The sequence below is a fragment of the Mycobacterium triplex genome, assembly GCF_000689255.1.
Taxonomy (GTDB): Bacteria; Actinomycetota; Actinomycetes; order Mycobacteriales; family Mycobacteriaceae; genus Mycobacterium; species Mycobacterium triplex.
Genome location: NZ_HG964446.1, coordinates 3,155,896 through 3,213,566, shown reverse-complemented (window position 1 = coordinate 3,213,566; position 57,671 = coordinate 3,155,896). Strand labels below are relative to the sequence as shown.

Here is a 57,671-nt window from a genome sequence, read left to right as displayed (position 1 = left end):
AAACGCGCCTCGGCCTGACCTGCCCCACCGAATTCATCTTCTAGACAAGCGCTTCCGCGCTCGATCCGTTGGCTATTGACACCACTATACGATCGTCTAGGGTTACTAGACGATCGTATAGATGACGCGAAACGGAGGACCGCGATGTCGTGGAGCGAACAATTCATCGACGCGTTCAACACCCACGAGGTCGAGCCGATGGTGGCCATCTGCTCTCTGGACATCAAGTGGGAGGACGTCTCCGGCCATATCGAGTTCGAGGGTCACGAGGGCGTCAAGAACATGGTCGAAGTCACCCTGATGGCCGTGCCGAACTGCAAGTTCACCCACCATGGCGGCATGAAGGACGGCAACCGCTACGTGGTCGAGTGGACCATGTCGGGTACCGCATTCGACATCGAGTTCGCTTGTCGCGGTGCGTCTGTCGGCGAGACGGACGACGACGGCCGCATTGTGCACAATCGTGATTACTGGGATTCGCGATCCTTCCCGATGATGCCGGGCGGCCCGGTGAACCCCGACCTCTCCGAACTGCAGGAGCAGCACCATGGTGCCTGAAAAGCTCATCACCGCCGACTGTCACATCACGCCGCCGCTGTCGATCGTCGACGAGCTACCGGAGCAGTACCGGGAGTACTTCCCCCGAATCGAGAAGGACGAGAACGGCAAGGACGTCTACAAGCTCGGCCACATCGTGTCGTTGGCGATGATGTCGGGCGAGGGTACGTCGGACATCAAGGCCGATGCGACCGGCGCCGAGGGCAACGTCGTCGCCGAGGCTCGCCTCAGCCTGGATGCGGCCGAGCAACTCGCGGATCTGGAGCGTGACGGCGTCCACGGTGCGGTGCTGATCGGTCGGATCTCCGACATGCCGAACGGGATCCCCGCCGACGCCGACACCGCCTACTGCAAGGTCGCCAACGATTGGCTGGCCGACCACTGGGGCCCCTACCTCGACCGTGTCGCACCCGGTATCCACCTGCCGTTCAAGGACATTGCCGCGTCGGTAGCAGAGCTGGAACGCGCCGCGGGGATGGGACTTCGTCCCGCGCTGCTGCCGGACGGCATCTTCGAACGCCCCTACTACATGGACGAATGGGAGCCGCTGTGGGAAGCCGCGGACAGTCTCGGCATCCCCATCACCATGCACGTCGGAGGTCTGCGCAGCCCCCTGGTCGGTCCCGGGCTGATGGCCTACCCCGGCCGGCAGGACATCGGTTGGTACATGCAGAGCTGCGGCATGGGCGAGACGCTCGGCTGGATGACCTACAGCGGCGTCTTTGAGCGTTATCCCAATCTGCACGTGGTCTGCACCGAGGGCTACGCCGGATGGCTGGCCTTCGCGATGCAGTTCTACGACCACCACTTCAGCCAGAGTCGGCTACATCAATTGGGCATCGATGACCTGATGGGTCCGGCCAAGATCGATGTCCACCCGAGCTACTACCTCAAGCGTCAGGCACACGCCACCTTCATGTGGGACCCACTGGCGATTCGGTCGCGCGACCTGACCGGCCTGGACTGCCTGATGTGGGGCAACGACTATCCCCACCACGAAGGTTCATTTCCCTTCTCCGCGGACTGGATCGAGAAGCAATTCGACGGCGTGCCGGCCAACGAGGTCGAGCAAATCTGTCGCGGCAACGCGGCCGAGATCTTCGGCATCAAGGTCTGACATTGGTCGGCGTCACCGGGCAATTCCGTCTCGACGGCAAGGCCGCTCTCGTCACGGGTGCCGGCAAGGGTATCGGACGAGGCATCGCGCTCGCATTCGCCGAAGCGGGCGCGGACGTGGCGCTGGTCGCCCGGACCAAGGACGACCTGGACGCGGTAGCAGAAGAAATCAGGGCGATGGGCCGCAACGCCGTCGCGATACCCGCCGACGTCACCGAGATCGAAAATCTGGGAGACGTTGTCGCGCAGTCCGTGCGCTCGCTCGGAGGGCTGGACATCCTGGTCAACAATGCCGGCGGCGTCGAACAGCTCGGCACCTATACGGATATGACGGTCTCCTTGTTGGAGAGTGCATTTCGCTTCAATGTGTCGGCCCCGTTCGAGCTTGGACGGCATGCCTTGCCGCACATGCTGTCTCGCGGGGGTGGCGCGATCGTCAACATCGGGTCCATGTCGGGAGTACAGAATGAGCGCGGATTCCTTCCCTACAGTCTGGCCAAGTCGGCGCTCGGTAAGTTCACTCAACTTGCGGCCATCGAACTCGCGCCCCGGGTGCGGGTGAACGCGATCCTGCCCGGCTGCGTCGAGACCGAGGCGTTGCGGGGATTCATGGATGCGATGCCCGACGTGCGCGAGGGCTTGCGCACAAAGACTCCGATGCGCCGCAACGGCACACCGAGTGACATTGCGTCTGCCGCAATATTTTTCGCCTCGCCCGCATCGTCGTGGATCACCGGCAAGCTGCTGGAGGTCGACGGCGCCGCACCGGCCGGACTGTTTCCGAACAACTCGCCCGATCTCTAGAGAGGACACCCGTGATCCGATTCGACGGCGAGGTCGTCGTCGTCACCGGCGCCGCCGGCGGGATCGGCCGATCCCAGGCGATAGAACTGGGCCGGCGCGGCGCTCGCGTCGTCGTCAATGATCTGGGTGGCAGCCCCCGTGGCGGTGGCTGCGACCCGACGATGGCGCAATCGGTTGCCGACGACATCGTCGCGGCCGGTGGCGAGGCGGTCGCGTCCGGCGCCAGCGTTTCGTCCGACGAAGGGCCGCAACAGATCATCGATCTCGCGATGGACACCTGGGGCCGCATCGACGGCCTGATTCACAACGCCGCGATCGTGCTGGACGACCACTTCGAAGACGTCAGCGACGAGGACTTCGACAGCATCACCGCGGTGAATCTGCGCGGTACGTTTCGCACCGTGCGGGCCGCGTATCGCGCGATGAAGGACGGCGGCGGTGGTCGCATCGTGACACTCACCTCGGCGTCCGGTCTGTCCGGCGCGTTCGGGCAGGCGGCGTACGCCACCACGAAAATGGGTGTCATCGGCATGACGCGCTCGGTGGCCTGGGAGGGGACACGCTACGGGATCAGAGCGAACGCGCTCGCTCCGGCGGCTTTCGACACGCGCCTGTTCTCGGTGTTCACCCCCGACGGCGACGCGGCGCTGCGCGGTCGGCCACCCGAACTCGAGATCTCCCTGGATTCGGCGGACTACGTCGCGCTCCTGACGGCGAGCCGGGTCACCCCGATGGCGCTCGCCCTGGTGCACCGCAGTTGTCCTGCGACGGCAGAGATTTTCGGCGCCACCGGCGGCTACTACTGCCGCTATGCCATCGCACACACCGGCGGCGCGACGTTCGGCCCGCACCCGACGATCGAGGACGTCGCGGGAAACTGGGACCGAATTCGGGATCGTTCGCTGCCCAACGAACTTGACGGCGAAGCGATGGCGTGGGGCGTTCGAGCCTATTCGGCACGCCTGCAAGCCCTTGCCCTGGAATTGCAGATGGTGCCACCAACGAACGGCTAGCTCGGCTACTGTCACCCTGTGCTGATCGGATTCCTGCTCGCGCTGGGCTGTTCGCTGTGCTACGGCACCGCCTCGGTACTGCAGGCCGTCGCGGCGCGGTCGGTGGAATCGGGCGGCAAGTCCGGTGTCGACGCGATGCTGCTGCTGCGGGCGCTGCGCCAGTGGCGCTACCTGGCGGGCATTGGCCTCGACGGCTTCGGTTTCCTGCTGCAGGTCGCGGCGCTGCGACTGGTGCCGATCTACGTCGTAGCCGCGGCGCTGGCCGCCTCGATCGCGGTCACCGGCATCGTGTCCGTGTGGGTGCTCTCGGCTCGGCTGTCCAAGGCCGAGTGGACCGCCGTCGGTGTGGTCTGCGTGAGCCTGGCCGCACTCGCTTGTGCCGCCGGACCCGGACACTTTCGCCACGGCCCACCGGGACTGGGCTGGGCGCTGATCGTCGCCGTCGCCGTCATCTTCCTCATCGGCGCGGTCGCCGGCCGGCTTGCGGACCGGGAGCGCGCGCTCGCCCTGGGTCTCGGCGCCGGAAGCGGATTCGGTGTCGTCGAGATCGGTGTGCGCCTGCTCGACGAGATCGATCCCACCAAGGCCGCGTTCTACACCGACCCCGCGCTGTACGCCGCGGCCGGCGGAGGCGCCGCGGGATTTCTGTTGTTCACTTCCGCACTGCAACGCGGCTCGGTCACCACCACCGTGGCCGCCATGGTCGTCGGTGAAACCATCGCGCCGGCACTCGTCGGCGTGCTGTGGCTCGGCGATACCGCGCGGCCCGGGTGGGGCTGGCTGGTGATCCTGGGATTCGCCGTGGCGGTGGCCGGCACGTTGGTGCTGGCCCGCTTCGGTGAGGCGCCCAGTACAGCGGAGTCCGACTGAGGCTATTCCGGAACCAGTTGTGCGGCAATCGTATACGTCGTGCCGCGAGCTTCTCGGGTCAGCAGCACGCCGCCTTGGCCGCTGATGCCGGCCGCGATCAACTCGCGTTTGAGGATCTTGTTGGTGGCCGTCACCGGCAGGTCGTCGTTGATGCGTACATAGCGCGGCCACGCCTTCGGTGACAGGTCGCGTTGTGCGGCCAGGAACTCCTCGAGATCGGTTGGCCGCAATACCATTCCCGGACGAAGCACCAGTGCCGCCATCACTTGGTCGCCGACCCGCTCGTCCGGGACGGCGTACACCGCGACCTGGCTGACCTGCGGCAGCCGTTCCAGGATCCGCTCGATCGGCGCCGCGGCGAGATTCTCACCGTCCACCCGCATCCAGTCGGCGGTGCGGCCGGCGAGGTAGATCCAGCCATCGGCGTCGCGGTAGGCCAAATCGCCGGCCCAGTACATGCCGTGGCGCATCCGTTCGGCCGTGGCCTCCGGGTCGTTGTAGTAGCCGACGAACGGCCCCGCTCCCTCGGTGTTGACGAGTTCGCCGACGGCGTCCTCGAAGTTGGTCAGCGCGCCGTGTTCGTCGAACTGGGCGACGGCACACTCCTTCAGCGTCACCGGGTTGTAGATGCTGACTCCGGGATAGGGCCTGCCGATCGATCCGGGCGGTGTGCCGTCTTCGCGCACCACGATCACCGCGAACTCGCTGGACCCGAAGCTGTCGACCACCCGACACCCGAAACGCCGTGCGAATTCCGCGATATCGCGATCGGTGGCCTCGTTGCCGAACGCCATGCGCAGCGTCGTGTCGGCATCGTCGGGACGTTCGGGGGTGGACAGGATCAGGGCCAGTGGCTTACCGACATAGTTCAGGTAGGTCACGCCGTAGCGGCGGACGTCGTCGATGAAGCGCGACGGTGAGAACTTGGCGGGAACCATCAAGGCGCCGCTGCCGATGGCGACGGCCCAGCCGGCGGCGACACCGTTGGAATGAAACAGCGGCATCGCCAGATAGCAGACATCGTCCGCGGTGACGTCGTATTGGAAGATCAGACTGGCACCGCACATGATCGCCATCCCGTGCGCGAACCGCACGGCCTTGGGATTGCCGCTGGTTCCGGAGGTGAAGATCATCATGAACGTGTCGGCGCCGACGACCTCGCGGTGCGGTGTCAACGGCGGCGCCGCGGCGAGCGCGTCGGCGTAGCGCGTCGTGCCCACCTCGAGGACCTGAATTCCGTTGAGGTCCAAGCCTTGCAACAAGGGCAGGTGCTCGTCGTCGACGAGCAGGATCTGGCAGTCCGAGCGCCGGATGTCGGCAAGCAGCGCCGGCCCGCGGCGGGTCGTGTTCAGGCCGCACAGCACGTAGCCGCCGAGCGCCGCGGCGGCCATGGCGCGCAGCATTTCCGGCGAATTGCCCAGCGCGGCACCGACATGCAACGGGCGGGCCGGGTCGGCGAGCGCGATCAGCGCTGCGGCCTCGGTCTCGGCTTCGGCGAGGTGCTCGCGCCAGGTCCAGGTCGCCTCACCGTGCGCGATCGCAGGAGTGTCGTCGTGCCTGCGCTGGCGCAGTAGCTGCTGAACCGTCTCCGGCACCGTCTCACTTCCTCGTTGACGTCATCGGGTCGTCAACACCAACCCGGCGTAATTGCGCTGGGCGACCTCGTCGCAGTGACGCCGGTAGGTACCGAACCCTCCGATGTAGGGCATGAAGATGCGCTTCTTGCCTTCGATGTTGGCGCCCAGATACCACGACGATGCCGCCCTGGGGAACAGCGTCCGCTCGGCGGCCCGCGCCACCTCATCGGTCCACGCGCGCGCCGCGTCCAGGCGTGGCTCGACCTCGTTGACGCCCAGTTGCCGCGCGGCTCGCACCAGATCGACGACCCAGTCGACCTGAACCTCGGCGTGCAGCACCATATTCGCCAGCACCGAGGGACTGCCCGGCCCGCTGATCGTGAACAGGTTCGGCAGGCCCGGCACCATCAGACCGAGGAAGGTCACCGGGCCGTCACTCCAGATGTCGCGCAATTGCGCTCCCCCGGGTCCGCTCGGGTTGATGCGGGTCAACGCTCCGGTCATCGCGTCGAAGCCGGTGGCGAAGATCAGCACATCGAAGGGATAGGTTGCCTCGGTGGTTCGTATCCCGTGCGCGGTGATCTCCGTGATGGGCTCGCGGCGCAGGTTCACCAGCTGCACGTTGTCGCGGTTGAAGCTGGCGTAGTACCCGTTGTCGGTGCAGATCCGTTTGGTTCCGATCGGATGATCGACCGGGATGAGATCGGTCGCGACGATCGGGTCGGTGACGATTTCCCGGATCCGCTCCTCGGCGAATAGCCGGGCCACGTCGTTGGCAGCCAGGTCACTAGTCTGGTCGGGGAAGGTCTTGGCGAACAGGACGCCGCCTTCGCGCCAGCGCTTCCACAGTGCGTCGGCGCGGTCCCGGGGCTCGGTGTCCACGGCGTTCTTGTGGTAGGTGCCGTGCGGCGTACCGGCGGGCGCGTAGGCCGATGCCCGGCGACGCTCGGGATACTGCTCTTGGATCTCTTGTTGTTCCTCGAATGACCACGGCCGGTTGGGCATTGGGATGGTGTAGTTCGCGGAGCGCTGGAATACCACGAGGTGCTGGGCCTGGGTGGCGACGATCGGCGCGACCTGGATCCCGGATGACCCCGTACCGATCAAACCGACCAGCTTGTCGCGCAGATCGGGATCTTCGCGGGGCCACGCGGCCGTGAAATACACTTCACCCGAAAAGTTGTCCACCCCTGCGATATTGGGCCGATTCACCGCCGACAAGCAGCCCGTCGCGCACAGCAGAAACTGTGCCGCATATGTCTGTCCGGTCGCGGTGTCGACGTGCCAGCGACCTTGATCGAAGGCGGCACCGACCACGTCGACACCGAAGCGGTAGTGGCGGCGCAGATCGAAGCGGTCGGCGACGTGATTCAGGTAGGCCAGGATCTCGGGCTGGGCGGCAAAGCGTTCGCTCCACTGCCAGCTCTTCTGCAGGTCCTCGTCGAACGAGTAGGAGTAGTCCACGCTTTCGACGTCGCAGCGCGCTCCCGGATAGCGGTTCCAGTACCAGGTGCCGCCCACATCGGGGGCGGCCTCGATGGCGATCACCGACAGGCCCGACGTCGCGATCCGGTGCACGGCGTACAGCCCGGCGAATCCGGCGCCGATCACGATGACGTCGCTTACCTCGGACATGTCGAGGCCCTTACGGGGTACATCAGCTGGCGCAGGTCGGCGAAGACCAGACGCTGCGCCGAGGCCGCCGGCCCGAAGGATTGAATGGTCATGAAGCCGTGGAACAGTCCCGGAAAATCGCGGTGCACCACCGGCACCCCCGCGCCGCGCAGTCGGCGTGCGTAGTCGCACCCCTCGCTGTGCAGGGGATCGGACCCGGCGGTGACGATCACGGCGGGTGCCAGGCCCGTGTGTGAGTCCGCGCGGGCGGGGGCCACCAGATAGGGCGGGTCGAAAACCCGTTCCGCTCCGAGGTATTGATGCCAGTACCACTGCATCGCGGCACGGGTGTTGAAGTACCCGGTGCCGTAGCGGTGGTAACTGTCGGTGTCGAACGTCGGATCGATCGCCGGGTAGATGAGCAACTGTGCCACGGGCGGGGTGACGTTCCGGTCGCGGCACAGGATCGCGGTGACCGCGGCGAGGTTGCCGCCGGCGCTGTCGCCGGCGACGGCGGTGCGGGTGGGATCGATGCCAAGCTCGGCGGCGTGCTCAACCACCCAGCAGAACACCGCATACGCGTCAAGGGCCGCCGCGGGCGCCGGATGCTCGGGAGCCAGCCGGTAGTCCACCGACACCACCACGGCCTGGCAGCCACGAGCCAGTGTTCGACAGAATCCGTCGTGGGATTCGATGTCGCAGAACACGAATCCGCCACCGTGACAGAACACGATCGCGGGGCGGTCCGTCGCCGGTGCACCGTGCGGGGAGTACAGGCGGACCCCGATGGCGCCGTCGGGGCCCGGCACCGAACGGTCGACGGCGCTCGCGACGTCGTCGGTGTTGGTGACCGGCATACGCCGCGCGGCCACCGCCGCGCGCGCCTGTGCACCGGTCATCGTCTCGACGCGCGGAAATTCGGCGTTCAACTGGTCGAGCATCGCCTGCACGACATCGTCCATCTGCACCTCCGACCTCACCGTTGAGGTCACGCGGGCCGGTATCTCAGTAAGGTGATGCCGCCCTCGGGCAGATCGTAGAACACCGGCTCCAATCGCATGCCGATCCGGATGTCGCTCGGGTCGATGTCGACCAATTCGGTGCTGATCCGCGGCCCGGCATCCCACTGCGCCACGGCGAGCAGCTGCGGTACCGCATCGGCCCAGGGCGGGGCGGTTGGTCTGCGGGCAATGGTGAAGGTGTACAGGGTTCCCGCGCCATCGATTTCGCGCCATTCCAGGTCATCGGCGAGCGTGCCGGGTGCGAGGGTGCGCGGATAGAACACGTATCGCCGCAGCGACGGCGAATACTGCACCACGATCCGGCGCTGCGCCAGGCCATCCCAGAAAGGCTTCGACACGGGGGTGGGTTCGGGAATCGGGCGGGGTTCGGTACTCAAGGCGTCAGTCCCCCCGCATGATCAGCGCGACCTGCTCGCTCATGATCCCGCCGTTGCCGGTGACGAACGCCGTGTGGCACTCCGGTACCTGGGCGTCGCCGGCGCGACCCATCACCTGCCGCGCACCGTCGACGACGTGATGCATGCCGCCGGCCATTCCGGCTTGACCGAACGACAGCTGACCGCCGGCAGTATTGAGCGGGAAGTCGCCGCGGTAGGTGAGATCGTGTTCGGTAACCCAGGACATGCCTTCGCCTTTGGCGCAAAAGCCGGCATCCTCCAGACTCATCAGCACCGTGATCGTGTAGCAGTCGTAGATCGAGGCGATATCGACATCGGACCGGTCCAGGCCCGCCATCGCGAACGCCTTGTCCGCGGCGCGCGCGATCGGAGTGTGCAGCAGGTCCTCGGCATAGGTCGGGGTCTTGAACGCGATGTGCTCGCCGAAACCCTTGATCCACACCGGGCGGTGGCGGCCGCGACGCGCGATATCGGCGTTGGCGAGCAGGACGCCCACTCCCCCGTGCACCCGCATCACGGTTTCGAGCAGGTGGATCGGGTCGGCGATCATCGGACTGGCGAGAACGTCGTCGAGGGTGATCGGGGTGCCGTGGAAAACGGCGCCGGGATGCGCGCACGCGTTGGTGCGTTGGTCGACCGCGATCTTGGCGACCGCGGCGGGGTCGTAACCGAATTCCGCGGCGTAGCGCTGCGCGATCTGCGCGTACGGCGCGTTCTGGCCAAGGTTGCCGTACGGGATCTCGAACTCGGCCTGCGGTGACCCATAGTTATTCGATGACGCCCCATACCAATTCGGCTCCTGCGCGGGGCCCGAAGATTTCCGTCCGGATTGCGGCACGTTCAGCGAACCGGGCACCACGGCCAGCACCGCGTCGCAGATGCCGAGCTCGATCGCGGCGGCGGCCCGCCAGATCATTCCGGCCGACGTGGCCCCGCCAAGATCGACGCGCTCACCGAAATCCAGTGCCAGGCCCAGGTACTCGCACAAGGTCGCCGGGGCGAACATCGCCGATTCGGCCACGCCGTGGGTGATCAGGCCGTTGATGTGCGCCGGATCGACCCCGGCGTCCCGCACGGCCATCTTTGCCAGCAGTGCGTACTGGTCGAGGGTGAACAGGGGCGGCCCGGTCGGACGGCGCTCGGCGGGTAACTCCGCGAAGCCCACGATGGCCGCTTCGCCACGTAATCCCGTCACGACGGCGTTCCGCTGATGGTTTCTCGAAGTGGCAGCTCGACGGTCGCGGTTCCGGGCATCAGCACGGTGTCGCCGCGGCGCCCGGCGATTTCGAGATCCACCAGTGCGGCGCCGTCCGCCAGGCGCTTCGCGGTGACCACTCCGCCGAAGGTCAGCGGCTCGCCGGGCAAGGCGGTCGCCCGGTTCTGCACCGAAAAGGACACCAGACGACCGCGGCCGCCGATCCAGTCGCCCAGGGCGCGGGCCAGCAGCGCCGCTTGCAACGGGCCGTGCACCAACACGTTGTCGTAGCCTTCGACGTCGCGCGCCCACTCCTTGTCGTAGTGAATGCGGTGGCCGTTGTAAGTGGCGGCGCTGAAAAAGAACAGCTGGGTCTCGTCGGCGGTGACGGTCAGCGCGGGAATCTGCTCGCCCACCTCGACGTCGTCGTAGCACACCTGATCGGTCATGGGATTCCTAGGGTCGGGCGATCATCGACGTCGCGGCTTCGGCGACCAGCTCGCCGTGCTGGTTGCGGTACACCGTGTGCCAGGTGACCAGGACGAATTTTCCGGAGCGGCCTTGCTTTTCGACGATCGACTCGATGGTGCGGACCATCTCGATCTCGTCGCGGTGATACGCGGGCAGGTGAAAGGTGAAGCTCTCCCCGCCGGCCATCCGTTTCGGTGCGCGCGGAAACGCGAGGCTTCCCGAAACCGCACCCGAGGAACCGTCGGGCCGCAGCGAGTCAAGGTGCACGACGCCGAGCACCGCGTACTGCAGATACAGCGGTGGGCAGAATATGTCGCGAAATCCGTTGGCACGGGCGTAATCCGGATCGAAGTACAGCGGATTGTGGTCACCGACCGCGGCCGCCCAGCGCTGCCAATCGCGTCGGTTCACCTCGCCGGTCGCGGTCGCGGCAACGGTACCCACTCGCGACGCCGACTCGGCGTCGATCAGGGTGTCCTCACTCACGGATCTCCTCCAAGGTTTCCTCCAGCCAGGCCGCGGCGACGCCGGCGCCGCCGCCGAGAGTTGAACCGAGCCTTGCCCGTTCGGTCCACAGGTGCAGATCTGTTTCGGTCACGTAGCCGATCCCGCCATGCAATTGATGGGCATCCAGCGTAACCAGCCGGGCCGCCGTGCCCGCATGCATCCGCGCGATGGCCGTTTGTCGGGTCGCCGTCTGTCCCCGGGCGATCCAGAACACGGCGGAATGCGCGGTCAATCGCGCTGCGGCCAAGGCGATGTGCATGTTGGCGACCAGATGCTGCGCCGCCTGGAAAGAGGCGATCGGGCGGCCGAACTGGTGGCGCAGCTTGGTGTACTCGACGGTGCGGTCCAGCACCGCCTGACCGACCCCGACCAGGTCCAGTGACCCCAAGGCGACGGCCGCATTCGCCAAGCGGCGCAACGCGGTCCGATCCGGTGGGCCGCTGTCGATCAGCGCTTCGGCACCGACGGTCACATCGTCGAACCGCACCGCGAACGCCCGGTACCCGCCGGCCATGGCGAGCGGCACCAGGCTCAGGCCGGACGTGCCGGTGTCGACGGCGAAGACCAGCGTGTGCTCGCCGGCAGCGGCCGACACCACGATGAGGTCGGCGATGTCGGCGTCGGCGACATAGTCCGCGACACCGTCGAGGCGCCACCCGGTCGAGTCGGGACGGGCGTGCAGCACAGCCGAAACATCCGCGGCGTCGCGGGCATTCCACAGCGCGGTGGTGCCGCGGACAGTCCCGGCCGCCAGCTGCGGCAGCCGCGCGGACTTGACCTCCGGAGAGCCAAGCTGGTCTATCGCCAGCGCTGTGGTGATGGTGCTGTGCACGGCCGTCGGACACAGCGCGCGGCCGGCTTCGGTGTAGAAGACGGCCAGATCGCCCAGCGAGCCGCCCGAGCCGCCGTACTCCTCGGCAACGGCGAGGCCGAACACGCCGGCGCCGGCCAATGCCTTCCACAGCGCCGGGGTGCTGCGATCGGCGCCGGGTTCACCCAGCCCGCGGACCAGATTCAGCGGGCACTCCGCGGCCAGCAGCGCGCGCATCGACGCGCCGAACTCGCGCTGCTGCGTGGTGGGGATCGCCTTCACGCATCACCGTCCATAGGAAGGCATTCCGTGGCCGCGCTGGGCGATGACATCGCGCAGCACCTCGTTGGTGCCGCCACCGAAGCGCATCAGCGGGGCGGCCCGGTACAGCCGTTCGAATTTGCCTGCCAGGGGCGCGGTTTCGCTGCGGTGCGCCAGCAGGCCGTCGGGGCCCAACAGGTCGAGGGCCAGGTCGGCGATGCGCTGCCGCAGCTCACTGGTGAACACCTTCTCGACGCTGACCTGCACGGTCGGGATCACGTCGCTGTCGAGCATCGAGGCTGCCTCGTAACCCATCAACGTCGCCACCTCGACGTCGGCCTCGGCCTGCGCCAGCCGACGCATAAGGGCCGGATCGCCGGACGGCACCGAGCCGTCGCGTCGCGGGCGGCGGGCAAGTTCGCGCAACTCGTCCACGGCGCGACGCAGATCGCCGGCGTTGGTCAGTGCACCGCGCTCCAGATCGAGCGCGCCGGTGATGTAGGTCCAGCCGCGGTTGACCTCACCCACCAGATTCGTGACCGGGACGCGTACGTCGTCGAAATGTACCTCGTTGGTGCGGTAGCCCGACCACGCATACAGCGGGCGGATTCCGATCCCCGGGGTGTCGATCGGCACGATGATGACCGAAATCCCGCGATGGCGTACACCATTCGGGTCGGTGCGCACGCACAACCATTCGTGGGTGGCTCGCTGCGCCCCGCTGTTCCAGATCTTGCTGCCGTTGATCACCCAATGGTCGCCATCGCGCGTCGCGCGGGTGCGCAGGCTGGCCAGGTCCGTTCCGGCATCGGCTTCGGAATAGCCGACGGCACAGATCATTTCGCCCCTGGCGATCAGCGGGAGCCACTCGGTTTTGTTCTGCTCGGTGCCATGGCGCATGATCATCGGCGCCACCGAGGTGACCGTGAGGTCGGGTCCGGGCACGCCCCAGTATTCGAACTCGCTCATCAGCAGGTGTTGATGCACCGCGCCGAGCCCGAGTCCCCCGTATTCACGCGGCCAGTTCAGGCCGAACCAGCCCTTCTCGCCGATCTTGCGGCGGAACCGGGCAACCTCGCCGTCGGGGAATTCCAGATCGTGCTCGGCCAGCTCGGCTCGCAATTCCGGGGTGACGTTTTCGGAGAGGAATTCGCGAACCTCGGTCAGCCACGCGCGTTGCCCGGCGTCGAGTTCGAAATCCATTCCGGCCCACCTCACCCTTCTATCCGCCGCGTCAGCGTAACGCCGCAGCGAGGTTTCGCCCGCGATTTCGCACTGACGTTACGCCCGGCCGCAATGGCGTCCGGCGCACCCTGCGAACGGCGGCGCCCATGTTTGGCTGACACCCGTCATTGACAGATGCCAGCGAGAGCGGATACGTTTCCTGGCATGCCGTCGACGTCGGCCTCCGAGACTTCCCCGCTGGTGAACGCTCGGGAGTCGCAGCGACTCCAAACGCGCGCACGTCTTTTCGACGCCGCGGTGGCCGAGATCGGGCGTGCCGGACTGGCCGGGGCGGACGTCGCGGCCATTGCCGCGGCCACGGGTGTCGCGCGTGGCACCTTCTATTTCCACTTCCCCACCAAAGAGCACGTCCTCGTCGAATTGGAACGGGCCGAGGAAGTCAAGATCGTGGCCAAACTCGCGCCCAAGACGAGCGGCGCCGGCGACCTGTTGGCGATGCTCAGACTTCTGGTGCGTCAAGTGCTCGCCGCCGAAGAGCGACTCGGCCCCGTGGTCTTCCGGGACATGCTCGGGTTGCACTTCTCCGCGACGCGCCCCCTCGAGGACGAGACGGCCGAGCATCCGCTGGCCGAATTCGTCATCGCCGCAATCCGAGACGCACAGGCCGCGGGACGGGTGGCGCGGGACGCCGATCCGGGTGAGCTCGGCGTGATCTTCATGACCGGCCTGTTCGCCCTGCTGGCCACCAGCGAAACGCGGAAAACGCGTGCCGCGCTGCTGGACCGCTATGTCAAGACGATCGTCGCAGGAATGGAGGCAACATGACCGCCACAGGTATCGACGGCTACCGGGCCTACCTGGCGCATCGGGACGGCGACGCCGATCTGCTGCATCGCCGGCTGGCCAACCGTGAAGAGTTCTTCACGTCGTTGGAGGCCGACCCGGTGCGCTCCGCTCGGCAGATCGATCGAGATGTGTTCCTGCGGAACCTGCGTCGCCGGCGACCGGAGGCTGGGTTGTCCCGCGAGATGCTGTTCCTCCTGGCCACCGCGAAGCTCAACCAGGCGGAGCGGTTCGGCGTGGATTTGGGCGACACCTACGGGCGCATCGGCGGCCCCGACGAACCGCCCGAGCGTATCTACCTCGCGCTCGAGGAGCACTACCACACCCGGCTGTTGGCCTACGTGCTCGACATCTTCGGTCTGCCGTTCCAGGTGGTGGTGCCGCCGTTCGTGATGCGGCAATTCGTGAAGATGGAAGTGTTTCTGCCCGAACGATTCGGATTCCCGTTCGTGGGCGCGGCAGAAATGGCGGGCTGCATCATGTTCGACGAGTTGCGCCGCGTCGGCGTCGAATTATTCGCGGACGAACCAGATGTCGCGGCACGGATCGACCGCCTCTACGCCGAAATCCTGACCGACGAGCTGGGCCACGTCGGCTACTGTGCGGCGCGCTGCAGCAACGCGGAGCGGGCCGTAATGCGTTGGCTTTACCCAACTTTCGGGCGTCTATTCGCTCGCCAAACCGCCGAGATCAGCCGTCTCACCGATCGGGAAAGGCTGCACGCCCGGCTGGCCGCACCCTTCGACGCCGACGGACTCGCCGTCGGCGTCGGCAACGAAACATTTGTTGCCGCACACCCTTGATCGCCCGTCCTCGAGATGCTCGCTGTTGTAAATACGCTGTCAAACTCCCGTTAATTCGCGTCTGACCCATCGCGGAATCGGCGCCGGGCTGCGATGATCTTGAAATTGGCGGATCGAAGATCGGGAGAAGTCATGCCGACTGTTGAGACGCGCCTCCGGCAGGAGCTGCGCAACTATGCCGTTGAATTGCGTCAGCTGGCGTATACCCTGCCCCATGGGATCGGCGAGCACGATCTCCTTCGACTGTCGGATCGGATGCACGCCGCGTCCGAGCAGACAGTCCGCAAGGGGGCCTAGACCCCTATCGTCGAGTGATCAGCGCCCACCCTTGAGGCGAATCTTCCAGCGCACGAAGCACAGGTAGAAAACGCTGATCGCGATCAGCATGCCCAAGTCGAACCACCACGTGCCGGCATTGTGATGCCAGAGCGCGTCCTTGGGGACCTGCGGGCCGGGCTCCAGCTTGGTCAGGTCGATGGTGGACGCCGACGCCGCGAAACCCCACCGCGCCGGGGTGGCCCAGGACATCTGGTCGAGGCCGATGCGGCCCGTCACGGGGATCATGCCGCCGGAGAACACCAACTGCGACATCACCGCAACGACCAGCAGGGGCATGATCTGGTCGTTGGACTTCGCGACCGACGACAGCAACAGCCCGAGCATCGCCGAGGCGACGGTGGTGGCCGCGACATCGACGAACAGCTCCACTGGCGCCTTGCCGAGCGCCGCGGCGCCCTGCGTTGGTCCGCCCTTGCCCAGCAGCGTGATGACGGTGACGATGCCCGACTGCACGACCGCGAACACCGTATAGACACAGACCTTTGCCAACAAGTACGCCGAAGTGGAGAGGCCGACCGCCTGTTCTCGCAAGAAGATGGCGCGCTCGCCGATGAGATCTCGGATCGTCAACGCGGTCCCCATGAACACCGCTCCGACATTGAGCAGCACCAGGATCTGCCCCGGCTCGGTGGGCGCGTCGCCCACCGGATTCGGGATGCCGAAGCCGACGTTGCCCGGCACCGACATCGACAGCGAGCCCATGATGAACGGCAGCAACGCAAGGAAGATGAAATAGCCCCGGTCGGAGACGATCAAGCGGATCTGGCGCCGGGCGATCGTGGAGAACTGCCGCAGCAGACTCGTGTGCGACGGATCGCCGATCTCGGCCGGTTTCTCCGCCGGCGGCGGTGGTGGCGGTGGGCCGGTCCGCGCCAGGTATTTCGCCTTGGCCGCGTCGGGATTGCCGGCGACCGAACTGAAGATGTCGGCCCAGTTGGTCGTCCCCATGGCCGGGCCGATCTGGGCGGGCGGACCGCAGAACGCGGTCTTGCCGCCGGGAGCCAGCAGCAGCACCTGGTCGCAGACGTCCAGGTAGGTCAGCGAGTGGGTGACCACCAGTACCACGCGACCGGCGTCGGCCAACTGCCGCAGCATCGTCATGACCTGCCGGTCCAGCGCCGGGTCCAGACCGGAGGTCGGCTCGTCGAGAATCAGCAGCGACGGTCCGGTCAGCAACTCCAGTGCCACCGAGGCCCGCTTGCGCTGACCGCCGGACAGCTTGTCGACCCGGGTGTGCAGGTGCTGGGTCATCTCCAGCTCCTCGAGCACTCGGGCGACGACCTGTTCGCGGTCGGCCTTGGTGGTGTCGGGCGGCAGCCGCAGTTCCGCGGCGTACCCCAGCGCCTGTTCCACGGTGAGCTGTCCGTGCACCACGTCGTCCTGCGGCACCATCCCGATCCTGCTGCGCAGCGAGGCGTATTCGGCGTGGACGTTGTGGCCCTCGAATGCGACCGTGCCGTTGCTGGGGTGGGTGTAGCCGGCCACCAGCCGGGCGAAGGTCGACTTGCCGGCGCCGGACGGGCCGATCACCGCTGTGAGGGTCCCGGGACTGGCGCCCAACGAGATGTCGTCGAGCAGCGTCTTGTTGTTTTCGATCGTCCAGGTCACCCCGCGCACGTCCAGACCGCCGAGGCGGGTCTGTGCCGCGGTGTCGGCGTCCCGGCGGGCCAGCGCGCCGCCGGCGAACACCAGGTCGATGTTGCCGATCGTGACGACGTCGCCGTCCTTCAGTAACGCGGAGTCGACCCGCTGACCGTTGACGAACGTGCCGTTGATGCTGCGGTTGTCATGGATCTCGGTGCCGCTCGGCGTCGGGATCAGGGTCGCGTGGTGCCGCGATGCCAGCACCTCGGGAATCACGATGTCGTTGTCGTTGGCCCGCCCGATCCTGATCGCGCCCGGGGCGTCCGTGCCCGCCTTGCCCGGGCGCAGGATCTTCATCATCGACGTCGCGAGGTTCGAGCCGTCGCCGCCGACGCGGCCCGTCAGCGCGGTCGGTGGGTCTACCGGCGCGGCCGGGGGAACCTGAGCGGGGTGTGGCCGGTAAATGTGCGGCGACGACATCGGTCCGCTGGACGGGCCGGCCGGATGGGTGCCGGTCGGGTGATGCTGCTGCACCGGGCCGGACGAGCCGGTCGGAGATGTCGGCAGTGGCCCGGATGGCGCACCCGCATGCGGCGCGGGGGGAGGATAGGTCGGCATCGGCCGCGACGGGCTCGCCGGCGGGTGCCCAGCCAGGCCTTGCGACATCGAGCCGGTCGGGGGGCGTCCCTGTGCCAGCCGCGGATCGTGCGTCCCGGTAGAGATCGGGATCGACGTCGTCAGCGGCGGCGTTCCCGCCACACCCTGGTGACGCCCGACTTCGAAGGTCACCATCGGCCCGTCCGGGTTGCCGATGTTGACCCGCTGCCCGTCCTGAATGTCGACGGCGGGTACCCGACGATTGTTGACGTACAAACCATTGAGGCTGCCGTTGTCGATGGCGATCCACCGGCCCTGATCGAAGCGCACCACCAGGTGTATCCGGGAAATCAGCGGATGCGCGACGCGGACGTCGGCCCGCAAGTCACGCCCGATGACCACATCGTTGCCGGGTGCAAAGGTCCGTTCGGATCCCTCGTACCGCACGGTCAGCACAGGTGGGGCTGCTCGGGTCACGAGCCCCACTGTATCGGCGTCGGGGCAAAAGCGGGCACCTGTCGTCGATACCGGTCAGCGCCCGTGTCGTTCTTCAGCCCCCATTTCTCGGAGAATCCCATCGGTTTTCGATCGCGCCCGTGCGGGTAGCCGGCCGCGCATGCACGACAGCGCCGGTGAAATCCCCGACGACGTGCCGATCGCGGACGCCGTCGAACAACAACGCCCGGCCGGTCAGGCCGCGCCGGACGACGACCACGCGTCAGCCTGGCCGGATGACGCCGACGTGCCCCTGGAGACAACGGATTCCGATTGGCAGGAGCAGCGACAGTCGGTCGTCACCGACCCGGATTTCGACGAATACGAATAGCCTTGCCGCGCAATCGGTTTGGCGCACTCTACCCGGCGGCGGTGACCCGTCCGCTGCCGCGGCACGCCGACTCGGCGGTGACTTCCTTGACGAAATCCCCGAGGCACCGGATGGCCCCGCCTACCCTCCGGCAAAACGTCGGTCGCCACCGGGAAGTCGTGAATCTGGCCGGCCCACAGTGGCAAATCGCAGCGGATTCCGTTGGTTTCCAACCGTTCTGCCAAAAGCACGGCATCGGGAAGCAGCAACTCGTCCGCGCCGGCGTGGATGGGCACGGGCGGCAGTACCGACAAATCGGCGTCGACCGGTGAGACAACCTGACCCGACGAACGTCCCGGGCCGTTCGGGAGCTGCACTTCGCCGAGATAGCCCGAAAATATCGACAGCGCCCCGGCGGTGACCATCGAGGATTTGCGTGCGTTGCGGTGCTTGAGTTTTCGGAGCGGGTTCGCATCCGTGAACGGCGAGACGGTCGCGACCCCGGCCGGCGCGGCGACCTGCGTGCGGATCGCCGCCAGCGTCGTCATGAACGCCAGGTATCCACCGGCCGAGTCGCCGGCAACCACTATCCGATCCGGATCGTATCCGCGGTCCTGCAGCCAGCTCAGGCCACACAGGCCGTCGTCGATCGCGTCCGCGATCTGATGCGAGGGCAGTTTCCGGTAACCGGCCGGCATCGGCTGCCTCCGACAAGCGGCTCACCAGCGCCCGGTGCGTATTGACGCCGCACGTAAGAAATGCGCCGCCGTGCAGGTACAGGATGGCCCGGGTCGGGGATACGCCGGGAGCGCGAACCCATTCGGCGTTGCAGTGCTCAAGGCGCACCGGTTCGACCTTGACGGCCGACCGGAAATGGGGTGGCAAACCCACCATCCCGTCGACATACCCCAACGGCCGATGCAGATTGGGCTGCAACGCCCATGCTCGGACCACGTTTTTACGATTAATCGGCTTGCCAACGAGACGGCAATCGATTGCGCACTGCGACGATGATGAATACGCCGCGTAATCCGCCTGGTAACCATTTATTCGACGCTCCTAGGACCCGGTGAATACCCGTCCGGAAAAGGCAATAACCTGGCCTGGATGCCGATCGATCTCGACGAGTGCTCGAAGATATGAGGATGGAGCAGCCAACTCAGGCAGACGGGATGCTGGCCGACCGGATCGCGGTGGTAACCGGCGGCGGTGGCGGTATCGGCGCGGCAACCGCGCAGCTGTTCGCAGCACACGGCGCCCGGGTCGTGATCGCCGATATCGAAGCCGACCTCGCGGACCGGACCGCCGAGCGGATCTCGGCGTCGGGCGGGGAGGCGGTGCCGATCGTCGCCGACGTTCGAGACGCCGATCAGGTTGGGGCGCTGGCACGAAGCGTGCTGGACCGGTTCGGCCGGATCGACGTGCTGGTCAACAATGTCGGCCATTGGCTGCGACACCCGGGCAATTTCGTCGACACCGACCCGCAATTGTGGGACGAGCTCTACCGGATCAACTTGCACCACGTCTTCTTGGTCACCCACGCGTTCCTGCCGGCGATGGTCGGTCGACGTCGCGGGTCGATCGTCAACGTCTCCTCCGTCGAAGGGCTGCGGGGCTACCCCGAGGATCCGGTCTACGCCGCGTTCAAGGCGGCCGTCATTCATTTCACCCGCAGCCTCGCGGTTCAGGTGGGCCGGGACGGGGTGCGGGTCAACGGCATTGGGCCCGACGTTACCGAATCGCTGCAGGTGCCTTATTCGCAGTGGCTGTCCCCCGAGGAGCAAGCACAGTGGCCGCAATGGGTTCCGGCCGGGCGGATGGGGCTGCCCGAGGATCAGGCCCGCGTGATCCTGTTTTTGGCCTCGGACCTGTCGGCGTTCGTCACGGGTCACACCATCCCGACCGACGGCGGCACCGGTGCGGCGGGCGGATGGTTTCGTTCGTCACGACGGGCCGACCGGGAGTGGACCAACCGGCCGTTCGCGCCCTGATCGCTCAGACGTAGGTCAATGCCGCGTTTTCCAGGCGAATTCGCACGTTGAGCAGGAACGCGTTGGCAATGCTGAACGCGATCGCCGTCAGCCACGCCGAATGGATCAGCGGCAGCGCCGCCACCTCGGCGACCACCGCGATGTAGTCGGGGTGACGTACCCATCGATACGGACCACGCCGCACCAGCGGCGCGCCCGGGATCACGATCAGCCGCGGGTTCCAGTGCCGGCCCAACGCCGCCGCGCAGCGCCAGCGGACGATGCAGCTGAGCACCACGACGACGAGCATCGGCCATCCCAACCACGGCACAAACGGTCGTCCCAGGGCCCACACTTCCACCAGACACGAAACCAGCAGTAACGCATGCACGCTGACCATCGCCGGGTAGTGGTCGAGGCCGAATTCCTTGCCCCCGTGGGTGATCGACCATTGGGCGTTTCGGTGCGCGACGACGAGCCCGATCAGACGCTCGACGCCGATCATCGCGATGAACAGCAGGTAGTACAACATGGCTTCTCCCCCTTCCCGCGAGGTCGCGTTCCTGCTTTTGCCACGAGGATCGGCCCTCTCGGGTTCAGCAACCATGGCAGGCGTGAACCAACCCACAGCCGGCACGCCGCTACGACCGCATCTCAGTCCCGGCAGAACTGTTGGCGCAATTACACTTTGGAGTTCGTCAGCGGCTCCGAGCGGGTTCGAACCGGGCTTGATCCTCGAGGACCGTCACCGGTATCCCGTTAAGTGCACCGTTACCGGATGGCTCGTCGATGAATGTCGGCACGGAGAGCGCGTTGGTGTTGGCGCCCGGTGACCCGTTGGCGACCGACATTCGCGTGCCCGGCTTGCCATGTCCCCAGCCATGCGGCATCGACACCACACCGGGCTTGATCGCGTCGGTGACTTCCACCGGCACCTTGATCTCGCCGGCCTCGGATTTGACGGTGACGATGTCGTTGTCGGACACTCCGCAGCGCGCCGCGTCGTCGGGGTGGATCAGCAGCGTGCACCGATCCTTACCCTTCATCAATGCGGGCACGTTGTGCAGCCAGGTGTTGTTCGAGCGCAGGTGCCGGCGGCTGACCAGGACCAACGGCTCGCCGGGCCGCTCCAGCCGCGCGGCCAGCCGGGGCAGGTCGTCGAGCAGATACTGCGGAGCGAGCCGGATCTTGCGGTCCGGGGTGCCCAGAATCTCCGGGAGCTGCGGCACCATCGGCCCGAAGTCGATGCCGTTCGGGTTCTGCTTGAGCAGGTCCAACGTGAGTCCACCGGGATTCTTGCCGTATTGATCCCCGAACGGCCCGGTACGCAGCGTGAGGTCCAGCATCCGCTCGGGGCCGCCGTGCTCGTAGAGCTTGCGGATCTCGGCGCCGTCGACGCCGCGGGTGAAGGCCAGGTAATCGAAGAAGCCGTCGTCGATCGCGGCGACGTCGACGTCTTCGGCCGGTGTGCCCGTGCACAGGCCGGTCAGCCGGATCAGGATCTCCCACTCGTGCGGGCGATCACCCGGGTCGAACACCGGCGCGGAGTAGTTCGCGATGCTGTGGATCGCGAACAGCAGGATGAGGTCGTCGTGGTGCGGCTGTTCCAGCGGCGACAGCCCGGGCAGGATCACGTCGGCATGCCGCGTCGTCTCGTTGATCCAGAGGTCGATCGAGATCATCGCCTCCAGCATCGGCAGCACCTCGTCGAGCTTGTCGCCGCCGGGCGTCGACAACACCGGGTTGCCGGCGACCGTGATCAGGGCCTTGAGTTGCCCGTCGCCCGGTGTCGCGATTTCTTCGGTCATGCACGACACCGGGGCCTGCCCGAGCACCTCTTTGGCGCCGCGCACCCGCGTGTGCCAGCGGCCGAATTCCGGAAGACCGCCCTCGAGGCCGGGCAGCGGCTGCGTGGTGATCGACCAAGCCGCCGGCTTGGGGAACATCGCGCCGCCTGGCGTGTCGAAATGGCCGGTCAAAATATTGATGACGTCGACCATCCAGCTGGCCAGGCTGCCAAACTCCTGATTGCACAACCCAATTCGGCCGTACACCACCGACTTGTCGACGGCCGCCAATTCGCGCGCCAACCGCCGGATGGTGTCGACATCGATGCCGGTGACGTCACTGACCCGCTCTGGCGGCCAGTCCGCGGCGACCTCGCGCATGGTGTCGACACCGTCGACGTGCGGGCCGGGGTTCACCAGGCCCTCGTCGAAGAGCGTGTGGGCCACCGCCAGCAACAACGCCGCGTCGGTGCCCGGGACGATCGGCAGCCACTCGTCGGCCCGTGCCGCGGTCGGCGTGCGCACCGGGTCGATCACGATCACCTTGCCGCGTTTGCGAATTCCGTCGATCAGGCCCATCACGTCGGGCGCGGCCAAGAGTGATCCCTGCGACGCGGCGGGATTGGCACCCATGATGACGAGCAGGTCGGTGCGCTCGATGTCGGGCACCGGAAAGTTCCACCAGAGGCCGTACATCAGGTGCGACGACAGGTTCTTCGGCCATTGATCGACCGTGCCGGGCGAATAGGTGACCGGCATCCCCGACATGCCCATCAGGACGCCGGCATAGCGGGCCAGCGAAAACGAGTGCGCCAGTGGGTTGCCGGTGTAGGCGGTGACCGCGCCGATCCCGTACTTCTCGATCACCGGTGTCAACAACTCGGTGCAGCGCCGAAACGCGGCGTCCCAGCTGACCTCCTGCCATTCGCCGTCGACCTTGATCATCGGGTTGCGGACGCGGTCCGGGTCGTGGTGGACCGCGCCCAGCGACACGCCCTTCGGGCAGAGATGGCCACGGCTCCACACGTCGTCACGGTTGCCGCGAATGCCGGTGACTTTGCCCGCTTCGACGTGAATTTCCAAGCCGCACATGGCTTCACACAGCGGACAGGTCCGGATATGTTTGCCGTCAGCTCCGGGTTTCATCCACCCACTGTATTGCGATACTCCGAGTAGCGGAAGTGGCAAAAAGGCGGCTCAGCCGACCCAAGGCCCGATGCCGCCGACCTTGTCGATGCGGATGCGGGTCAGATATCCCGGCGGTGCGTCATCCGGCGGGAACTTCATGTTCGGATCGCCCAGGACCGGGTTCAGTTCCTTCAGCAGCTCCGGGGCGCCGCCTTCCACGATCCGCGCGGTCCCGGTGATCGCGAGGTAGGGCCGCATCCCCTGACCCGCTCCGTCGAGCGACACGATCGTCACCGCTACCCGCGGATCCCGACGCACGTTGCGAACCTTCTTGTGTTCGGCGAGGTGAGCGGTGACCAACTCGTCACCGTCCGGCGTTGACCGCAAGGCCACCCAGACCAGGCTGACCTGCGGGCTTCCGTCGGGATTGAGGGTGACCAGGGTGGCATCCGCCCCCGTGCCGATCAGGTTTCGTGCGGCGTCGTTGAGTTCCATGCGTTGTGCTACCGCCTGGCGACGATTTTCATTCCCGCCGAACGGGTAGCCGCCGGCGCTTTCCCTTGAGAGACATTTGAATCTGACAAGTTGCCTGTACATCGACGACGTATCGGCCCTAGCGTCAATTACGACCGAAAGACCAGCCCCCAGGAGCGAGGAGCCGGAGGCGCGGCCATGACCGACCAACAGCCCCCGATGAATATCGAGTATCTGCGCCGTGAAGTGCTCGCGCGCATAGACGCACACCCACTCGACGACTGGTCCCCCGCCCTGTTGCGAGCCATGATAGCCGTCTTCGACCTGAACGGAGTCATGCCCAAGCCGCTGCAGCGCTTCGAGCCTCGCATCGTCCGGTAAGCGCGGAGGCCGCCTGACTAAGGTGCTACGGGAGTACCTGCGGTCGGCTGAGGAGTCACGGCGATGGAGATGTGGGAGCTGATGGCCCGTGAGCAGATCCGCGACACGCTGGCCCGCTACAACTGGTCCGGTGACGCCGGCCGGGTCGACGACCTTGCCGAGACATTCTGTGTGGACGGCGTTCTCGAGATTCGCGGTGCCGAGCCACTGCGCGGCCGATCCGAGATCGTCGCGTTCCTGGCCGGCGTCACCGGCAGAATCGCGGTCGAGGCGGACGTCAAGCCGGTCGTCCGACACAACGTCGCCAACATCCTGTTCACGTCGGTGGCTCCTGACGAGGCGCAGGTCTGCTGCTACTTCACCGTCGTCACGCATATCGGCCTCGACCATTTCGGCCGCTATCGCGACATCTTGGTGCCCGACGGTGACACCTGGCTGATCAAGCACCGCAAGGTGTCGACGGATTGGGCGGCCGCCGACTCGGCGATGGCGCGGCCGTGACGGCGCGCGTGAGTCCTTGACGCACAGCAGCTTTCCCGCGCAGATGCGTGTGCATCCTGGGCGCACTGGGTGCACATTCAAGGCCCTCAGCGCACAGTCATGACCACCGCGCATGCCGATCAGCGGAACACCGCTGCCGCGCCGCGAAGCGACATGGCAGGGTGGCATGCGTGGCAAATACCTCTCCAGCGACCGTCGAGCATGACCTGCGCGAAATCACCACCCCGAAGGGCGCTTTGCGCTACTACGACTGCGGCCCGGATTCCGCTCCGGCGCTGCTGTTCCTGCACGGCTCCGGCCCCGGGGTCACCGGCTGGCGCAATTTCCGCGGGATCCTGCCGAGGTTCGCCGAGCACTTCCGCTGCCTGATCCTCGAATTCCCCGGCTTCGGGGTCACCGACGACTTCGGCGGCCACCCGATGGTCACGGCGTTCGGCGTCGTTTCGCCGTTCCTGGATGCGCTCGGTGTCGACAAGACACACATCGTCGGCAACTCGATGGGTGGCGGCGTCGGCGTCAACTTCGCCATCGGTAACCCGGACCGCATCGACCGGCTGGTGACCATCGGAGGCATCGGCACCAACATCTTCAGCCCCAGCCCCAGCGAGGGCATCCGGCTGTTGCAGGAGTTCGTCGAGGACCCGACCCGCCAGCGCCTCGTCGACTGGCTCAAGTCGATGGTGTACGACCAGGGGTTGGTGACCGAGGAACTCATCGAAGAACGTTGGCAGCTGGCCACCGATCCCGTCACGCTGGACGCCGCGCGCCGGATGTATGGCAAGGCGGCTTTTGCCGCGATGAACTCCGCGATGGCGGCCTCGGATCGGCCGCTCCCCTGGGCGACGATGCACAAGGTGGCTGCCCCCACGCTGCTGACCTGGGGCCGCGACGATCGGGTGAGCCCGCCGGACATGGCGCTCATCCCGATGCGCACCATCCCCAACGCGGAGCTGCATATCTTCCCGAACTCCGGACACTGGGCCATGATCGAAGCCAAGGCGGCATTCGAAAGCACGGTCCTGGGCTTCCTGTCGCGCTAGCGGCGATCGCGAGGGCGGAGCGGGTCGGCACCGCACGCATATTCACGGCCGGCGAGTCCGGCGCTGCACACCGCGTCCTAACGCGTTTCCGTCCGCTCATCGGGATTTCCTTTGGGACGGGCGAGCACTGCGGTAGACCATTACTTAGCCCGCACACGTAAGGACAACGATATGAGCGACCGGGTACTCGACCGGGTGGTGGCCATGGCCGACCAATTGCGCGACCAGGCCGCCGAAGCCGAGCAAATCGGCCGGCTTACCGACGACACCGTCAAGTTGATGAAGGACGCCGGCCTGATCCGGCTGCTGCAGACCAAGCAGTATCAAGGCTTCGAGGTCCATCCCCGCGAGTTCGCCGAGACGACGATGGCCACCGCGGCGCTGGATCCGGCCGCCGGCTGGATCGTCGGCGTGGTGGGCGTGCACCCCTACCAATTGGCGTACGCGGACCCGAAGGTCGCCGCGGAAATCTGGGCCGACGACGTCGACACCTGGATGGCATCGCCGTACGCGCCACAGGGCGTGGCGAAACCCGTCGACGGCGGTTACATCTTCAACGGTCGCTGGCAGTTCAGTTCGGGCACCGACCATTGCGACTGGATCATCCTGGGCGCCATGCGTGCTGACGAAAAGGGCGTTCCGCTGATGCCACCGCAGATGCTGCACATGATCCTGCCGCGCAAGGACTACGAGATCGTCGAGGACTCGTGGAATGTGGTGGGGCTGCGCGGAACCGGCTCCAAGGACGTCATCGTCAAAGATGCGTTCGTGCCGAGCTACCGGACGATGGATGCGACCAAGGTGATGGACGGCACCGCCCAGCGCGAGGCCGGCATGACCGAACCTCTGTATCTGATGCCGTGGTCGACGATGTTTCCGCTGGGCATCTCCGCGGCCACCATCGGCATCGCCGAGGGCGCGCTCGCCGCGCACCTGGACTACCAACGCGAACGCGTCGGCGCCACCGGAACCGCGATCAAGGACGACCCGTACGTCATGCATGCGATCGGCGAGGCGGCCGCCGACATCAACGCCGCCCGCCAGGAACTGCTGGCCAACGCCGACCGCATCTACGACATGGTCGCGGCCGGCAAGGAGGTGTCGTTCGCCGATCGCGCGGCCGGACGCCGCACGCAAGTGCGCGCGGTGTGGCGCGCGGTGTCGGCCGTCGACGAGATCTTCGCCCGGTCGGGCGGCAATGCGGCACGGATGGACAAACCGCTGCAGCGGTATTGGCGTGACGTTCACGTCGGCCAGATGCATGCCATCCACGTCCCCGGCACCACGTACCACGCATCGGCGCTCAGTTCGATCGGCATCGATCCCCCCGAGGGTCCGCTGCGGGCGTTGATCTAAGGAGTTGCGGTGACAGACCTGAAAAGCCTTGGCTACATTACGATTTCGACTAATGGCATCGACCGCTGGCGCCGCTTCGCGTTCGGCGTCCTGGGTTTCGCCGAGGGTAGCGGGCCCGACGAGTCCGCGCTATACCTGAGGATGGACGAGCGCGCTGCGCGGTTGATCGTGGTGCCGGGTGAAACCGATCGGGTGCTCACGATCGGCTGGGAGGTTCGCGATCACCCGGCGCTGCAGCGGGTCAAGGCGACGCTGGACGGGGCCGGGGTGCCGTTCAAGCAGCTGTCGATCGAGGAGGCCGAGGCCCGCCGGGTGGAAGAGGTGATCACCTTCGAGGACCCCTCCGGCACCACACTCGAGGTGTTCCACGGGGCGGTGCTCGATCACAGCCCGGTCGTCACCCCGTTCGGCGCCCGGTTCGTCACCGGCGATCAGGGCATGGGCCACGTCGTGGTCCCCGCGATGGATCCGGGCGGCGCGTTCGACTTCTACACCGAGGTTTTGGGTTTCCGGTCGCGCGGTGCGTTCCGGGTGCCGTTGCCGAAAGAGTTTGGCCCGGTGCGGGTTCGCTTCCTGGGCATCAACGAACGTCATCACAGCATGGCGATCGTGCCGGCCGCGCACATGCGCGACCCGCGGCTGGTGCACATCATGGTCGAGGTCGACACCCTCGACGCGGTGGGCCAGGCGCTGGACCGGGTCAACGCCGAGGGCTTCCAGTTGTCGTCGACGCTGGGCCGGCACACCAACGACAAGATGATCTCCTTTTACGTCCGCGCGCCGGGCGATTGGGACATCGAATTCGGCACCGACGGCATGCGGGTCGACGAAACCTATTACACGGCAGAGGAAATCACCGCTGACAGCTACTGGGGCCACCAGTGGGTCGGCGAAATGCCCGCGGCGATGCGGCTGTGATGTCCCAGACACCCGACACCGACGTGACGCCGATTGCGGCGTCGTCGATCACCGCGTGGGATCACGAGGCCGACGTCGTCATCGCCGGTTACGGCGTCGCGGGTGCGGCGGCCGCGGTCGAGGCGGCCCGGTCCGGGGTTGACGTGCTGGTGGCCGAACGCACCGGCTCGTGGGGCGGTGCGGCGGCGATGGCCGGCGGATTCATCTACCTCGGCGGCGGCACGCCGCTGCAAAAGGCCTGCGGTTTCAGCGATTCCGTCGAGAACATGGCGGCGTTCCTCAACGTGGCGATGGGACCGGGTGCCGATACCGTGCGCATTGCCGACTACTGCGCCGGCAGCGTCGCCCATTTCGAGTGGCTGGTCGGGTGCGGCGTGCCGTTCAAGGCGGAGTTCTTCTCCGAGCCCGGCTGGGAGCCGATGGGCGATCAGGGCCTGATGTACAGCGGCGGCGAAAACTCCTACCCGTTCAACACGATCGCCACCCCCGCCCCACGTGGCCACGTCCCGCAGATGCAGAACAAGAAGCAGGGCGAAGCCAGCGCCGGCTACATGCTGATGAAGCCGCTCGTCGAAACCGCCACGGCGGCAGGCGCTCGCGCGCTCTACGACGTGCGGGTGCGGTGTCTGGTCGTCGAGTCCGACGGCCGAGTGGTCGGCATCCGCGCCCGCCAGTACGGCACCGAGATGACGATCCGGGCGCGCACCGGCGTGGTGCTGGCGACGGGAAGCTTCGCCTACAACGACGCGATGGTGGCCCGCTACGCGCCGCGCATCGCCGGACGCCCGGCCGCGTCGATCGAGCAGCACGACGGGCAGGCGATCCGGATGGCGCAGGCCCTCGGCGCCGACCTGGCCCACATGGACGCCACCGAGGTCGCGATCTTCATCGACCCCCAGCAGCTGGTACGCGGGATCCTGGTCAACGGTCGCGGCCAGCGTTACGTCGCCGAGGACACCTACCCGGGCCGCGTCGGGCAGCTCACGCTCTACCACCAGGACAACATCGCCTACCTGATCATCGACAACGACGCCCAGCAGGAGGCGATGGCGTCGTGGTCACCGAAGTTCATGCTGCGGCAGCCGACCTGGGTGGCCGACAACGTGGCCGACCTGGAACGCGATATCGGCCTGGCGCCCGGTTCGCTGCAGGCGACCGTCGCTGCCTACAACGAGGGCGCCGCGCGCGGCGAGGACCCGCTGCTGCACAAGAAGTCGGAATGGATCAGGCCGATCGGCACCCCGGTCGGCGCGATCGACCTGCGGGAGAACACCGGCGGCTTCACGCTGGGCGGCCTAGCCACCACGCTGGACGCCGAGGTGCTGCACGTCAGCGGTGAGCCGATCCCGGGCCTGTTCGCCGCCGGCCGTTCCACCGCCGGGCTGGCCGCCTGGGGTTATGCCAGCGGCATCTCACTCGGCGACGGCAGCTTCTACGGCCGCCGTGCCGGACGGTCCGCCGCCAAGGGCTGAGCCTTTTTAGCTCTCTGCTCGCGGCTTTCAGCGTGTTGTGTGACAGCGGCCACATCGGTGTGGTATATCTATTCCTATTAGGAATATGGCAGCCAGGTACACCCAGCCCGTTGGAGGACCGATGTCAGGGACCGCTGCAGCAACCACCCCCACGGCCGTCATCGACCGCATCTCGCTGGTGCTCGACGCCTTCGACGGGACGGGCCGGCTGACCCTGGCCCAGATTGTGCGGCGCACTGGCCTGCCGCGTTCCTCGGCGCACCGAATGCTCGAGCGTTTGGTGCAGCTGCGCTGGTTGCGCCGCAGCGGTCGCGACTACGAGCTCGGCATGCGCCTGGTCGAACTGGGATCGCTGGCCGTGCATCAGGACCGTCTCGTGCGTGCGGCCGGCCCGCTGCTGGGCGAATTGCACCGAGCCACCGGGCTGATCGCACACCTCGCGGTGCTCGACGGGCCCGACGTGGTGTACCTCGACAAGGTCGGTGACCGCATGGCCGACGCGATCCCCACCCGAGTCGGCGGCCGGCAACCCGCGCATTGCACCGCGGTGGGCAAGGCGATCCTGGCGTACCGCGGCGACGACGCCCAGGTCGACCTGCGGGCCCGCAAGACCAAGTACTCGGTTTCCACCAGCTCCCAGCTGGCCGCGGAGTTGGCGAAGGTGCGCGCTCACGGCGTGGCGTTCGAGCGCGAGGAATCGTTGCTCGGATTCGGTTGTGTCGCAGCGCCTATCGGCGCTCCGGGCGAGGCCGTCGCGGCGGTGTCGGTGTGCGGGCCGATGAGCCGGATGATGTTCGACCAGCGGCTGACCGCACCGGTACGCATGACGGCGATGGGCATCTGGCGCAACGCCGAGGACGGCCCGCGACGGGTGGCACCGACCCTGCAGCCGCTGCGGCCACTGCTCCCCCACAAGCAGCACGCGTTGCAGTACGCGTGAATTCGCGGCCGTCGAAATAACCCTCGGTTGCCGCGGACCGATGGTCAGCCTGTAGAGGTTGTCGAGCCTACGGCGGTGTCGCACCGGGTATTTCATCGACGATGACCAGCTCCCCCTGGCGCACGGCCTCGAGGATCGACTCGCGCAGCGCCGAACACACCAGGAACACCCCACGACCGGCGTGCGCGGACACCTGCTCGGCCTCGGCGCGCTCAGCGCAGCGCTGCGTCGCGTCGGCGTTCCACTGCACGCTGGTCTGGTTCCAGGTGCTCTTGCGGACCAGCACCCGCGCGCCGCAGCTGCCACATGCCACGGGCAGCATGGGCATCTCGTCGAGCCGATTGTCGATCCTCACCGGGCCGCCAGGTTCGCCTCGACCTCTTTCATCCACGCCTGGTACGGCCGGGTGGTGTCCAGTTCGAATTCGAAGCGGTCCACCATATCCGGCTGCACGTCGGCGACGTCGACGTAGAACTGCTCATACCAGCGCCGCAACTGGTAAACCGGGCCGTCCTCCTCGACCAGGAGCGGGTTGTCGATGCGCGCCTTGTGCCGCCAGATTTCGACGTCCTGCTCGAAACCCAGCTTCACGTAGTCGCCGAGCCGGATCGCGGTTTGCATGGGGTCACCGGGCAGCGCCTCGGACTTCTTGACGATGATGCCGTATTGCAGCACAAAGGAATTCGAGTCGATCGGATAGTGGCAGTTGATCAGGATGGATTGCGCGTCGCCGTATTCGTAGTGGTAGGTCAGGTCGTCGATCATGAAGGACGGCCCGTAGTACGACGCCACCGAGGTGTTGCCCAGCATCCGTGAGCCTTCGGTCCCGCCCATGTCGGGGCGGCCCTCGCCGTTCATGTACTGGGTCGCGACATGTCCCTCGAAGATGTTCTTGAAGTAGGTCGGCAACGCGCCGTGGATGTAGTAGAAGTGCGCCATATCCACGACGTTGTCGATGATTTCGCGGCAGTTACTGGTTCCCACGACCGTGGTGTACCAATGCCAGTCGGTCCATTCGTCGCTGGTCGCTCCCTCGATGCGCGGGATCGTCACCTCCGGCGGCGGCGGCTTGTGCTCCGGGTCGTTCCAGACGAACAACATGCCGTCCTGCTCCAGCGTCGTCCAGGTCGCCGTGCGAGCCAGCTTCGGTGGGCGCCGGGCATAGGGCACCTGCTTGCATCGCCCGTCGCCGCCCCACCGCCAGTCGTGGAACGGGCAGGCGATCTCGTCGCCCTTCACCTGGCCCTGCGAGAGGTCGCCGCCCATGTGCCGGCAATAGCTGTCCAGGACGTTGATCTTGCCGTCCCCGCTTCGGAAGACGACCAGCTTCTGGCCGAACGCGTTGATCGCGTGTGGCTTGCCGTCACCGAAGTCTCTGATCAGCCCCAGGCAATGCCAGCCGCGGGCAAACCGCGTCGGCGCGGCCTGGGCCTCGATGAGCCGAATCTCGTCGGTGTCATGCATGGGCACGATTTAACGCCGCAAAACACCCGATCGGGGGTTGCCTGTTCCACTCATCAGGACGACTATTCCGTTGCCCCGACGCCGCGACATACCGTTCTCGCCGTGACAGCACACAGCGCGACGATCCCCGCCGGGCTTGCCGTGGCCGACGGATGCGTCGACTTGCTGGTCGTGGGCTCGGGCACCGGGATGGCCGCGGCGCTGGCCGCCCACGAATTCGGGCTGTCGGTGCTGGTCGTGGAGAAGGCGTCGCACGTGGGCGGCTCGACCGCTCGCTCCGGTGGCGCGCTGTGGCTGCCCGCGGGTCCGGTGCTGGCCGAGGCCGGCGCCGGCGACACCCAGGAGCACGCGGCGACGTATCTGGACTCGGTGGTGGCGGGTTCGGCACCCCGGCAGCGCTCGGCGGGATTCTTGACGAACGTGTCCGGCACGGTCGAGATGCTGCGCCGAACCACTCCCCTGCGATTCTTCTGGGCGCGTGACTATTCCGACTACCACCCCGAGCAGCCCGGTGGCAGGGCGGCCGGACGCACCTGCGAGTGCCACCCGTTCGACACCTCCCTGCTCCGCGCGTACCGCACCCGGCTGGAGCCGGGCTTGATGGAGGCCCGTATCCCGGTGCCGACCACGGGTGCCGACTACCGCTGGATGAATCTGGTGGCGCGGGTTCCGCGCGAGGGAATTCCGGTATTCGCCAAGCGAATCGGGCAAGGCGTGGGTGGCCGGATGCTGGGCCGGCGTTACGCCGCGGGCGGTCAGGGCCTGGCGGCCGGCCTGTTCGCGGGTGTGCTGCGCGCCGGTATCCCGGTCTGGACCGAAACCACCCTGCTGCGCCTTGACGGCGACGGCGAACGGGTCCGCGGCGCCGTCGTCGCCCACGGCGGTCGCGAAGTGACGATCACCGCCCGGCGCGGCGTGGTGTTGGCCACCGGTGGTTTCGACCACAGCATGGACATGCGGTGGAAATTCCAGTCGGAGTCGTTGGGCGCCAACCTGAGTCTGGGAGCGGCGGCCAATACCGGCGACGGGATTCGCGCCGGACAGGAACTCGGCGGCGGCATCGATCTGATGGATCAGGCGTGGTGGTTTCCCGCGGTCGCGCCGCTGCCCGGCGAGGCGCCTGCCGTGATGCTGGCCGAACGTTCGCTGCCGGGCAGCCTCATCGTCGACCAGCACGGCCGTCGCTTCGCCAACGAGTCGTCGGATTACATGTCCTTCGGTCAGCGGCTGCTCGAGCTGGAGCGATCCGGCAGCCCGGTCGAATCGATGTGGATCATCTTCGATCAGCAATACCGCAACAGCTATGTCTTTGGCGCCCAGTTGTTTCCGCGAATGCGCATCCCGCGGGCGTGGTACGACGCGGGTATCGCGGTGCGCGCCGACGACTTCGCCGAACTCGGCGCGCGGATCGGTGTGCCGGTTGCGGACTTCACCGCGACCATCACCGGTTTCAACCAAAACGCCTCTGCCGGTATCGATCCCGACTTCGGCCGGGGTCGCAGCGCGTACGACCGGTACTACGGCGACCCGACGATCTCGCCCAATCCCAACCTGCGCGCGTTGACCAAGGGGCCGTTCTACGCCGTCAAGATGGTGCTCAGCGACCTGGGCACCTGCGGCGGACTGACGGCCGACCACCGGGCCCGGGTACTGCGCGAGGACGGTGCGGTGATCGACGGTCTTTACGCGATCGGCAATACCGCCGCCAACGCGTTCGGCACGACGTATCCGGGTGCGGGCGCGACGATCGCGCAGGGGCTGGTGTACGGATACATCGCCGCGCGGGACGCGGCCGGCGCCGACTAGTCGGCTTGGCGCTTGGCCGAGACCTGTTTTTCGACCTCGCGCCAGTAGCCGGGCGTCGTTCGCGGTTTGCCCGAACTACCCTTGGGCGCCGTCTGCATTATGCGGTCGGCCTCGTCGATGTCCTTCATCATCTCGAGGGCGAACTCGCGCTCGGCGGCGTAGTACTTGGCCGCCCACCGCAACGCGATCACCGAGTACGCCCATGCGGGTTCGGCTTCGGCTCCCTCGGCGTCCTCGACCGCCCTGCGGTGGCAGGTCTCGGTGTAGGCCACATAGTCCTGAAGCAGCTCCTTGAGCCGGGCCGGGTTGCTCAGATGCCCCAACGTCATCCGCATCAGCACGCTGTGTTTGAGCACCGGCGGGTCGACGGGTGCGTCGGTGGCCCATTCGGTCACCGCGGTCATCCCGGCCCGGGTGATCTTGTAGAGCCGACGGCTGCGGGTGCCCTCGTCGTGCTCGACGCGAGACGTCGCCAAGCCCAGGGCCTCCAGCTTCTTCAGCTCGGTGTAGATCTGGCTGTACGACGGGCTCCAGTAGTACAGGTCGACGCTCCAGTCGATCCACTTCTTCAGGTCGTAGCCGGAGACTTCCTCTTCGTAGGACAACATGCCCAGCAGCGCCCAGCTGGTCGCCGCAAGCGACCCCTTCACCGGCTCTTCGCTGGTCTGCGCCACGTCGCCAGGTTAACAACCCGCAGTACCGGCGCGGGTGACACTGACCGCTGGCCGGGACGCGGCGATGTCGCGGGTTTGGGGTGACGACGGCACGGGGGTGCTTTGATTTCTTTGTCGGCCGTATTGCAGAAGGAGTTCGCGCGTGAAATTAGTCTTCCCGCTTCCGCACATGCTGCGGCTCAAGGCCACGATGCAGCCGTGGGAACCGGAGGTCACCGGCCCCGACCAGACCCGGATGGCCAAGTGTGCCGACCGTTGGGGCTACGACATGATCGCCTTCCCCGAGCACTTTGTCATCCCCGGCGACCACGTCGCATTGTCCGGACCGCACTATCTGCACTCGACGGTCGCGCAGGCCCATGTCGCCGGTGCCACCGAACGCATCGCCATCAATTCCTGTGTCACCGTCTTGCCGCTGCAGCACCCGATTGTCCTGGCCAAGGCATTGGCCACGGCCGACTGGATGAGTGGGGGCCGGACGATGGTGACCTTCGGAGTCGGTTGGCTGGCACGGGAGTTCGAACTTTTGCGGGTGCCGTTTCACGAGCGGGGCCGTATCGCCGACGAATACCTCGCCGCGATCGTCGAATTGTGGACCAGCGACGCCCCGCAATTCGAGGGTCGCTACGTCTCCTTCGACAACATCGCATTCGAGCCGAAACCCGTTCAGAAGCCGCACCTTCCAATCTGGATCGGCGGTGACGCCAACGCGGCACTTCGCCGGGCGGCCAAACATGCCTGCGGGTGGTGGGCGTTTCTGACGCCTCCCGAGCAGATCGCCGAAAAGGTGGACTACATCAAATCCCAGCCGTCCTATGACGGTCGGCCGTTCGACGTGATGCACGGCATGGGAACCAATCGGGTCGGCGAGGGACATGTCGTCCGCAAGGGCACCAGCGACCGGCCGGGCATGAGCGCCGAGCAGATCGTCGACAGGCTGAACTGGTTCGCCGAGCAGGGCGTGACCGTTAGCGCCGTTCCCATTCCCGCGGTGCGCGGCGTCGACGAATATCTCGACTACGCGCAGTGGGTGATCGAGGAGATCAAGCCGAACGTCCGTTAGCTGGATCCCGGTCCCGTGCGAGGCGAAGCCTCCGACACAGGAGGACACGTGTCCTAGCGGTGGCGGTAGCGCACCGACACCATGGAGGTGTCCGCTCGTTCACCGGTCAGTTCGCAGGTTCGGGTCGTGACGGTCAATTTCCCGGACGAAAGGTGCGGACAACCGTGGCTCGAAGATTCGCTGTTGCTGGTCGAACGCAACGTCTCTACCCGTCGCACCCGGCCGGAAGCGCGCTGCCGCCGCGGTTGTTGTGTCCCGGTCATCCTTTGCTGGCCCCAATCCAGCTGGGCGCGTTGTACGCACCGAACCGGATCCTGATGGCTCCCATGACACGCACCCGCGCAGCCGCCGACGGGGTGCCTACCCAGTTGATGGCCGAGTACTACGCGCAGCGGGCGAGTTCAGGGTTGATCATCACCGAACCCACGTTCCCGTCGGCGCGCGGCCGGGCCTACCCCAACCAGCCCGGTTTGCACACCGACGAACAGCAAGCCGGATGGGCCCGGGTCGCCGAAGCAGTGCACGCGGCCGGCGGCCGAATTGTGGTGCAAATCATGCACTCTGGCCGTATCTCGCATCCCGACATCCTGGACGGTCGACGGCCCGTGGCGCCGTCGGAGGTCAGGCCGTCCGGCACGGTGCACACCGCCGCCGGCAAGAAGGCCTTCGTTGTTCCACACGAACTCATAGCAGCCGAAATACGGTGTGTGACTGACGAATTCGTGAATGCAGCGTGCCGAGCACGGGCTGCCGGCGCAGACGGCGTCGAGATCGACGCCGCCAACGGATACTTGTTGAGTCAATTCCTGACGTACGACGCGAACTATCGGCGCGACTCCTACGGCGGGTCCGCCCACGACCGTGCACGGTTCCCAACCGAGGTGGTCCACGCGGTCGCTGACGCGATCGGTCCCGACCGGCTGGGGTTGCGCATCTCTCCGGGCAATCCGGAGAACGACATTCACGAACCCGACCTCGAGGCGCACCTGATTCTCGCGAAGAACGCCCGCGATCTGGGGTTGGCGTATCTGCACGCGCGGGTCCCGCCCGAGCGGCCGATCTATTCCTGGTTGCGCCGCCGCTGGCCGGACCGCTTGCTGCTGAATCGCAGGTTCCAGACGACGACCACCCGGGAGCGAGCAGTCGACGTCGTCACGACCGGAACGGCCGACGCCGTCACCATCGACAGCGCATATCTGGCCAATCCGGATCTGGTGCGGCGGTGGACCTACGGCGCACAACTCAACCAGCCCCGCATGGAGTTCCTCTACACCGGTGGCGCGCTGGGCTATACCGACTACCCACCCTTGTGACGGGTAACGAAGGTCACACTCACTGGGCGCAACCCCCTCATCGTCCGGGTGGTGTTCGGCTTCGAAGAAGAGATAAAGGCGGAAGGACACACCATGACGAGCGGATCGCTGCGCGACATCCACCTGGCCGAGCCGGGCGACAACCGGGACGAGCGGACGGCCCAGCGGGTGGCCGAATTGTTCGACAATGATCCGCAATTCCGCGCGGCGGCGCCGCTTCCCGATGTCATCGAGGCGGCCTGCGCGCCCGGCCTGCGGCTGATCGAGGTTCTCGAGCAGCTCGTCGACGGCTACGCCGATCGTCCCGCGCTGGGCGAGCGCGTTCGCGAATTGGTCACCGACGCCAACGGCCGCACTGCGCTACGACTTCGGCCGCGGTTCGAGACCATCAGCTACCGCGACGTGTGGGACCGGGTGCGCGCGATCGCCACCGCCTGGAGCAAGGACCCCGAAAACCCGGTCACCGCCGGCGATGTCGTGGCAACCGTCGGATTCTCCAGCGCCGATTATCTGGTCGTCGACCTGGTCTGCGCCTATCTCGGCCTGGTGACCGTACCGCTGCAGCACCACGCTGCGGCGGCCAGGCTGCGCCCGATCATCGAGGAATGCGAACCCAAGATCGTCGCGGTCAGCGCCGAATACCTCGATCTGGCGGCGGAGTCCGTGCTCACCAGCACCTCGCTGCGTCAGCTGATGGTGTTCGACTACCGTGCCGGGGTCGACGAGCAGCGGGAGAACTTCGAGCAGACCCGGGTGCGCTTGCAGGGTTCGGGCACTCAAGTGGCCGTCACTACGGTGGATGAAGTCGTCGAGCGCGGCCGCCGATTGCCCGCCGTTGCGGCCTTCACGGACGGCGACGACCAGCGCCTGGCGATGATCATGTACACCTCCGGCAGTACCGGAACACCCAAGGGCGCCATGTACACCGAGCGCACGGTTACCACGGTGTGGACGTCGATGCTCTTCCTGGCGCCCGGCCTGCCGGTGATCAATGCGAATTTCATGCCGCTGAATCATCTCGGCGGCCGGCTGCCGCTGGCGTCGGCATTTCTCACCGGCGGCACCAGCTACTTCGTCCCCGAATCCGATCTGTCCACCCTTTTCGAAGACTGGGCGCTGGTGCGGCCCACCGAAGTCGCCATGGTTCCGCGGGTAGTGGAGATGCTGTACCAGCACTACCGCGGCGCCGTCGACCGCGGGATCGCCGAGGGGGCAGATCCCGCGACCGCCGAGCACGATGCGGCCACCGAGATGCGCGAGCATGTGCTGGGCGGCCGGGTGCTGGGCGGTTTCGTGGGCAGCGCGCCACTGGCGACAGAGATGAAGGCGTTCTTGGACTCGATGCTGGACGCGCACATTACCGATGGCTACGGCTTGACCGAGACCGGAATGCTCACCCGGGACAGCCTGGTCAATCGGAAGCGGGTTATCGACTACAAGCTGATCGACGTTCCCGAGCTCGGTTACTTCCTCACCGACCGGCCTTATCCGCGTGGGGAATTGCTCGTCAAGACCGACACGATGACACCGGGCTACTACAAGCGCCCCGAAATCACGGCCCAGGTTTTCGACGAGGACGGCTTCTACAAGACCGGCGATGTGATGGCCGAGATCCAACCCGACCACCTCGTCTATGTCGACCGCCGCAACAACGTTCTCAAGCTTGCCCAGGGCGAATTCGTCGCCGTGACCAACCTGGAGTCCATCTACGCCGGGGCACCCCTGGTGCGACAGATCTTCGTGTACGGGAACAGCGAACGGGCCAGCCTGCTGGCCGTCATCGTGCCCACCCCCGAAGCACTCGCCGAATACGGAAACAGCCCGGCGCTGAAAACGGCCATCCACCAATCGCTTCGGCAGATCGCGGCGACAGCCCATTTGCAGTCTTATGAGCTGCCCGTCGACTTCATCCTGGAAACCAAACCGTTCACCGACGAGAACGGGTTGCTCTCCGGTTTGGGCAAGCAGCTACGTCCCCGGCTCAGGGCCCGCTACGGCGAACAGCTCGAGCAGCTGTACACCGAGATCGCGGCCGCACAGGTCGACGAGATTCGGGTGCTGCGCGAGGCCGCGGCCGACCGGCCGGTGGTCGAGACGCTGGCCGGGGCGTGCCGCGCGCTGTTGGGCAGTTCGGGCGCCAACCCCGAATCCCACTTCACCGACCTCGGCGGTGATTCGTTGTCCGCGTTGACCTTCTCCCGGCTGCTGGAGGAGATTTTCGGTGTCGAGGTCCCGGTCGCCGTGATCACCAGCCCGGCCAACAACATCGCCAAGATTTCCGATTACATCGATGCCCAGCGCGGTGCCGGTATCCGGCGTCCGAGTTTCAGCACCGTTCACGGGCAGGGCGCAACCGCCATCGCCGTCGGCGACCTGACGCTGGACAAGTTCATCGACGCCCAAACATTATCCGCCGCACCGTCTTTGCCGCATGCTGGCGGCGCGGCGCATACCGTGCTGCTGACCGGTGCGAACGGCTGGCTGGGACGATTCCTCACACTGGAATGGCTGGAACGACTCGCCGAGCGGGGCGGCAAACTGGTCACGATCGTGCGTGGCCGCGACGCCGACGAGGCCAGGGCACGCCTGGAAAAGGTGTTTGACAGTGGCGATCCCGAGCTGCTGAGCCGGTTCCGCGCGCTTGGCGCCACGCATCTCGAGGTGCTGGCGGGCGACATCGGCGAGGAGAATCTGGGCCTGAGTCCCGCAACCTGGCAGCGGCTGGCCGACACCGTCGACCTGATCGTGCATCCGGCCGCACTGGTCAACCACGTGCTGCCCTACGATCAGCTGTTCGGTCCCAATGTCGTTGGGACCGCTGAGATCATCCGGCTGGCGATCACCTCTCAGATCAAGCCGGTGACCTACTTGTCCACGATCGCGGTGGCGAGCACGGTGCCGCCCGGCCAGTTCCAGGAAGACGGCGACATCCGGCGGGTGAGCCCCGACCGGCCGCTCAACGGGGACTACGCGAACGGATACGCGAACAGCAAGTGGGCCGGCGAGGTGCTGCTCCGCGAGGCCAACGATCTGTGCGGCCTGCCGGTTGCGGTGTTCCGGTCCGACATGATCCTCGCCCACACCCGCTACCGCGGCCAGCTCAACGTGCCTGACATGTTCACCCGGTTGATCTTCAGCCTGCTGGTGACGGGCATCGCGCCGCACTCGTTTTACGAACGCGACGGGGTCGGAAGCCGCGCGCGTGCACACTACGACGGTCTGCCGGTCGACTTCATCGCCGACGCGATCACGACGATCGGCTCCCGAATCCGCGAGGGCTATACCTCGTTCGACGTGATGAACCCGTACGACGACGGGGTCTCGCTGGATGTGTTCGTGGACTGGCTGATTCGGGCCGGCAACAAGATCCAGCGCATCGCGGACTACGACGAGTGGCTAGCCCGGTTCCAGACCGCGCTGACAGGTTTACCCGAGCGGCAACGCCAGCAGTCGGTGCTGCCGCTGCTGCAGGCTTTCCGCCGACCCGAGAAGGCGATCCGGGGCGCGGCCGCACCCACCGAGGCGTTCCACGCCGCGGTGCGCGCGGACAAGATCGGCCCGGACAAGGACATCCCGCACATCTCGGCGGAGTTGATCGACAAGTACGCCGACGACTTGCGGCAGCTGTCCTTGCTCGGCTGAAGCCGCACTCACCGGACCCGCAAGCCGCGTTTGCGCACCCAGAGCACCGCTGCCAATGTCCCCGCGGCCCACACCGCCAACGCAATGCCCAGGTGCACAGAGCTTTTCGTGTCCCGGCCGAACACGGGCCAAATCAGCGCGGGTACCCGGGTCCACAGCAGCTGATGCTCTACCCCGTTCATCGGGTCGGCTAAGTAATACAGCGCGTAGGGCAGCGTCAGCGCAACGATCCAGCCGCGGGTGCGGCGGCGGTCGCCACGTTGCCGCCACCGCCGCGTCAGCGGCGCGACTCCGACCGGGTGTAACACCGAGAAGAAGTTGCCCACCCCAAGCCAGGACACAATCGGCACCGCGACCGTCGGGATCGTGATGGCCAGGCGCGCCGGGGTTTCCAGCCACAGCGTCAACACCACCGCCGTCACCAACGTCGGCAGTCCGACGATGACGAGCAGTGCCAAGTTCTTGATCACCAGCACTCGCCAGAACGGCACGCCGGCGGACACGGCCGCAAGGACGCGATAGTGATCCGCGCCGAGCAGGTTCGTGGTGGTGACATCGGCGAGGATCCACGACGAGAAGTAGGTGCCGACCAGGACCACCCAGTCCTGATGGCGGCCGAGCGTCAACGGCTGCACCGCCAACCACCCCACGGCGAAGATCAGGTTGGCCACCACACCCATCAACCAGGTTCGCGGCGGAGTGAAAGCCCAGCGGATTTCCGCGGCGACGGCCGGCCACAGGCTTCGCCGCAAATCCTTGGCTGCGCGTTTGGCCGCCGCGGGACGAGGTGCCGACGCTCGCACCATCGTTCGCAAGACGGCCCGCAGCCGGGGGCGCATCGTCTCCTGCAGCTGTACCATCTCAATCCCCAGCCGCTCTTCCAATCCTTTTCGCTTCGTTGACCGGTCGGGTCACTCAGGCGTTGGCCCGATCAACCGCCGGTGCAGTTCCTCGGTGAGCACGTGGATCTGGCGGGTGAGTTCGGTGTTGGTCTTCAGCTCCAGCTCTTGAGTCTCGAAATCGTGGTCGGCCCTGGCCTGTTGGAAGGCCGCCTGACGGTTCTGCCCGATCATGACGAACGTCGACAGGAAGATCGCCTCGAGCGATACGGCCAGGGTCAGCGTCGGCCACGGACTGGGTTCGACGAACACCATCCACACGCCGAACAGGGCCGCGTGCAGCCAGACGAAGTTCATCGATCCGGCAAATGCGGTGATCCGGTCCGCCAAGCGCAACTGGAAATTGTCGCTGCGCCGCTTGGCTTCCTCGAGCACGGCGGGGTGATGGATCTGTCCGCCGCGCAGCAGCCGGCGCGGGATCAGTTGTGGGCTGTGCCGATGGCCGTTGGCTTGGGTCGTCATCGTGAGCCGTTCCTTTCTGGCACGGTGATACGCGCGTTCGGTGACCATTGCGCGCTCCGGCGGGTGGGCGGGGCCGCTGGCTAATGCTAGTGGCCATACCGGCAGGCAACGGCGACGATGTCGAGGCTCAGCCGGCCTTCGCCGTGACGACGATCGATTCCTCGCCGGTGCGCCAGGCGTTCGTGAGGGTCGCGACGCTGACCTGGCGGTCGGGATCCGGGAGTCGAACGTGGCGCCGACCGGCTCAGTGAACCACCAATTCGCATGCCGCGCCGGGGTTCCCCGCAACCAACCACACCGCCCGGAATGCCCAATAGAACGTGTTACAGTTTGCCGATTCCGGCCGGCGACCCCCAGCCGCCGGGCGTTTCAGGCGAGGAGGACCGCATGGATCCCAGCGCCGCTGGCCGCGCACGTCTCATGTCACGGAAAACCCTTGCAGCAGAAATGAACTCCGCGTAATGGCGCCGCGCAAACGCGTTGTGGTTGCGGGGCTGGGAGACGTCGGGCTGCTGACCGCAATCCGGCTGGCCAAGCACGCCGACATCGTCGGCATCTCGGCCAAGTCCGCGCTGGTCAGTGGTCAGGAACTCGGGGTGCGGATCTCGCGCCCCGGCGATTGGGCGCGCGACTACTGGATTCCGTTCGACCGGTTCCGCGGTTTGGATCGCGTGCGCACGGTTCAGGCCACGTTGACCGGCGTGGACCTGGCGTCCCGCACCGTGTTCGGCCGCGGCGGCGACGGCGCAACGATCGCCGAGGAATTCGACGCGCTGGTGATCTCCACCGGGGTGACGAACGGCTTCTGGCGTCAACCGACGATGCAATCGGCCGCCGAGATCGGCGCCGACCTGCACGCCGCGCACAATCGACTGGCCGGCGCCAACTCGGTGATCGTCGTCGGCGGCGGTGCGGCGGCGGTCAGCAGCGCGGTGAACATGGCAACCACGTGGCCGGACAAACGGATTGACCTCTACTTCCCCGGCGAAGTCGCGTTGAGCGGCTACCACCCCCGGACCTGGAAGCGGATCCAGGGCCGGCTCACCGAGCTGGGTGTGGGCGTGCACCCCGGGCACCGCGCGGTGATCTCCAACGGCTCCGCCGGCCGGGAGATCACCAGTGAGCCCGTCAGCTGGAGCACCGGGCAACCACCGGCCACCGCGGACGCCGTGCTCTGGGCGATCGGTCAGGTGCAACCCAACACCGGTTGGCTGCCGCCCGAACTGCTCGACGAACACGGCTTCGTCCGCGTGTCGCCCGAGCTGGAAGTGCCCGGCCATCGCGGGGTTTTCGCCGTCGGGGACGTCGCGGCCAGCGATCCGCTGCGCAGTTCGGCGCGCAATCGCGGGGATTCCTTGGTGGCACACAACATCCGTGCCGAGTTCAGCGGTCGGCGGCTGCGCACCTATCGAACGCCGGGACGACGCTGGGGCTCACTGGTGGGGATCCAGGCCGATGGGCTGGAGGTCTTTCTGCCCACCGGCCAGGCATTCCGGCTGCCCGCCTGGTCAGTCCAACGCATCGTGATGCCGGGGCTGGTCCGCTGGGGCATGTATCGCGGTGTGCGGGCAAACGACCCGCTTCGCTAATCGCCTGTGCGCGTGAAAGTCTGGTGATTCGTCAGGACAACGCCGCTCGACCCGTGCGTTTTGGCCCTGCTGAGCAGCCGGAACCGCGCTGTCGGCCGCCATTGGGCTCGATGTGATTCCAAATCGCGTCGAATGGGAATAGAAAGCGGGTGGGCGAGCCCGGGGTTAGTGCGTTCGAAAAGTTGGTGGCACTGCTCAACTACCCGATGTTCGTCGTCACCACGCAATCCAACGGCATTACGGCCGGCTGCCTGGTGGGCTTCGCCTGCCAGGCGAGCATCCGTCCCCCGCGTTTCCTGGTTGGCCTGTCCCCGCAAAACCACACCTTCCGCATCGCCGCCGACGCAACTCATCTGGCAGTACATGTGTTCGATATCGAACACATCGACCTCGTCGAACTGTTCGGCAGCCAAACCGGCGACGAGACCAACAAATTCGACCGATGCCGGTGGCATCGCGGCCCGGCACAGTTACCCATCCTCGACGACGCGGCCGCCTGGTTCGTCGGCAGGATCCTCGATCGCTTTTCGCTGGGCGACCATGTCGGGCACCTGCTCGAACCGCTGGGTGGCGACCCGCCGAGCGAAGAGGAGCAATGGGTGTCCTTTGACGATGTTCGTTCGCTGGACCCGGGCCACGAGGCATGACGGCGTCCGAGCAACACCGCAAGCAGGCGGACACGGTGCACGATCCACCCCGCGTGCGCACGGTCAGCGATATCGCCGAACTCGCGTCGTTCTACGCCGAGCCCCCGGACGGGGTGCGCGCCAACATGATCTACAGCGCCGACGGTGCCGCGGTATTCGGCGGTCGCGCCGGGCCGCTATCGAGTCGGACCGACCAGCAGCTGCTGAAGATCCTGCGGACATTCGCCGACGTCGTGCTGGTCGGCGCCGCCACCGCACGCGCGGAGAACTACGGCCCGGTGCAGCTCAGCGAGACGCAGCAAGCCGAGCGGCAGCGTGCGGGAAAGAGCAAGCCGCCCCCGATCGCCGTGATCAGCCAAACCGGCCGGCTGCCAACCCGGCTCGTCAGCGACCCGAACCAGCCGCCGCTGTTGGTGACGGGCGCGCAGTCCGCGGCGCTGCACGATCGCAGCAGCGATCAACTATGCGGGGTGCTGGTGGCCGGTGAGGACACCGTCGACGTGGCCCAAGCGATTGCGCTGCTGCGCGCGCACGGGCTGTCCCGGGTGCTCTGCGAGGGTGGACCGACACTGCTCGACGAACTCGTGGACGCCGACGTCGTCGTGGAGATCTGCGTAACGCTGGCCCCCAAGCTCGCCGCGTGCCAGCCGGTGGGTAATCGCCGACAGCCATCGCGATTGGCGCTGCCGGCCGCGTTGCGACTCGAACACGCGCTGGTCTGCAACGACTATCTGTTCTTGAAGTATCGCCGCTGATCACGCGTTATTTTTGGTGGGTGCCGTCAGCCCCGCGGGTATCCCCGGCGAACGGTACGGTCGAGGATGCCCAGTGTCGCCCGTAGTGCACCCTCGGAGATCACCGGGAAGATCCCGGCTTCCCGCCACTTCGGGTCGATCTTCGACCAGTCGTAGAACGAGGTGACCACGGTGCCGGCGGCGTCTTCGGTCGGCTCGAGCCGGAAGCCGTAGATGTGGCCGATCTGGGGGCGGAGCTGACCGAGAACCGTCCACGAGATCAGCCGATCACGGTCGAATTCGGTGATCTCGACGGTCACGTCATACTTACCGAGCTGCGGGTAGTCGTTGAGGGCCGCACGGTCCATGTGCACGACGAAGCTCTCGCCGGCCGCGGCCACCGGGTCGCCGTCGGCGTCTTGCAGCATTCCGGTGGAGTCGATCGCGACATGACCCTGCGGATCGCACAGCAGCCGGAAGATATCGGGCGCCGGCGCCGCGATGGTGCGCTGAATCTCGATGCGTTCGGTCATGCGTCCTCCCAGCCAACGTTGATGGGTCGCCGGTTACTCTACGACGCCCGCGCCGGTCGAGGTCCGAAAGCGGATGCCCCGCAACGGTTGCCTCGCGTTCCGGAGCACCCGCGCTGTTCTGCTGCGATGGCGCCGTCCACGGTGGTGTGTCACGGTGGATTGATGTGGCGGTGCAATTCCCGAGGGGGCGTCCGGGCCCATCCGCCGGCCCGGCGTGTCACCGGGAAGTCCGAGGCAAGCGCCCGGTTTCGGTGCGGTGACACATGTTCAAACGGTCGTCGAATTGCCTGTGCGACATCACGTTGCGCCCACCGCCGGCTATTTTCTCGCACTTCCAGAAGAGGACCATCGGCCAAGTGAGCAATTCAGACGACGACGGCTACCGCAACATCGCGGTGAACGGACTGCGGCCCAACGAACTTCGCTGGGCACTCAATCACAATTCGGTGCACGGCATTGCGTACGCGTTCAAAAATCCTGTCGCGGTGGCCAACTCCAACGACGATCCCGACGACGAGCGAAAGACCTACTTGGTGCGGATCAAACGCGACCACTTGGCCACCGCGCTGGGAAACATCAACGAATGGATCGTCAAAAATCCCGGTACGGCGGGAATGCACGCCTATGGATTCCTCCGGGCGCTGTCGAGAGAAGGACTCGGCGAACGCCACGCCGGTGAGGAGGAACGTCACTGATCGACGGCCGGCCGCGCGCGTTTTCGGCCCCACTCGGCGCGCATTGACGAATTAGCTGGCATTCTGTCTATTCACCGGGCCCCCGGTTGCCCCAAACTATTAGCCTTATGCCTGGCACAGAGGAGTCGGCGATGGGTGACACCGCGGGTTCGCGGGAGGGCTCGCAATTCGGGCCCTATCTGCTGCGACGGCTGGTGGGTCGCGGCGGGATGGGCGACGTCTACGAGGCCGAGGACACGGTCCGGGAGCGGGTCGTCGCCCTGAAGCTGATGTCGCAGACGCTGTCCAGCGATCCGGTCTTCCGCACCCGTATGCAGCGCGAGGCCCGCACGGCGGGACGGCTGCAGGAACCCCACGTCGTCCCGATCCACGACTACGGCGAAATCGACGGCCAGCTCTTTGTGGACATGCGCCTGATCGACGGCCTGGACGCGGCCACCATCCTGAGCCGGTACGGACCGCTGACGCCGCCGCGCGCGGTGGCGATCGTGCGCCAGATCGGCTCTGCGCTCGACGCCGCGCACGCGGCCGGTATCACGCATCGCGACGTCAAACCGGAGAACATCCTGGTCAGCAGCGACGACTTCGCGTACCTGGTCGACTTCGGGATCGCCAGCGCCACCTCCGACGAGAAGCTGACGCAGTTCGGCACCACGGTCGGCACCTTCAAATACATGGCCCCGGAACGGTTCAGCGACACCGAGGTCACCTACCGCGCCGACATCTATGCGCTGGCCTGCGTCCTGTACGAATGCCTGACCGGATCTCCGCCGTACAAGGGTGATCAGGTCAGCGTGATGAGCGCGCACCTGCACCAGCCGATCCCACGGCCCAGCGTCACCCGGCCGGGTATCCCGGTGGCCTTCGACCAGGTGATCGCGCGCGGCATGGCCAAGGACCCACTGGACCGCTATGCCACCTGCGGCGATTTGTCGGCGGCCGCCTACGCCGCCCTGGCCACGCCCGATCAGGACCGGGCGACCGACATATTGCAGCGCAGCCAGGCTGCCGAACTGCCGGCCGCGTTCGCGGGCCAGGCGCCGATCGGTTTTGCACAAACTCCCCCTGCGATGGCCAACCAACCCACGGGTTGGCCTCCGTCGGCAACCGGGATGCCCGCTCCGCCGAGCACGGGCTGGCCCGGCGTCACCGGCTGGGGCGACGGCTCCGGCGTCGGGACGGGCTGGGCACAGCCGGCACCCCGGCGCGGGCGCAACGCGTGGTTGTGGGTCGGCCTCGCGGCTTTCGTCGTGGTAGCGCTGGTGAGCGCGGTGCTGGTGGTCGCCCAACCCTGGCGCTCGCCGGGCCCGTCCTCGCCGAAACCATCCGCGGCACCCGACGCGGTCGAGCTGCGCGTCCTCGACGACGGTGTCTTGGTGGGCAGCTCCGCGGCACCGATCACCATCGACATCTTCAACGAGCCCATGTGTCCACCCTGCGGCAGCTTCATCCGGTCGAATGCCGGCGACATCGAAACCGCGGTCAACAACAAGAAACTCGCCGTGCGCTACCACCTGCTGAACTTCCTCGACGACAAATCGCACAGCAAGAACTACTCGACCCGCGCGGTGGCGGCGACGTACTGCGTCGCGGCCCAGAACGACCCGAAGCTCTACATGAGCTTCTATTCGGGGATATTCGCCAGCAACTTCCAGCCGGCCGAAGGCGCCCCCGAGGATCGAACCGACGGCGAGCTGGCGCAATTGGCCAAGACGGTCGGCGTCGACGCCGACGCGATCAACTGCATCAAGGCGGGTGACGACATCGCGACGGCCAAGGCGAAGGCCGACGCCGGCGACACGACGCTGGCGGGGTTGAATGCCTCTGGCACACCGTTCGTCTGGGATGGCAGCAAATCCATCAACTACCAAGACGCGACCTGGTTGACCAAACTGCTCGGATAGCCCGCGCGTCAGACCGTCAGATCATGTTCGCGACTTGAGGATCGGCAGTTGGCCCGGCGAGGTGTGGATGCGCTTCCAGCACGGCCCGCGTCGCGATCCGTCCGGCTTCCACCGCGGCATCGATCTTCTTGAAATCCAGCGGACCGATCGTCGAGATATCCGGCTCGATGATGGCCGCGATCCGGGGCAGCTCGCGCAGGTTGCCGGTGGAGGCCGCAAGGTCGACGGTGCGCAGCAGGGTCTCTTGCAGCGGCGGCAGCGCGACATCGGTTCCGGTGAGGAGCCGACGGACGAACCCCGGCGGCTGAACGATTGCCGGTAGCAGTCCGAAATTCTTGGACGGCAGGAACTTTCGTCGCAAATCGACACAGATGACTTCACCGTCGCCGTCGGCGCACATCACATCGGCCGGTAGGTTGTTCAACAATCCGCCGTCGATGAGCAGGCGCTGGTCATGCTGCACCGGCGGAATGAGGCCCGGGATCGAGATCGACGCGCGGACCGCGAGCGTCAGCGATCCCCGACGATGCACGATCTGCTCGCCGGTGATCATGTCCGCCGAGACCGAGAAGAAACCCTTCGGCAGATGCTCGATCACAGTGCCGCCGAAGAACTCGTCGAGCAAACGCTCGATGCGCGTGCCCCGGGTGAGCGCGATCGCGGGGACCGTGTAATCGCCTAGTGGACTGGTGTTTCCGACGAATTGGTACGCCGCGTCCGTCGCCTCGTCGGCGGTCATCCCCTGCGCGAAGGCCGCCGCGGCGATGGCGCCGGCACTCGTGCCGCCAAAGCGGTCGATGACGATGCCGGCCCGGGTGAGCTCTTCGTAGACGCCGAAGTGCGCCAGCCCCCGCGCGCCGCCGCCCGCGAGCACGAGCCCGAAGGACCGGCCGGCGATTCTGCGGGCCACCGCGGCGATTCCGTCGGCGTCGCCGGGATGATGCGACACCGGCTCCAGCAGATCCCACCAACCGGTATCGGGTTCGGTCAGCGTGATCAGGTGCACCTGGCCTTTGGTGTCCAGCCGCTCGAGCTCGTCCGGCGGCTGGGCTTGGTCCACCAAAACCACGAGTCGATCGCTTTGCGCGACAACGTATCGCCGCCATAGCTCGCCCGATCCGCGGTCGGCCACCACCAACACCCAATCGTGGCTGCGTTCGGCCCGGTCGAGGGTTTCGGCGAACGCCTCGACGAGTTCGGCGTGCGCCGTGACCGCGGCGGTTTTCTCGGCGGGCGGCGCGACGACGGCGATCGAACCGAACGCGCCCAGCCGCGTCGCGATCGCGTCGACGACCGGCGCCGCGACCGCGTAGCCGGTCGAGACGACGCCGATGACCCGTGGCGCCGAAGAGATGTTCGCCGACCGCGAGTCGCGCAGCATCCTCGCCATCGCCTTGACCATCGCCAACTGCAGCTGCGGGGTGTTGGCGAGTACCTCGCTGAAGGTTTCACCGGCAATCCGCCAGACCACGCCGTCTCGCAGCGCTTGAACCCCTGCCGAGCGTTCGGTGCCGGAAATCACACCCAGGTCACCGACGGAGTCGCCGGCCGCCATCTCGCGGATCACCTGTCCATCGGCGCCGACGGCGGCGAATCGCCCCGAGTCGATTACGTAAATGGCGTCCGACGGCTCGCCCAGTCGAAACAGCCATTCATGGGCCGGGATCTGCAGGCGATCCACCGCGCTGGCCAAGTCGTTGAGTTGTTTGGCGTCGATGTCGGCCAGGATCGGAACATTCCGCAGCGCCTTTCGCGCATCGGCGACTCGCCACTCCCGCCGCGTACTCATGGACCGACGAGATCGGACGTACGGACGGCGCGCGTGGCCGCAAACGGGTTTGGTGAACGCATGCTCTTCCTCCCCGGCACTCCAAAAGGGTTGCGGTGCCGGTTAGGAGCTTATCTGCCGACCAACGTGCCTTTCGAAATTCCGCCAGCTCTCGGGCGCGAAACCAATCCCCCGTTTGCCGCCGTCAACGCCGCAGACTCAACGAAGCATTCGGTAGCCAATGCTACCGCACCCGCTATGTAGCCGAATCCTTTTGGGACAGAATCTAACCCAGCTGCTGCGCCACGCCCGAGCAAATCCCGAATGGCGCGCGGACAAAAGTCATCTTCGATTAACCAGCCATTCACCCACGATTTCGCACGTGTAGGCCATTTCAAGATTTCCGAACCCGCCGGGGTGGTTTCCGGTAATGTCCGCAGCGTCACCAATCGCCGGCACGAAGGACAGCCGTGAGCTCGAAGGACCAGCGCGTCAGCGGGGTCGCGGCGGGCCTATTCACCGGGAAAGGCAGCGTATGGGTGACGATTGGCGGACTGGCGCCATACTCCGGCTAATGACGGCGTGCCATGAGACCGCGGCGACGGCGTGACTGCGGAGGAGCATTGGCATTAACCGACTTTCAGTTGGGCGGTCTGACACGGCGAGCAGCGAGGCAAGCATGACTTCCTTCATGGAGCTGCCAGGGCGGCAGCCTGGCAGGCCGCTGGCGTATCTCGTCTTGCAGGACAGCGGCGTCGAGTACAGGGTGCCGATCGTCGATCAGTTGTTCATCGGCCGTGAGTGCGCGGGGATCAGCGAGTCACGCAGACTGGTGATCCGCGATCCCGAAATCTCCCGGACCCATCTCGAAATCCGGTTGGATGCCGTCGCGGATCAGGCTTTCGTGATCGACACCAGCACCAACGGCACCCTGCTCAACGGCATGCGGTTGGAACGAGCGGTTCCGCGTCCGATCCAACCCGGTGACGAGATCCGGATCGCCGATGCGGCATTCACCTTCCGCTCGGAGCGCTTCACCGCCGTCGACGCCGCGATGGCGCCGGGTCTGACCCGGACCCGAATCAGCCAGGCCGCCATGGTGATGGTGGTCGGTGACATCATCAACTACTCGACGATCTCCGAGGTGACCGAAGAAGAGGTCATCGCGCAAAGCCTGCACACGCTGTGGCATGAAGTGGGCGGTGTGTTGCACGCCCATCACGGCACGCTGAACCATTACGCCGGCGACGCGATATTCGCGATATGGGAGGCGAACAGGTTCCCGGACGCCGCCGAGCGGGCGATCGATTTCTCGCTCGCCGCGAACCGGCTCGTCGGGGAGCTCGGACCGAGACTGCCGTTGCGCAGCCCGGACGGCACGCCCATCCGCATGGGCTGGGGCGTGGTCGTCGGCCGGGTCGCGCTGGCGGCGATGACCAGATCGGTCGAGGCGGTGATCGGCGACTCCACCAACGTGGCGTTCCGATTGGCCGGCCTGGCCGGGCGCCAAGGGCGCGCGTCGGTGATGGTGACCAGCGGGGTACGCCGCACCGTCGAGACACAATTCACGTGGGGTGAGGGCGAGGAAGTCGAGCTCAAGGGCCGCAGCGGGAAAGAGACCGTATTTCCCGTCATCGGCCGCGACCCGGCCGGCGACTCGACGACTTTACCGGGGAGAACCGCTGGATCCGATTCGGGCGGTAGTCCCGAGTCCACCGCGGAAATGCCCATCCGACAAGTCGACTGAGCCGCCCGCCGGCTTTACCCCAAGGGTCAATCATGGATCTCGGAACATCCCATGCTCAGGGCCTATCCAGCGCCGCAGACAGGACCGCAACGGATAAGGCTGCGACGAACGGTGATACGAAAACCACGCGTCAGTCGCTGGGCCCGCTCACCGTGCGCCGCCAGCCCTCGTCGACGGCGGTGCTCCTGGTGGCAGCGTTCGGGGCCTTCCTCGCCTTTCTCGACTCGACGATCGTCAACGTCGCATTCCCGAATATTCAGCAGTCCTTCCCCACCTACCCCATCGGCAGCCTGTCCTGGGTCCTCAACGCGTACAACATCGTGTTCGCGGCGTTTCTGGTCGCGGCGGGCAAGCTCGCCGACCTGCTCGGTCGCAAGCGGATGTTCATCTGGGGCGTGGTGCTTTTCACGGCGGCCTCGTGGTTATGCGCGCTGGCCAACACCGTCGAGCAACTGGTCGCGTTCCGGATCCTGCAGGGCATCGGCGCGGCGCTGCTGGTACCGGCCTCCCTGGCTCTGGTCGTCGAAGGCTTCGAGGTCGCGCGCCGAGCACACGGGGTGGGATTGTGGGGCGCCGCGGCGGCCATCGCATCGGGTCTGGGCCCGCCGATCGGCGGGGCGATCGTGCAGGTGTCCGATTGGCGCTGGGCGTTTTTGGTGAACGTGCCGCTCGGCGTCGTCGCGGTGGTGGTGGCTCGCCGCGAGTTGGTCGAGAGCCGTTCGCCCGGACAACGGCGCGTGCCCGACCTGCGTGGGGCGCTGCTGCTTGCCGCCGCACTCGGCCTGCTGACCCTCGGTTTGATCAAGGGACCGGACTGGGGCTGGTCCAGCCCCGGCACGATCGGGTCGTTCGTCGCCGCGGCCGTCGCCCTGGTCGGGTTCGTGGTGAGTTCCCGGTTCCATCCGTCGCCGCTGATCGAGCCCGCCTATCTGCGGGTGCAGTCCTTCGTCGCGGGAAACATCCTGACGATCATCGCGGGCGCCGGTTTCTACGGCTACCTCCTCACGCATGTGCTGTTCCTGAACTATGTGTGGGGCTACAACCTGCTCAAGACCGGCCTCGCGGTCGCCCCCGCGGCTCTGGTCGCGGCCGTCGTGGCGGCGGTGCTCGGCAAGATCGCCGACCGGCGCGGCCATCGCACGATCGTGTTCGTCGGCGCCCTGATCTGGGCCGGCAGCCTGCTGTGGTACATGCAGCGCGTCGGGACGCATCCGAACTTCGCCCGCGAGTGGCTGCCCGGCCAGCTGCTGCAGGGACTCGGGGTCGGCGCCACCCTGCCGCTGCTGGGCAGCGCCGCCCTGGCCCGGGTGCCCAAGGGCGGCAGCTACGCGACCGCGTCGGCGGTGGTCAGCAGCTGCCGCCAGCTCGGCGCCGTCATCGGAATTGCGCTGCTGGTCGTCCTGATCGGCACACCGGCGCGCGGTGAGGCCGCCGAGGCGCTGCGCCGCGGCTGGGCGATGGCTGCGGTCTGCTTTGTGGCCGTGGCGGTCGGAGCGCTGTTCCTCGGCCGCACCGGTCAGGTCGCCACTGCCCCCGTTGTTGCCAAGCCGCCACCGAAACTCGAACCACGTTCGCGCGCAACGGCTGTCGCGCGGCACGAGCAGGTGCTGGCGGTCGACCGCGATGAGGATCTGCTGGAAAGCCTGCCGCTGTTCGCCGGCCTGGACGCCGACGCTCTGGCCGACCTGCGAGCCAGCACCGAGGAGATAGACCTCACGGCCGGCTCGTTTCTGTTTCGCGAGGGCGACGCCGCCGACTCCCTGTACGTGGTGTGCCACGGCCGGCTGCAGGCGGTGCAACAGGGCGTCGCGATCCGCGAGCTGGGCCGCGGCGAGGTGATCGGCGAGCTCGGGCTGCTCACCGGGGCACCCCGGTCCGCGGCCATCCGCGCGGTGCGCGACTCCACCCTGGTCCGGCTCACCAAGTCCCAGTTCGACAAGATCGCCGATGTGCGGGTACTCGGCGCGCTGGTGCGCGAGCTGGCTACCCGCCTGCATCAGCTGCCGCCGCCGGCGACGTCGAACGTGACCTCCTGCGATGTGGTCATCGCGGTGGTCGGCGTCGACGCCGACGCGCCGGTGACGATGGTGTCCCACGAGTTGGTGCACCTGCTGTCGGGCTACGTCCGCGCGGTGCGGCCGGGCCGCGTCGACCGCGGCGGGCTGGAGCGCGCCGAGCGGGCCGCGGACAAGGTGGTGTTGCAGGCGGAGATCGACGACGCCGAATGGCGGGACTTCTGTCTGCGCGTGGCGGACCGGATCGTGCTCGTGTCGGGTACACCGGCACCGCCGGTCGATCCGCTGCCCGAGCGCGCCACCGGCGCAGACCTGCTGCTGGCCGGGCCGCCCGCCGACCGGGAGCACCGGCGCGCCTGGGAAGAGCTGATCACGCCGCGGTCGGTTTTGACGCTGCACTCCGATGGTTCGGCCGACGACCTGCGGCCGCTCGCCGCGCGCATTGTCGGACGTTCGATCGGATTGGTGCTGGGCGGTGGGGGCGCGCGCGCGTTCGCTCATCTCGGGGTGCTCGAAGAGCTGGAAGCCGCCGGGGTCGTCGTCGACCGGTTCGCCGGCACCAGCATGGGTGCGATCGTCGCGGCGCTGGCGGCCAGCGGGCTGGACGCGGCGGGCGTCGACGCCTACGTATACGAGTACTTCATTCGCACCAACCCGATCCGGGACTACACCGTACCGGTGAAAGGGCTGACGCGCGGGCGGCGCATTCCCGCGCTGTTGCGTCGCGCCTACGGCGAGCGGTTGATCGAAGAACTACCCAAAGAGTTCCGCTGTGTCAGCGTCGATCTGCTGGGGCGGCGCACGGTCGTGCACCGCCGGGGCCCGGTTGCCGACGCCGTGGGGTGTTCGCTGCGCCTGCCCGGGATCTTCCCGCCCTACGTCTACGGCGGCACGCTGCACGTCGACGGCGGGGTGCTCGACAACCTTCCCGTCTCGACGCTGTCGAGTACCGAGGGACCGCTGATCGCGGTCGCGGTCGGGTTCGGCGGCGACGCGACGGTGTCTACGACCGAATTCAGCGGTCCCCCACGAGTTCCCGGGATCGGCGAAACCCTGATACGCACGATGATGATGGGCAGCGGGCTGGCCGCCGCCGCGACACTGGCGCAAGCCGACGTCGTGATCCGGCCCAGCACCCGCGGCGTCGGGCTGCTGGAGTTCCATCAGATCGACCAGGCTCGCGAGGCCGGCCGCGCCGCGGCCCGGGAGGCGTTGCCCCAGATCCTCGCGCTCGCACACCGCTGAGCGTGGCACATATCCAAAACATATTGCGCCAGAACACGTCTCGCCGATCCATGCGGTGTGCGCCGCCGCCATACGGCGAACCGGGCACGCCGGCGTTGGCCGGAATTCACCAACCGTTCGCATCGACCGGCGCCGGCAACCGCGAATAGTGATGGCCGGCACGCCAAAGACAGGCGCCCATGCAGGTAACACGAGCGCACATGCGTCCCCACAATGTTGTAGTTTTCGAGCGGTGATAGTGGTCGGGCTTTACCGTCGTGGTTGCCAGACCGTGAATAGGAGTCAGCGATGACCGGCGCGCAGGGCTCGCGGTTGGGGACGATGTTCGGTCCCTACCACCTCAAACGGCTGCTGGGCCGCGGCGGCATGGGCGAGGTCTACGAAGCCGAACACACCGTCAAACAGTGGACGGTGGCGCTCAAGCTGATGTCGCTCGCGTACAGCCAGGACCCGGTGTTTCGCAAGCGGATGGAGCGCGAGGCCCGCATCACCGGCCGGCTGCTAGAGCCCCACGTGGTCCCCATCCACGACTACGGCGAGATCGACGGGCAACTGTATTTGGAGATGCGCCTGATCGAGGGCATCGACCTGGGCAGCCTGCTCGAGCGGGACGGGGCGTTGACCCCGCCGCGCGCGGTGGCCATCATCCTTCAGGTCGCGGCCGCACTGGATGCCGCGCACGCCGCCGGGGTGACGCACCGCGACGTCAAACCGCAGAACATTCTGATCGCCCGCAACGACTTCGCCTATCTCGTCGACTTCGGCATCGCCAGCGCAAAAACCGACGAGAAACTCACCCAGCTGGGCACCGCGGTGGGGACCTGGAAATACATGGCGCCCGAACGGTTTTCGAGCGACGAGGTGACTCCCCGCGCCGACGTGTACGCGCTGGCGTGTGTGCTGTACGAATGCCTGACCGGGGCGCCGCCGTATCCCGCCGACAGCACGGGCGTGCTGGTCACCTCGCACATGATGGAACCGATCCCGCTGCCCAGCGCGCAAGGCTTCGGCGTGGACAAGGCATTCGACGCCGTGATCGCCGGCGGCATGGCCAAGAACCCGATCGAGCGCTACGCCACCGCCGGCGATCTGGCGGAGGCCGCGCACGATGCGCTGTCCCGGCCGGAGCGCGACCGTGCCGCAACCATCCTGCGCCGCAGCGAAACCTCGGCGAAGCCGCAAGACACCGAAGCCAACGCGGCGGCCGAGCCGTCCGCCGCACCGCACACGCGATACAACCCGCTGGACTCGGCGGGGCCCGCCACCCAACCGGACAGCCCACCGCCGCCGCCGACCGCCGAGCAGCCCGGCCCCGCCGGATCGGATCAGCCGGCGACACCAGGCAAACGGGGCCGCTGGCCTATCCTGGCCGCGGCCGGAGCGGCTGTCGTCGTCGCCATTGCCGCGGTGGGCATCTGGCTGACGCTCAAACCCTCCGCCTCCCCGCAGCAACCGCCCAAGGCGGGTGGCGCGAAGACGACTGCGCCATCCAGCCCGGGTCCCAACACCGACCAGGCGCGGCTGATCAGCTTGCTGCCGCCGGGCTACCTGGCCGGCACCTGCACGCCGGCCACACCCGAATCGGGCAGCATCTGGACCAACGCGGTGGCGATGGTGTCGTGCGGGCAGAACACTCAGCCCGGCGGCCCCAGCAAGGCCACCTACGGCCTGTTTCCCACCCCGGACCTGCTCAAGAAGTCCTTCACCGACGACATCGCCAACGTCAGCCTGGTGAACTGCCCCGGGGAGGGCGCCTCGCCGGTGAGCTGGCACTACGACCAAACCCCCAACGAGATGGCGGGTTTGATCGCGTGCGGCACCTACAACGGCCACCCGAACGTGATCTGGACCAACGAGGAAAAGCTGATGCTCAGCGACGTCGCGGGCGACCCCGCCACCGTCGAGGACTTGCACACCTGGTGGGACGCCTACGGCTGATCACCCGGCCGACGGCACCGGGACATACGCTGCCGGATTCGGCGACACCAGCGCCGAGAGCCGGTTGAGGCAGACGGACGGATCGGCGCCGCCGAGGTCGATCCCGGCGAAGGTTTTCGCATCGACGCGCACCCTGATCAAACACGGCCGGGTCGGTTGACCGGTGCTCGGATGCGGTGTTTCGACGACGCCCTGGAAGGCCACCACCTCGACATGGTGCTCGCCGTCGAGTGCGAAGACGGCCGCCAGCGATAACAAGGTCAGCTGGGCAATGGTGCTGGCGTACAACGCTTTTACCTGCCCCGCCGGTCGCGCCGTCTCGACCACCGTCTCGCGGCTTTTGACATAGCGGTACGCCTTGGCAGCTGGGACGACGGCCGCCGTGGGCAGTTGGTATTCGACCGCCAATTGGCGGGCCGCGGGCGCGTACTCAACGGCGGCGCCGGGGGTGATGCCACACGGCAACGGCATTGCCGCCAGTACGGATTCGACGTGAGCCGCCAACTGGTCGGGCGCCGCCGTCGACGCGTCGGGCAGCTGTCGTAATCCTGCTCGCAGCAGATCGGTCAGCGCGGCGACCTCGGACTCGATTTTCGCGTTCTGCGCCTCAACCTGGGCGGCCACTCCGTCGATGTTGTAGATATCGCTTTCCAGCACAACACCTTTGGGCCAGCAGCTGAGCTGCCTTTCGCGCTGGCGGGCCAGCTCGGCGGCCCTGGCTCGGGCTTCGGCCGCCTGGACGGCTGCATAGAGCGCCTTGGTGGTTTCGAGTTCTCTCAGGCGTTGTTGCTCGCGCACCGGGTGCCGGCGGCGGGCCAGCTGATACTGGTATCGGGCATGCCCCAGCTGCCGCTCCGCATCGGGCAGCCGGTCGTAGGCCGGAGGCTGGACAAAGTCCGCCAGCCGGGGCACGGGTTCGGCGATCTCGAGGTAGCGGATCCGCATCTCGCAGGTTTCGACGTTCTCGCGGGCTTTGCTGACCGTGTAGTGGTTCTCCAGCATCTCGCACGCCGACTCCCCAGTTTTCGATGCTCGTCCGCCGCGAGGACCGCCATAGGTTCCAGAGCGCCTGGTACGCCTCCAGTTCGGCGGCACGACGCCGGCCGTCGTCAAATGGCCCCATGCTCTCCCCTGACCGGGTGACTTTCTCCTTTCAGAACTTAACGCGTCAGGTGCGGCATGTGCAGCGGGCA

50 protein-coding genes and 1 pseudogene (1 of these 51 running past the window's edge) are annotated in these 57,671 nt (G+C 66.8%); 29 read left to right on the top strand and 22 right to left on the bottom strand.

Annotated features, from left to right (window positions below):
• From BN973_RS14865 to BN973_RS14840, 6 genes are all read left to right on the top strand, one after another.
• Window positions 1-18, top strand: the 3' end of a protein-coding gene (locus tag BN973_RS14865; RefSeq protein ID WP_051641272.1) for a TetR/AcrR family transcriptional regulator. 615 nt of this gene lie to the left of the window's left edge; the window shows 18 of its 633 coding nt (coding positions 616-633); the start codon falls outside the window, past its left edge; the stop codon is at window positions 16-18.
• A gap of 126 nt (window positions 19-144) precedes the next feature.
• Window positions 145-558 (top strand): nuclear transport factor 2 family protein, encoded by a 414-nt coding sequence (locus BN973_RS14860; RefSeq protein WP_036469000.1) that lies wholly within the window; start codon window positions 145-147, stop codon window positions 556-558.
• Window positions 548-1,675, top strand: a complete 1,128-nt coding sequence (locus BN973_RS14855) for an amidohydrolase family protein (protein ID WP_036468999.1) — start codon at window positions 548-550, stop codon at window positions 1,673-1,675. The genes BN973_RS14860 and BN973_RS14855 overlap by 11 nt, the downstream gene beginning before the upstream one ends.
• Before the next feature lie 2 nt (window positions 1,676-1,677).
• On the top strand, window positions 1,678-2,478 hold the full coding sequence (locus BN973_RS14850) for an SDR family NAD(P)-dependent oxidoreductase (RefSeq protein ID WP_036468998.1): 801 nt from the start codon (window positions 1,678-1,680) through the stop codon (window positions 2,476-2,478).
• 11 nt (window positions 2,479-2,489) lie between these two features.
• A complete protein-coding gene (locus tag BN973_RS14845) occupies window positions 2,490-3,491 on the top strand; it encodes an SDR family NAD(P)-dependent oxidoreductase (RefSeq protein ID WP_051641271.1) in 1,002 nt (333 codons plus the stop codon).
• An 18-nt stretch (window positions 3,492-3,509) separates the two neighbouring features.
• Window positions 3,510-4,361, top strand: a complete 852-nt coding sequence (locus BN973_RS14840; protein ID WP_036468997.1) for a DMT family transporter — start codon at window positions 3,510-3,512, stop codon at window positions 4,359-4,361.
• Between the two features lie 2 nt (window positions 4,362-4,363).
• On the opposite strand, the gene fadD1 is transcribed toward BN973_RS14840, so the two are convergent.
• From fadD1 to BN973_RS14795, 9 genes are read right to left on the bottom strand one after another with little or no spacing between them, the layout of a single operon-like run.
• Window positions 4,364-5,956 carry a fatty-acid--CoA ligase FadD1 gene (fadD1, locus tag BN973_RS14835; protein ID WP_036468996.1) on the bottom strand — a complete coding sequence of 531 codons (1,593 nt, stop codon included), beginning with the start codon at window positions 5,954-5,956 and terminating at the stop codon, window positions 4,364-4,366.
• A gap of 21 nt (window positions 5,957-5,977) precedes the next feature.
• Complete coding sequence (locus tag BN973_RS14830; protein WP_036468995.1) at window positions 5,978-7,573, bottom strand: flavin-containing monooxygenase; 1,596 nt, start codon at window positions 7,571-7,573, stop codon at window positions 5,978-5,980.
• Window positions 7,561-8,520 (bottom strand): alpha/beta hydrolase, encoded by a 960-nt coding sequence (locus BN973_RS14825; RefSeq protein WP_139830034.1) that lies wholly within the window; start codon window positions 8,518-8,520, stop codon window positions 7,561-7,563. The genes BN973_RS14830 and BN973_RS14825 overlap by 13 nt, the downstream gene beginning before the upstream one ends.
• Window positions 8,521-8,540: 20 nt before the next feature.
• Window positions 8,541-8,951 (bottom strand): Zn-ribbon domain-containing OB-fold protein, encoded by a 411-nt coding sequence (locus BN973_RS14820; protein WP_036468993.1) that lies wholly within the window; start codon window positions 8,949-8,951, stop codon window positions 8,541-8,543.
• A 4-nt stretch (window positions 8,952-8,955) separates the two neighbouring features.
• Entirely contained in the window at window positions 8,956-10,167 is a 1,212-nt protein-coding gene (locus tag BN973_RS14815) for a thiolase family protein (protein WP_036468992.1), read from the bottom strand.
• A complete protein-coding gene (locus tag BN973_RS14810; protein ID WP_036468991.1) occupies window positions 10,164-10,616 on the bottom strand; it encodes a hotdog family protein in 453 nt (150 codons plus the stop codon). Before BN973_RS14810 ends, BN973_RS14815 begins: the two co-directional genes overlap by 4 nt.
• Window positions 10,617-10,623: 7 nt before the next feature.
• Window positions 10,624-11,124: a MaoC family dehydratase gene (locus tag BN973_RS14805; RefSeq protein ID WP_036468990.1), complete on the bottom strand. Its 501-nt coding sequence runs from the start codon at window positions 11,122-11,124 to the stop codon at window positions 10,624-10,626.
• Window positions 11,117-12,238, bottom strand: coding sequence for an acyl-CoA dehydrogenase family protein (locus BN973_RS14800; RefSeq protein WP_036468989.1), 1,122 nt, complete (start codon window positions 12,236-12,238; stop codon window positions 11,117-11,119). The genes BN973_RS14805 and BN973_RS14800 overlap by 8 nt, the downstream gene beginning before the upstream one ends.
• Before the next feature lie 3 nt (window positions 12,239-12,241).
• Window positions 12,242-13,420, bottom strand: coding sequence for an acyl-CoA dehydrogenase family protein (locus tag BN973_RS14795; RefSeq protein ID WP_036468988.1), 1,179 nt, complete (start codon window positions 13,418-13,420; stop codon window positions 12,242-12,244).
• Window positions 13,421-13,606: 186 nt separating this feature from the next.
• Between BN973_RS14795 and BN973_RS14790 the strand changes: the two genes are divergently transcribed.
• Both BN973_RS14790 and BN973_RS14785 read left to right on the top strand, forming a co-directional pair.
• A complete protein-coding gene (locus tag BN973_RS14790; RefSeq protein ID WP_036468987.1) occupies window positions 13,607-14,227 on the top strand; it encodes a TetR/AcrR family transcriptional regulator in 621 nt (206 codons plus the stop codon).
• Complete coding sequence (locus BN973_RS14785) at window positions 14,224-15,048, top strand: hypothetical protein (protein ID WP_036468986.1); 825 nt, start codon at window positions 14,224-14,226, stop codon at window positions 15,046-15,048. Before BN973_RS14790 ends, BN973_RS14785 begins: the two co-directional genes overlap by 4 nt.
• 315 nt (window positions 15,049-15,363) lie before the next feature.
• Here BN973_RS14785 and BN973_RS14780 read toward each other — a convergent pair whose 3' ends face one another.
• Window positions 15,364-18,054 carry an FHA domain-containing protein gene (locus BN973_RS14780; protein ID WP_169718166.1) on the bottom strand — a complete coding sequence of 897 codons (2,691 nt, stop codon included), beginning with the start codon at window positions 18,052-18,054 and terminating at the stop codon, window positions 15,364-15,366.
• Between the two features lie 130 nt (window positions 18,055-18,184).
• On the opposite strand from BN973_RS14780, the gene BN973_RS14775 reads away from it, so the two are divergent.
• Complete coding sequence (locus BN973_RS14775) at window positions 18,185-18,394, top strand: hypothetical protein (RefSeq protein ID WP_036468985.1); 210 nt, start codon at window positions 18,185-18,187, stop codon at window positions 18,392-18,394.
• 28 nt (window positions 18,395-18,422) lie between these two features.
• Here BN973_RS14775 and BN973_RS14770 read toward each other — a convergent pair.
• Window positions 18,423-19,419 (bottom strand): annotated as a pseudogene (locus tag BN973_RS14770) (alpha/beta hydrolase).
• Window positions 19,420-19,518: 99 nt separating this feature from the next.
• Here BN973_RS14770 and BN973_RS14765 point away from each other — a divergent pair.
• Window positions 19,519-20,364: an SDR family NAD(P)-dependent oxidoreductase gene (locus BN973_RS14765; protein WP_036468984.1), complete on the top strand. Its 846-nt coding sequence runs from the start codon at window positions 19,519-19,521 to the stop codon at window positions 20,362-20,364.
• A 4-nt stretch (window positions 20,365-20,368) separates the two neighbouring features.
• On the opposite strand, the gene BN973_RS14760 is transcribed toward BN973_RS14765, so the two are convergent.
• From BN973_RS14760 to BN973_RS14750, 3 genes are all read right to left on the bottom strand, one after another.
• Window positions 20,369-20,872, bottom strand: a complete 504-nt coding sequence (locus BN973_RS14760; RefSeq protein ID WP_139830039.1) for an isoprenylcysteine carboxyl methyltransferase family protein — start codon at window positions 20,870-20,872, stop codon at window positions 20,369-20,371.
• Between the two features lie 169 nt (window positions 20,873-21,041).
• Window positions 21,042-23,276, bottom strand: a complete 2,235-nt coding sequence (locus BN973_RS14755; RefSeq protein ID WP_036468982.1) for a molybdopterin-dependent oxidoreductase — start codon at window positions 23,274-23,276, stop codon at window positions 21,042-21,044.
• 51 nt (window positions 23,277-23,327) lie between these two features.
• Entirely contained in the window at window positions 23,328-23,753 is a 426-nt protein-coding gene (locus BN973_RS14750) for a PPOX class F420-dependent oxidoreductase (RefSeq protein WP_036468981.1), read from the bottom strand.
• Window positions 23,754-23,930: 177 nt separating this feature from the next.
• Here BN973_RS14750 and BN973_RS14745 point away from each other — a divergent pair, with 177 nt between their 5' ends.
• From BN973_RS14745 to BN973_RS14715, 7 genes are all read left to right on the top strand, one after another.
• The gene (locus tag BN973_RS14745; protein WP_036468980.1) at window positions 23,931-24,113 is read left to right on the top strand and encodes a hypothetical protein; all 183 of its coding nucleotides are present in this window, start codon (window positions 23,931-23,933) and stop codon (window positions 24,111-24,113) included.
• A 63-nt stretch (window positions 24,114-24,176) separates the two neighbouring features.
• A complete protein-coding gene (locus BN973_RS14740; protein WP_036468979.1) occupies window positions 24,177-24,614 on the top strand; it encodes a nuclear transport factor 2 family protein in 438 nt (145 codons plus the stop codon).
• Window positions 24,615-24,775: 161 nt separating this feature from the next.
• A complete protein-coding gene (locus tag BN973_RS14735; RefSeq protein ID WP_407067544.1) occupies window positions 24,776-25,654 on the top strand; it encodes an alpha/beta fold hydrolase in 879 nt (292 codons plus the stop codon).
• 171 nt (window positions 25,655-25,825) lie between these two features.
• A complete protein-coding gene (locus tag BN973_RS14730; RefSeq protein WP_036468977.1) occupies window positions 25,826-27,010 on the top strand; it encodes an acyl-CoA dehydrogenase family protein in 1,185 nt (394 codons plus the stop codon).
• A gap of 9 nt (window positions 27,011-27,019) precedes the next feature.
• On the top strand, window positions 27,020-27,928 hold the full coding sequence (gene bphC, locus BN973_RS14725) for a biphenyl-2,3-diol 1,2-dioxygenase (protein WP_036468976.1): 909 nt from the start codon (window positions 27,020-27,022) through the stop codon (window positions 27,926-27,928).
• On the top strand, window positions 27,928-29,400 hold the full coding sequence (locus BN973_RS14720; RefSeq protein ID WP_036468975.1) for an FAD-dependent oxidoreductase: 1,473 nt from the start codon (window positions 27,928-27,930) through the stop codon (window positions 29,398-29,400). Before bphC ends, BN973_RS14720 begins: the two co-directional genes overlap by 1 nt.
• A 121-nt stretch (window positions 29,401-29,521) precedes the next feature.
• Window positions 29,522-30,340 carry an IclR family transcriptional regulator gene (locus BN973_RS14715; RefSeq protein WP_036468974.1) on the top strand — a complete coding sequence of 273 codons (819 nt, stop codon included), beginning with the start codon at window positions 29,522-29,524 and terminating at the stop codon, window positions 30,338-30,340.
• A 67-nt stretch (window positions 30,341-30,407) separates the two neighbouring features.
• Here BN973_RS14715 and BN973_RS14710 read toward each other — a convergent pair whose 3' ends face one another.
• Complete coding sequence (locus BN973_RS14710; protein ID WP_051641594.1) at window positions 30,408-30,668, bottom strand: hypothetical protein; 261 nt, start codon at window positions 30,666-30,668, stop codon at window positions 30,408-30,410.
• A gap of 23 nt (window positions 30,669-30,691) precedes the next feature.
• A complete protein-coding gene (locus BN973_RS14705; protein WP_036468972.1) occupies window positions 30,692-31,804 on the bottom strand; it encodes a Rieske 2Fe-2S domain-containing protein in 1,113 nt (370 codons plus the stop codon).
• Between the two features lie 102 nt (window positions 31,805-31,906).
• Between BN973_RS14705 and BN973_RS14700 the strand changes: the two genes are divergently transcribed.
• Window positions 31,907-33,610: a 3-ketosteroid-delta-1-dehydrogenase gene (locus BN973_RS14700; RefSeq protein ID WP_198048933.1), complete on the top strand. Its 1,704-nt coding sequence runs from the start codon at window positions 31,907-31,909 to the stop codon at window positions 33,608-33,610.
• Here BN973_RS14700 and BN973_RS14695 read toward each other — a convergent pair.
• Window positions 33,607-34,218, bottom strand: coding sequence for a PadR family transcriptional regulator (locus BN973_RS14695; RefSeq protein WP_084163619.1), 612 nt, complete (start codon window positions 34,216-34,218; stop codon window positions 33,607-33,609). The genes BN973_RS14700 and BN973_RS14695 overlap by 4 nt on opposite strands.
• 208 nt (window positions 34,219-34,426) lie before the next feature.
• On the opposite strand from BN973_RS14695, the gene BN973_RS14690 reads away from it, so the two are divergent.
• The 3 genes from BN973_RS14690 to car all read left to right on the top strand — a co-directional run bounded on the left by BN973_RS14690 (window position 34,427) and on the right by car (window position 40,302).
• Window positions 34,427-35,347: a TIGR03619 family F420-dependent LLM class oxidoreductase gene (locus BN973_RS14690; RefSeq protein ID WP_036468970.1), complete on the top strand. Its 921-nt coding sequence runs from the start codon at window positions 34,427-34,429 to the stop codon at window positions 35,345-35,347.
• 245 nt (window positions 35,348-35,592) lie between these two features.
• Window positions 35,593-36,660: an alkene reductase gene (locus BN973_RS14685; protein ID WP_330981751.1), complete on the top strand. Its 1,068-nt coding sequence runs from the start codon at window positions 35,593-35,595 to the stop codon at window positions 36,658-36,660.
• Between the two features lie 93 nt (window positions 36,661-36,753).
• Entirely contained in the window at window positions 36,754-40,302 is a 3,549-nt protein-coding gene (car, locus tag BN973_RS14680) for a carboxylic acid reductase (protein ID WP_036472455.1), read from the top strand.
• Window positions 40,303-40,310: 8 nt separating this feature from the next.
• On the opposite strand, the gene BN973_RS14675 is transcribed toward car, so the two are convergent.
• Window positions 40,311-41,162 (bottom strand): hypothetical protein, encoded by an 852-nt coding sequence (locus BN973_RS14675; RefSeq protein ID WP_051641269.1) that lies wholly within the window; start codon window positions 41,160-41,162, stop codon window positions 40,311-40,313.
• A gap of 51 nt (window positions 41,163-41,213) precedes the next feature.
• A complete protein-coding gene (locus BN973_RS14670; protein ID WP_084163618.1) occupies window positions 41,214-41,663 on the bottom strand; it encodes a DUF1003 domain-containing protein in 450 nt (149 codons plus the stop codon).
• A gap of 461 nt (window positions 41,664-42,124) precedes the next feature.
• On the opposite strand from BN973_RS14670, the gene BN973_RS14665 reads away from it, so the two are divergent.
• From BN973_RS14665 to BN973_RS14655, 3 genes are all read left to right on the top strand, one after another.
• Entirely contained in the window at window positions 42,125-43,252 is a 1,128-nt protein-coding gene (locus BN973_RS14665) for an FAD-dependent oxidoreductase (protein WP_036468969.1), read from the top strand.
• Between the two features lie 206 nt (window positions 43,253-43,458).
• The gene (locus tag BN973_RS14660; protein ID WP_051641592.1) at window positions 43,459-43,899 is read left to right on the top strand and encodes a flavin reductase family protein; all 441 of its coding nucleotides are present in this window, start codon (window positions 43,459-43,461) and stop codon (window positions 43,897-43,899) included.
• Between the two features lie 35 nt (window positions 43,900-43,934).
• Complete coding sequence (locus BN973_RS14655; RefSeq protein ID WP_139830036.1) at window positions 43,935-44,654, top strand: pyrimidine reductase family protein; 720 nt, start codon at window positions 43,935-43,937, stop codon at window positions 44,652-44,654.
• A gap of 26 nt (window positions 44,655-44,680) precedes the next feature.
• Here the strand turns inward: BN973_RS14655 and BN973_RS14650 are convergent, their stop codons facing one another.
• On the bottom strand, window positions 44,681-45,166 hold the full coding sequence (locus BN973_RS14650) for an SRPBCC family protein (protein ID WP_036468967.1): 486 nt from the start codon (window positions 45,164-45,166) through the stop codon (window positions 44,681-44,683).
• A 356-nt stretch (window positions 45,167-45,522) separates the two neighbouring features.
• Here BN973_RS14650 and BN973_RS14645 point away from each other — a divergent pair, with 356 nt between their 5' ends.
• Together BN973_RS14645 and BN973_RS14640 are read left to right on the top strand one after the other, a co-directional pair.
• A complete protein-coding gene (locus tag BN973_RS14645) occupies window positions 45,523-45,861 on the top strand; it encodes a hypothetical protein (RefSeq protein ID WP_036472451.1) in 339 nt (112 codons plus the stop codon).
• A 131-nt stretch (window positions 45,862-45,992) separates the two neighbouring features.
• On the top strand, window positions 45,993-47,765 hold the full coding sequence (locus tag BN973_RS14640) for a serine/threonine protein kinase PknE (protein ID WP_036468966.1): 1,773 nt from the start codon (window positions 45,993-45,995) through the stop codon (window positions 47,763-47,765).
• 16 nt (window positions 47,766-47,781) lie between these two features.
• Here the strand turns inward: BN973_RS14640 and BN973_RS14635 are convergent, their stop codons facing one another.
• On the bottom strand, window positions 47,782-49,554 hold the full coding sequence (locus BN973_RS14635) for a cyclic nucleotide-binding and patatin-like phospholipase domain-containing protein (protein ID WP_051641267.1): 1,773 nt from the start codon (window positions 49,552-49,554) through the stop codon (window positions 47,782-47,784).
• A gap of 658 nt (window positions 49,555-50,212) precedes the next feature.
• On the opposite strand from BN973_RS14635, the gene BN973_RS14630 reads away from it, so the two are divergent.
• From BN973_RS14630 to BN973_RS14620, 3 genes are all read left to right on the top strand, one after another.
• A complete protein-coding gene (locus BN973_RS14630) occupies window positions 50,213-51,280 on the top strand; it encodes an adenylate/guanylate cyclase domain-containing protein (protein WP_232232088.1) in 1,068 nt (355 codons plus the stop codon).
• A gap of 32 nt (window positions 51,281-51,312) precedes the next feature.
• A complete protein-coding gene (locus BN973_RS14625; RefSeq protein WP_084163406.1) occupies window positions 51,313-54,540 on the top strand; it encodes an MFS transporter in 3,228 nt (1,075 codons plus the stop codon).
• A 288-nt stretch (window positions 54,541-54,828) separates the two neighbouring features.
• A complete protein-coding gene (locus BN973_RS14620) occupies window positions 54,829-56,478 on the top strand; it encodes a serine/threonine-protein kinase (RefSeq protein WP_036468965.1) in 1,650 nt (549 codons plus the stop codon).
• Here the strand turns inward: BN973_RS14620 and BN973_RS14615 are convergent, their stop codons facing one another.
• Window positions 56,479-57,480, bottom strand: a complete 1,002-nt coding sequence (locus BN973_RS14615; protein ID WP_036468964.1) for a hypothetical protein — start codon at window positions 57,478-57,480, stop codon at window positions 56,479-56,481.
• Window positions 57,481-57,671: the final 191 nt, after the last annotated feature.

Bases quoted from the DNA above. Each gene is read 5' to 3' on its own strand.
- BN973_RS14615 (WP_036468964.1), bottom strand. From the start codon at position 57,480: ATGCTGGAGAACCACTACACGGTCAGCAAAGCCCGCGAGAACGTCGAA.
- BN973_RS14665 (WP_036468969.1), top strand. From the start codon at position 42,125: ATGGCGCCGCGCAAACGCGTTGTGGTTGCGGGGCTGGGAGACGTCGGG.
- BN973_RS14765 (WP_036468984.1), top strand. From the start codon at position 19,519: ATGGAGCAGCCAACTCAGGCAGACGGGATGCTGGCCGACCGGATCGCG.
- BN973_RS14745 (WP_036468980.1), top strand. From the start codon at position 23,931: ATGACCGACCAACAGCCCCCGATGAATATCGAGTATCTGCGCCGTGAA.
- BN973_RS14650 (WP_036468967.1), bottom strand. From the start codon at position 45,166: ATGACCGAACGCATCGAGATTCAGCGCACCATCGCGGCGCCGGCGCCC.
- BN973_RS14740 (WP_036468979.1), top strand. From the start codon at position 24,177: ATGGAGATGTGGGAGCTGATGGCCCGTGAGCAGATCCGCGACACGCTG.
- BN973_RS14635 (WP_051641267.1), bottom strand. From the start codon at position 49,554: ATGAGTACGCGGCGGGAGTGGCGAGTCGCCGATGCGCGAAAGGCGCTG.
- BN973_RS14750 (WP_036468981.1), bottom strand. From the start codon at position 23,753: ATGGAACTCAACGACGCCGCACGAAACCTGATCGGCACGGGGGCGGAT.
- BN973_RS14755 (WP_036468982.1), bottom strand. From the start codon at position 23,276: ATGAAACCCGGAGCTGACGGCAAACATATCCGGACCTGTCCGCTGTGT.
- BN973_RS14775 (WP_036468985.1), top strand. From the start codon at position 18,185: ATGCACGACAGCGCCGGTGAAATCCCCGACGACGTGCCGATCGCGGAC.
- BN973_RS14790 (WP_036468987.1), top strand. From the start codon at position 13,607: ATGCCGTCGACGTCGGCCTCCGAGACTTCCCCGCTGGTGAACGCTCGG.
- BN973_RS14630 (WP_232232088.1), top strand. From the start codon at position 50,213: ATGACTTCCTTCATGGAGCTGCCAGGGCGGCAGCCTGGCAGGCCGCTG.
- car (WP_036472455.1), top strand. From the start codon at position 36,754: ATGACGAGCGGATCGCTGCGCGACATCCACCTGGCCGAGCCGGGCGAC.
- BN973_RS14710 (WP_051641594.1), bottom strand. From the start codon at position 30,668: ATGCCCATGCTGCCCGTGGCATGTGGCAGCTGCGGCGCGCGGGTGCTG.
- BN973_RS14670 (WP_084163618.1), bottom strand. From the start codon at position 41,663: ATGACGACCCAAGCCAACGGCCATCGGCACAGCCCACAACTGATCCCG.
- BN973_RS14830 (WP_036468995.1), bottom strand. From the start codon at position 7,573: ATGTCCGAGGTAAGCGACGTCATCGTGATCGGCGCCGGATTCGCCGGG.
- BN973_RS14625 (WP_084163406.1), top strand. From the start codon at position 51,313: ATGGATCTCGGAACATCCCATGCTCAGGGCCTATCCAGCGCCGCAGAC.
- BN973_RS14860 (WP_036469000.1), top strand. From the start codon at position 145: ATGTCGTGGAGCGAACAATTCATCGACGCGTTCAACACCCACGAGGTC.
- BN973_RS14675 (WP_051641269.1), bottom strand. From the start codon at position 41,162: ATGGTACAGCTGCAGGAGACGATGCGCCCCCGGCTGCGGGCCGTCTTG.
- BN973_RS14640 (WP_036468966.1), top strand. From the start codon at position 45,993: ATGGGTGACACCGCGGGTTCGCGGGAGGGCTCGCAATTCGGGCCCTAT.
- BN973_RS14855 (WP_036468999.1), top strand. From the start codon at position 548: ATGGTGCCTGAAAAGCTCATCACCGCCGACTGTCACATCACGCCGCCG.
- BN973_RS14715 (WP_036468974.1), top strand. From the start codon at position 29,522: ATGTCAGGGACCGCTGCAGCAACCACCCCCACGGCCGTCATCGACCGC.
- BN973_RS14695 (WP_084163619.1), bottom strand. From the start codon at position 34,218: ATGTTGTCCTACGAAGAGGAAGTCTCCGGCTACGACCTGAAGAAGTGG.
- BN973_RS14730 (WP_036468977.1), top strand. From the start codon at position 25,826: ATGAGCGACCGGGTACTCGACCGGGTGGTGGCCATGGCCGACCAATTG.
- BN973_RS14660 (WP_051641592.1), top strand. From the start codon at position 43,459: ATGTTCGTCGTCACCACGCAATCCAACGGCATTACGGCCGGCTGCCTG.
- BN973_RS14795 (WP_036468988.1), bottom strand. From the start codon at position 13,420: ATGGATTTCGAACTCGACGCCGGGCAACGCGCGTGGCTGACCGAGGTT.
- BN973_RS14620 (WP_036468965.1), top strand. From the start codon at position 54,829: ATGACCGGCGCGCAGGGCTCGCGGTTGGGGACGATGTTCGGTCCCTAC.
- BN973_RS14705 (WP_036468972.1), bottom strand. From the start codon at position 31,804: ATGCATGACACCGACGAGATTCGGCTCATCGAGGCCCAGGCCGCGCCG.
- BN973_RS14720 (WP_036468975.1), top strand. From the start codon at position 27,928: ATGTCCCAGACACCCGACACCGACGTGACGCCGATTGCGGCGTCGTCG.
- BN973_RS14810 (WP_036468991.1), bottom strand. From the start codon at position 10,616: ATGACCGATCAGGTGTGCTACGACGACGTCGAGGTGGGCGAGCAGATT.
- BN973_RS14785 (WP_036468986.1), top strand. From the start codon at position 14,224: ATGACCGCCACAGGTATCGACGGCTACCGGGCCTACCTGGCGCATCGG.